Source organism: Streptomyces sp. MS06, assembly GCF_047200655.1.
In the GTDB taxonomy this organism is placed as follows: Bacteria; Actinomycetota; Actinomycetes; order Streptomycetales; family Streptomycetaceae; genus Streptomyces.
The window spans coordinates 56,591-102,462 of sequence record NZ_JBJZOJ010000025.1; the positions used below are offsets into that span (position 1 = coordinate 56,591).

44 protein-coding genes and 2 pseudogenes (1 of these 46 cut by a window edge) are annotated in these 45,872 nt (G+C 74.6%); 32 read left to right on the forward strand and 14 right to left on the reverse strand.

The features are described from left to right. From ACL02U_RS15880 to ACL02U_RS15890, 3 genes and pseudogenes are all read left to right on the forward strand, one after another. Positions 1–36, forward strand: partial view of a CGNR zinc finger domain-containing protein gene (locus ACL02U_RS15880; protein ID WP_412791469.1) — the 3' end only. 537 nt of this gene lie to the left of the window's left edge; only the last 36 of its 573 coding nucleotides appear in the window; its start codon lies beyond the left edge, outside the window; the stop codon is at positions 34–36. A gap of 131 nt (positions 37–167) precedes the next feature. Next, entirely contained in the window at positions 168–569 is a 402-nt protein-coding gene (locus ACL02U_RS15885) for a hypothetical protein (protein WP_412791510.1), read from the forward strand. A gap of 367 nt (positions 570–936) precedes the next feature. Next, positions 937–1,103: pseudogene (locus tag ACL02U_RS15890) on the forward strand (site-specific integrase); the annotation flags it as partial. A gap of 11 nt (positions 1,104–1,114) precedes the next feature. Here ACL02U_RS15890 and thrS read toward each other — a convergent pair. Together thrS and ACL02U_RS15900 are read right to left on the reverse strand one after the other, a co-directional pair. Beyond that, on the reverse strand, positions 1,115–2,341 hold the full coding sequence (thrS, locus tag ACL02U_RS15895; protein ID WP_412791511.1) for a threonine--tRNA ligase: 1,227 nt from the start codon (positions 2,339–2,341) through the stop codon (positions 1,115–1,117). A gap of 188 nt (positions 2,342–2,529) precedes the next feature. Next, a pseudogene (locus tag ACL02U_RS15900) lies at positions 2,530–3,110 on the reverse strand (Tn3 family transposase); the annotation flags it as partial. Positions 3,111–3,203: 93 nt separating this feature from the next. Here ACL02U_RS15900 and ACL02U_RS15905 point away from each other — a divergent pair. After that, on the forward strand, positions 3,204–3,944 hold the full coding sequence (locus ACL02U_RS15905; RefSeq protein ID WP_412791512.1) for an SDR family NAD(P)-dependent oxidoreductase: 741 nt from the start codon (positions 3,204–3,206) through the stop codon (positions 3,942–3,944). 375 nt (positions 3,945–4,319) lie between these two features. Here the strand turns inward: ACL02U_RS15905 and ACL02U_RS15910 are convergent, their stop codons facing one another. Continuing rightward, positions 4,320–4,499, reverse strand: coding sequence for a hypothetical protein (locus tag ACL02U_RS15910; RefSeq protein ID WP_412791470.1), 180 nt, complete (start codon positions 4,497–4,499; stop codon positions 4,320–4,322). A 216-nt stretch (positions 4,500–4,715) separates the two neighbouring features. Continuing rightward, a complete protein-coding gene (locus ACL02U_RS15915) occupies positions 4,716–5,189 on the reverse strand; it encodes a winged helix-turn-helix transcriptional regulator (RefSeq protein WP_412791471.1) in 474 nt (157 codons plus the stop codon). Positions 5,190–5,354: 165 nt separating this feature from the next. Between ACL02U_RS15915 and ACL02U_RS15920 the strand changes: the two genes are divergently transcribed. Continuing rightward, positions 5,355–6,524, forward strand: coding sequence for a thiolase family protein (locus ACL02U_RS15920; RefSeq protein ID WP_412791472.1), 1,170 nt, complete (start codon positions 5,355–5,357; stop codon positions 6,522–6,524). Between the two features lie 43 nt (positions 6,525–6,567). Here ACL02U_RS15920 and ACL02U_RS15925 read toward each other — a convergent pair whose 3' ends face one another. Next, complete coding sequence (locus ACL02U_RS15925) at positions 6,568–7,329, reverse strand: TVP38/TMEM64 family protein (RefSeq protein WP_412791473.1); 762 nt, start codon at positions 7,327–7,329, stop codon at positions 6,568–6,570. 49 nt (positions 7,330–7,378) lie between these two features. Between ACL02U_RS15925 and ACL02U_RS15930 the strand changes: the two genes are divergently transcribed. From ACL02U_RS15930 to ACL02U_RS15940, 3 genes are all read left to right on the forward strand, one after another. After that, positions 7,379–8,104, forward strand: a complete 726-nt coding sequence (locus ACL02U_RS15930) for a DNA alkylation repair protein (protein ID WP_412791474.1) — start codon at positions 7,379–7,381, stop codon at positions 8,102–8,104. Between the two features lie 430 nt (positions 8,105–8,534). Then, positions 8,535–9,704, forward strand: coding sequence for an elongation factor Tu (gene tuf, locus ACL02U_RS15935; RefSeq protein WP_412791475.1), 1,170 nt, complete (start codon positions 8,535–8,537; stop codon positions 9,702–9,704). 75 nt (positions 9,705–9,779) lie between these two features. After that, positions 9,780–10,625 (forward strand): spermidine synthase, encoded by an 846-nt coding sequence (locus ACL02U_RS15940; protein WP_412791476.1) that lies wholly within the window; start codon positions 9,780–9,782, stop codon positions 10,623–10,625. Between the two features lie 61 nt (positions 10,626–10,686). On the opposite strand, the gene ACL02U_RS15945 is transcribed toward ACL02U_RS15940, so the two are convergent. Further along, positions 10,687–11,715: a hypothetical protein gene (locus ACL02U_RS15945; protein ID WP_412791477.1), complete on the reverse strand. Its 1,029-nt coding sequence runs from the start codon at positions 11,713–11,715 to the stop codon at positions 10,687–10,689. A 252-nt stretch (positions 11,716–11,967) separates the two neighbouring features. Here ACL02U_RS15945 and ACL02U_RS15950 point away from each other — a divergent pair, with 252 nt between their 5' ends. After that, the gene (locus ACL02U_RS15950; RefSeq protein WP_412791513.1) at positions 11,968–12,411 is read left to right on the forward strand and encodes a DUF4442 domain-containing protein; all 444 of its coding nucleotides are present in this window, start codon (positions 11,968–11,970) and stop codon (positions 12,409–12,411) included. A 187-nt stretch (positions 12,412–12,598) separates the two neighbouring features. Then, on the forward strand, positions 12,599–13,132 hold the full coding sequence (locus ACL02U_RS15955; protein WP_412791478.1) for a hypothetical protein: 534 nt from the start codon (positions 12,599–12,601) through the stop codon (positions 13,130–13,132). Positions 13,133–13,231: 99 nt separating this feature from the next. On the opposite strand, the gene galU is transcribed toward ACL02U_RS15955, so the two are convergent. Next, positions 13,232–14,194, reverse strand: coding sequence for a UTP--glucose-1-phosphate uridylyltransferase GalU (gene galU, locus ACL02U_RS15960; RefSeq protein ID WP_412791479.1), 963 nt, complete (start codon positions 14,192–14,194; stop codon positions 13,232–13,234). A 348-nt stretch (positions 14,195–14,542) separates the two neighbouring features. Here galU and ACL02U_RS15965 point away from each other — a divergent pair, with 348 nt between their 5' ends. Next, positions 14,543–15,193 carry a DedA family protein gene (locus ACL02U_RS15965; RefSeq protein WP_412791480.1) on the forward strand — a complete coding sequence of 217 codons (651 nt, stop codon included), beginning with the start codon at positions 14,543–14,545 and terminating at the stop codon, positions 15,191–15,193. A 17-nt stretch (positions 15,194–15,210) separates the two neighbouring features. On the opposite strand, the gene ACL02U_RS15970 is transcribed toward ACL02U_RS15965, so the two are convergent. Continuing rightward, positions 15,211–15,738, reverse strand: coding sequence for a gamma carbonic anhydrase family protein (locus ACL02U_RS15970; protein WP_412791481.1), 528 nt, complete (start codon positions 15,736–15,738; stop codon positions 15,211–15,213). 74 nt (positions 15,739–15,812) lie between these two features. Between ACL02U_RS15970 and ACL02U_RS15975 the strand changes: the two genes are divergently transcribed. Beyond that, a complete protein-coding gene (locus ACL02U_RS15975) occupies positions 15,813–16,610 on the forward strand; it encodes an acyltransferase (protein ID WP_412791514.1) in 798 nt (265 codons plus the stop codon). Positions 16,611–16,865: 255 nt separating this feature from the next. On the opposite strand, the gene ACL02U_RS15980 is transcribed toward ACL02U_RS15975, so the two are convergent. Continuing rightward, complete coding sequence (locus ACL02U_RS15980) at positions 16,866–17,723, reverse strand: EamA family transporter (RefSeq protein ID WP_412791482.1); 858 nt, start codon at positions 17,721–17,723, stop codon at positions 16,866–16,868. Between the two features lie 124 nt (positions 17,724–17,847). Here ACL02U_RS15980 and ACL02U_RS15985 point away from each other — a divergent pair, with 124 nt between their 5' ends. Together ACL02U_RS15985 and ACL02U_RS15990 are read left to right on the forward strand one after the other, a co-directional pair. Further along, positions 17,848–18,420, forward strand: coding sequence for a helix-turn-helix domain-containing protein (locus ACL02U_RS15985; RefSeq protein ID WP_412791483.1), 573 nt, complete (start codon positions 17,848–17,850; stop codon positions 18,418–18,420). A 133-nt stretch (positions 18,421–18,553) separates the two neighbouring features. Then, positions 18,554–19,111, forward strand: a complete 558-nt coding sequence (locus tag ACL02U_RS15990; RefSeq protein WP_412791484.1) for a YbaK/EbsC family protein — start codon at positions 18,554–18,556, stop codon at positions 19,109–19,111. 184 nt (positions 19,112–19,295) lie between these two features. Here the strand turns inward: ACL02U_RS15990 and ACL02U_RS15995 are convergent, their stop codons facing one another. Further along, positions 19,296–19,703, reverse strand: coding sequence for a CoA-binding protein (locus tag ACL02U_RS15995; protein WP_412791485.1), 408 nt, complete (start codon positions 19,701–19,703; stop codon positions 19,296–19,298). A 148-nt stretch (positions 19,704–19,851) separates the two neighbouring features. Here ACL02U_RS15995 and ACL02U_RS16000 point away from each other — a divergent pair, with 148 nt between their 5' ends. From ACL02U_RS16000 to ACL02U_RS16010, 3 genes are all read left to right on the forward strand, one after another. Continuing rightward, positions 19,852–20,595, forward strand: a complete 744-nt coding sequence (locus ACL02U_RS16000; RefSeq protein WP_412791486.1) for a hypothetical protein — start codon at positions 19,852–19,854, stop codon at positions 20,593–20,595. Then, on the forward strand, positions 20,592–21,134 hold the full coding sequence (locus tag ACL02U_RS16005; RefSeq protein WP_412791487.1) for a SixA phosphatase family protein: 543 nt from the start codon (positions 20,592–20,594) through the stop codon (positions 21,132–21,134). Before ACL02U_RS16000 ends, ACL02U_RS16005 begins: the two co-directional genes overlap by 4 nt. A 250-nt stretch (positions 21,135–21,384) precedes the next feature. Then, positions 21,385–22,011, forward strand: coding sequence for a YigZ family protein (locus ACL02U_RS16010; protein ID WP_412791488.1), 627 nt, complete (start codon positions 21,385–21,387; stop codon positions 22,009–22,011). Between the two features lie 47 nt (positions 22,012–22,058). Here the strand turns inward: ACL02U_RS16010 and ACL02U_RS16015 are convergent, their stop codons facing one another. Continuing rightward, complete coding sequence (locus tag ACL02U_RS16015; protein WP_412791489.1) at positions 22,059–23,384, reverse strand: tannase/feruloyl esterase family alpha/beta hydrolase; 1,326 nt, start codon at positions 23,382–23,384, stop codon at positions 22,059–22,061. 901 nt (positions 23,385–24,285) lie between these two features. On the opposite strand from ACL02U_RS16015, the gene ACL02U_RS16020 reads away from it, so the two are divergent. From ACL02U_RS16020 to ACL02U_RS16080, 13 genes are all read left to right on the forward strand, one after another. Continuing rightward, the gene (locus ACL02U_RS16020; protein WP_412791490.1) at positions 24,286–25,551 is read left to right on the forward strand and encodes a substrate-binding domain-containing protein; all 1,266 of its coding nucleotides are present in this window, start codon (positions 24,286–24,288) and stop codon (positions 25,549–25,551) included. A gap of 3 nt (positions 25,552–25,554) precedes the next feature. Further along, positions 25,555–26,397, forward strand: coding sequence for an ABC transporter ATP-binding protein (locus tag ACL02U_RS16025; protein WP_412791491.1), 843 nt, complete (start codon positions 25,555–25,557; stop codon positions 26,395–26,397). Positions 26,398–26,492: 95 nt separating this feature from the next. After that, positions 26,493–27,224, forward strand: a complete 732-nt coding sequence (locus ACL02U_RS16030; protein ID WP_412791515.1) for an ABC transporter ATP-binding protein — start codon at positions 26,493–26,495, stop codon at positions 27,222–27,224. After that, a complete protein-coding gene (locus tag ACL02U_RS16035) occupies positions 27,224–28,090 on the forward strand; it encodes a branched-chain amino acid ABC transporter permease (RefSeq protein WP_412791492.1) in 867 nt (288 codons plus the stop codon). Before ACL02U_RS16030 ends, ACL02U_RS16035 begins: the two co-directional genes overlap by 1 nt. Next, the gene (locus ACL02U_RS16040; protein WP_412791493.1) at positions 28,087–29,244 is read left to right on the forward strand and encodes a branched-chain amino acid ABC transporter permease; all 1,158 of its coding nucleotides are present in this window, start codon (positions 28,087–28,089) and stop codon (positions 29,242–29,244) included. The genes ACL02U_RS16035 and ACL02U_RS16040 overlap by 4 nt, the downstream gene beginning before the upstream one ends. 321 nt (positions 29,245–29,565) lie before the next feature. Next, positions 29,566–30,360 (forward strand): 3-hydroxybutyrate dehydrogenase, encoded by a 795-nt coding sequence (locus ACL02U_RS16045; RefSeq protein WP_412791494.1) that lies wholly within the window; start codon positions 29,566–29,568, stop codon positions 30,358–30,360. 239 nt (positions 30,361–30,599) lie between these two features. Continuing rightward, on the forward strand, positions 30,600–30,764 hold the full coding sequence (locus ACL02U_RS16050; protein ID WP_412791495.1) for a hypothetical protein: 165 nt from the start codon (positions 30,600–30,602) through the stop codon (positions 30,762–30,764). 94 nt (positions 30,765–30,858) lie between these two features. Continuing rightward, positions 30,859–32,835, forward strand: coding sequence for a helix-turn-helix domain-containing protein (locus tag ACL02U_RS16055; RefSeq protein ID WP_412791496.1), 1,977 nt, complete (start codon positions 30,859–30,861; stop codon positions 32,833–32,835). Positions 32,836–33,111: 276 nt separating this feature from the next. After that, positions 33,112–33,867, forward strand: coding sequence for a CoA transferase subunit A (locus ACL02U_RS16060; RefSeq protein WP_412791497.1), 756 nt, complete (start codon positions 33,112–33,114; stop codon positions 33,865–33,867). An 8-nt stretch (positions 33,868–33,875) separates the two neighbouring features. Further along, positions 33,876–34,523: a 3-oxoacid CoA-transferase subunit B gene (locus tag ACL02U_RS16065; RefSeq protein WP_412791498.1), complete on the forward strand. Its 648-nt coding sequence runs from the start codon at positions 33,876–33,878 to the stop codon at positions 34,521–34,523. Between the two features lie 274 nt (positions 34,524–34,797). After that, positions 34,798–36,282: a PHB depolymerase family esterase gene (locus ACL02U_RS16070; RefSeq protein ID WP_412791499.1), complete on the forward strand. Its 1,485-nt coding sequence runs from the start codon at positions 34,798–34,800 to the stop codon at positions 36,280–36,282. A gap of 182 nt (positions 36,283–36,464) precedes the next feature. Next, positions 36,465–37,628, forward strand: coding sequence for an exonuclease SbcCD subunit D (locus tag ACL02U_RS16075; protein WP_412791500.1), 1,164 nt, complete (start codon positions 36,465–36,467; stop codon positions 37,626–37,628). A gap of 31 nt (positions 37,629–37,659) precedes the next feature. After that, a complete protein-coding gene (locus ACL02U_RS16080) occupies positions 37,660–40,653 on the forward strand; it encodes an AAA family ATPase (RefSeq protein ID WP_412791501.1) in 2,994 nt (997 codons plus the stop codon). 21 nt (positions 40,654–40,674) lie between these two features. On the opposite strand, the gene ACL02U_RS16085 is transcribed toward ACL02U_RS16080, so the two are convergent. Beyond that, entirely contained in the window at positions 40,675–41,121 is a 447-nt protein-coding gene (locus ACL02U_RS16085; RefSeq protein ID WP_412791502.1) for an Lrp/AsnC family transcriptional regulator, read from the reverse strand. A gap of 322 nt (positions 41,122–41,443) precedes the next feature. Here ACL02U_RS16085 and ACL02U_RS16090 point away from each other — a divergent pair, with 322 nt between their 5' ends. Continuing rightward, positions 41,444–41,905: a rhodanese-like domain-containing protein gene (locus tag ACL02U_RS16090; RefSeq protein WP_412791516.1), complete on the forward strand. Its 462-nt coding sequence runs from the start codon at positions 41,444–41,446 to the stop codon at positions 41,903–41,905. Positions 41,906–42,141: 236 nt separating this feature from the next. Here ACL02U_RS16090 and ACL02U_RS16095 read toward each other — a convergent pair whose 3' ends face one another. Next, on the reverse strand, positions 42,142–43,833 hold the full coding sequence (locus ACL02U_RS16095) for a DUF885 domain-containing protein (protein WP_412791503.1): 1,692 nt from the start codon (positions 43,831–43,833) through the stop codon (positions 42,142–42,144). 33 nt (positions 43,834–43,866) lie between these two features. Further along, positions 43,867–44,346 carry an Lrp/AsnC family transcriptional regulator gene (locus ACL02U_RS16100; protein WP_412791504.1) on the reverse strand — a complete coding sequence of 160 codons (480 nt, stop codon included), beginning with the start codon at positions 44,344–44,346 and terminating at the stop codon, positions 43,867–43,869. Between the two features lie 178 nt (positions 44,347–44,524). On the opposite strand from ACL02U_RS16100, the gene ACL02U_RS16105 reads away from it, so the two are divergent. Further along, positions 44,525–45,715 (forward strand): trans-sulfuration enzyme family protein, encoded by a 1,191-nt coding sequence (locus ACL02U_RS16105; protein ID WP_412791505.1) that lies wholly within the window; start codon positions 44,525–44,527, stop codon positions 45,713–45,715. The last annotated feature ends 157 nt before the right edge of the window (positions 45,716–45,872 follow it).

Consider the following 45,872-nt stretch of genomic DNA (forward strand, 5'->3'; position numbering starts at 1 on the left):
GCGGCCTTCAGGGCCCGCAGGGCATCCCGGAGCTGAGCGCCTCTCGACTCCCGCGGTGGTCGGCCGGCCCGCCGACCGGGGGGTCGAGACTGGTGGGCCCGTGTTCAGGAGTCGCGTATTCGCCGTAGCCGCCAGTCGATCGTGACTCTGTGTCGGTGCTCCGCGGCATGATGATCGCCGTGAACACCGAGATGCTGATAGACGTCTGGCAGCGGCTTCTTGCCGACCCTCGCAAGTCGTGGGTGCTGTTCGAGCATGGCACTTGTGTCGTGCTGACCGCTCCGGAAGGGGAGCTGGCCGAACAGGCCACCACCCTCCTGAAGGAGTTCGGCCCGGTGCATGCCGGGTCTCCGGCAGGAGATTTTGGGGTGATCGACCTCAAGGACGCCCAGGGATGGGTCGTCACCGGGCACCACAACGACGTCCTTACCCATGTCGGCCCTGATGAGCCTCAGGATCAATCGGAGATCGCTGTCGGACTGTTCGGACGCTCCAAGCGCCATCGGGATGGCACAGAACTTCACGTCGTCCACGTTGAGGACAAGCGAGGCTCAGCCGGCTCGGCGTGAGTGCTCGCGTTTCACCGCTGGTGGGCACCAGGGGCGTACCGGCTCCAGGTGCCACCGGCCTCGGTGACGAGCCGGGTGGCGGTTTTGTCGTGGTAGCCGAGGGCCTTGGCGATGACCGGCGCGGGGGCTTGGAGGACGAGGTGCCGGACAGTGGAGGTGCGGGCTCTTTGGGCCGGGACACCGAGGTCACGGAGAGGGCCGAGCAGGCTGGCCGGGTTCGTCGGCCGGCCCGGGCGGCGGCCGGGGAAGAGCCAGTGCGGAGAGGTTCACCGCGGGCGTGCGGGCCGGAAGTGAGCGGAGGTAGTCCCGAACGAGATCGGCAACGGGCTCGGGCAGAGGCGAGGGCGGGTCTCCGAGACGGAGGCGCCGTCGCTCCGGCCTCACGCACCTGGGCGAGGCCGGGGCCAGCCTGCTGATGCTGACGGTCAAGTCGAGACACAAGAAGCCGGAGAACTCCGCCGCTACTTCAAGCCCTCGCCCGACGCCATTGCGGAGATCACCAGCCTCCTCGCGCCGGACGACAGCAGGCGCTGATCGTGACGCTGCTATGAGGTGGCGTCGGCCCACAGGTCGGTGCTGTGGGCCCCGATGAGAGCGCTGATGCGGGTCAGCACGTCACCGACCGGTTGCGGATCGAGTCGGCGTCCGTCCCGCAAGCGCAGTGCGACGTGATCGTCGGCGGCCTCCTTGGCGCCGATGACGGCTTGGTAGGGGACCAGGCGGGCCTCCCGGATGCGGGCGCCCAGGCTGCCGCGTTCCGGTCCCGCGATCTGGGCACGCAGTCCGATACGGGTGCAGCGTCGGTCGACGGCTTCGGCGTTCGGCAGTTCGGTGTCGGAGATCGGGAGGATGACCAGCTGAGTGGGGGCGAGCCAGGCGGGGAAGGCGCCGCCGTGCTGTTCGACGAGGTGGGCGACGGCTCGCTCCACGCTGCCGATGATGCTGCGGTGGACCATGACCGGGCGGTGCCTGGCGCCGTCCGCGCCGATGTAGTGCAGGTCGAACTGCTCGGGCTGGTGGAAGTCGACCTGGACGGTGGACAGGGTGGACTCCCGGCCGGCGCCGTCGGTGACCTGGACGTCGATCTTGGGGCCGTAGAACGCGGCTTCTCCCTCGGCCGCCTCGTAGGGCAGGCCGGAGTGGTCGAGGACGTCGGTCAGCAGGGCGGTGGACCGCTGCCACTTCTCAGGCGCAGCCATGTACTTGCCACCGGGGCCCGGGAGGGAGAGCCGGTAGCGGGTCGGGGTGATGCCGAGCGCCTCGTACGCCCGGCGGATCATCTCCAGCGCCGCCCGCGCCTCCTCGGCGACCTGTTCCAGGGTGCAGAAGATGTGCGCGTCGTTGAGCTGGATGGCCCGTACCCGGCTCAGCCCGCCGAGCACGCCCGAGAGTTCGGAACGGTACATGCCGCCCAGTTCGGCCATGCGCAGGGGCAGTTCGCGGTAGCTGTGGGAGCGGGAGCGGAAGATCACCGCGTGATGGGGGCAAAGGCTGGGCCGCAGGACGATCTGCTCCCCGCCGAGGTCCATCGGGGGGAACATGTCGTCGCTGTAGTGCGCCCAGTGCCCCGAAATCTCGTACAGCTCCCGCTTGCCGAGGACTGGTGAGTACACGTGCTGGTAGCCCGCTCGCCGTTCGGCGGCGCGGATGTACTCCTCCAGGGTGTGCCTCACGGCCGCGCCGTGGGGCAGCCAGTACGGCAGGCCGGCGCCGATGAGCGGGTCGGTGTCGAACAGGCCCAGTTCACGGCCGAGCTTGCGGTGATCGTGCACGGTGGTCATCGCGGTCTCCTCGCTGGTTGCGGAGCAAGTGACCGGGCCTACGACGAAGCCCCGGGGCACTTGCCCCGGGGCTTCGGATCAGATCGTCTGTCAGCGCGCCGGGACACTCTCCGGCGTCGTCGTCATAGCAGCGCGCTTCATGTCGCAGACGTTAGCAGGGTGCGGCGATGTCCACACGGTCATTCCTCGTCAGGAGCACCCGGGGCGCGAAGGGGGGCAGCCCGCCGGGCAGATCGGGCAGTTGGAAGGAATACCGGCCGAGCATGTTGATGTGGTGCCGCGCAAAAGGCGAGAGGCGGGCCACGTCCTCGTCGCGCACAACGAAGCCCTCCGCGCCCAGCTGGTTGACGGCGGCGTCCATGCAGCGGGTGTTGAAGAGCACGACCCCGTTGAGGACCAGGCCCAGGGCGCCGATCTGGTCCTTGATGCCGATCTGGTGGCGCTGGTAGAGCTGCCCACTCCGGCCGTGGAAGATCTTCCGGGCGAGGGCGTGACGGCCCTCCTGGAGGTTGGCCCGGCTCTTGATCTGCCGCCGGTAGCCGGGCTCGTCGGCCAGGCGCAGGATGTGCGGGGACTTGGAGATCCGCCCGTAGTGGGCGATGGCGTCGTCGAGCGGGGTGGGACGGCCGTCGCGCGGCAGCATCCGGATCACATCGTAGGCGCGGACGGCACCGGTGTGGATGGAGCCGATGATGCGCAGGATGTCCTCCCAGTGCCGTTCGATCCCGGCGAGGTCGACCCGGTCGCGGGCCGCCTCCCGGCCGTCCTGGACGTGGTCGGGATCGAGGCGGCGGCGAACGCTACAGTGATCGATGATCGATCATTCTGCCTGCTTCGCTTTCAGGAGGGTTCCATGGCACGTCTCGTCACGGTCGTCACCGGTGGCAGCAGGGGAATCGGCGCCGCGACCTGCCGGCGCCTCGCCGCGGACGGTCACGACGTGGTGGTCGGGTACGTCCGGGGCGCCGAGGCGGCGGAGGCGGTGGCGGACGAAGTCCGCGAGGCCGGCGGGAGCGCGGTCGCGGTGCGGGCGGACACCTCCGTCGAGGCGGACGTCGACCGGCTCTTCGAGGTGGCCGAGCGGGACCTCGGCCCGGTGTCGGGGCTGGTCAACAATGCGGCGGTCACCGGACCGCTGGGCGCGCTCGCCGACACCGACCCGGCGGTCCTGCGCCGTGTCGTCGACGTCAACCTGCTGGGCCCGCTGCTGTGCGCGCGCCGCGCCGCGCAGCTCATGACCCCGCGGGGCGGCGGAGTGATCGTGAACGTGTCCTCCGGTGCGGCCACCCTCGGCAGCCCCGGCGAGTTCGTGCACTACGCGGCGACCAAGGCCGCCGTGGACACCCTGACCCTGGGGCTGGCCAAGGAGCTCGGCCCGGAGGGCATCCGGGTCAACGCCGTGGCGCCCGGGGCGGTGGACACCGACATGCACGCGGAGATGGGGGACCCGGGGCGCGCGCGGCGGATCGCGGCCGGGGTTCCGCTGCGGCGGCCGGGCCGGGTCGAGGAGATCGCCGCGGCGGTGTCCTGGCTGATGTCCGAGGAGGCCTCCTACACCACCGGGGCGGTGCTGAGGGTGGCCGGCGGGCGGTGACCCCGCACCGCAGGGCGGTGCCTACGCGCGGGCGCGCGACGGCGTGTTCAGTCGGTCGTGGGCGGCTGCCCGAAAGCGGTGGGTGACGGCCGCCGCGGCGCGGACTCCATGATCAGGCGCGTGCATTCGGCCGGATCCGTGCGTCCGCTCGCGCACCCGACGTCGTGGCGGCCGGGCCGGCGGGCCTGCTCCCGCCGCCCCGCGGCGGGGCTCCGGCGGCCGGTCGGGTACGGCTCACCGTGCATCCCGAGCATCCGAGCAACTCGGCGGTGACGGCGCCTGCCTCCTCGCCTGCCCCGGACGCGCCGTCGACGGGCACGCCGGGGCCGCGGCGGGGGCGGGTCGCTGCTCGGGCGCTGTGTGCCGGACGTCTTCTCATGCGGCCTCGACGACCTCCCCCCGGCTGGCTGCGGCCCACTCGACCACCAGCAACTCGTACTCCGCCCGCGCCTGGGCCGAGAGCCGGCCGCCGGTGCGCCGCCACAACGCCCGGATCTGCTCGTTCACTTCCTGCGCAGACCGTAAGGGACCTGGAGTCAGGGAATCGGGGGACATGCGGGCCAGACTAGGGGGAGAGGCTGACCGTCCGCCACCGGACGGCTACCCAGACCGCACACCCTCGGTCATATGCGCGCGGCCTTTCCGGGCGCACGCTCCGTACACCCGTGCCGCCGGGACGGCTGCGGGACCGGGCCGCCGCGGATCCGCCGGCGCGGGGGTGTGCCGTGTCCGGATGCCGCCGGTGGCCGCCGGACGGGAGCGGCCGGAGGGTCAGGCGGCGGGGGCCGGGCCGGTCACGGTCCAGCCCGGTGACTGCGGGTGCGCCCGGAGGTCCTCGTGGCGGACCTCTGCGCCGCACGCCGAGCAGGTGACGGTCGGCACCATCGGCTGCCCGCAGGTGTGCTCGACGAGCATGGGCCGGTCGCCGTCGGCGCGCAGGTGCCGGTCACCCCAGGCCATCAGGGTCATCAGTACCGGCTCCAGCTCCAGTCCTGCGGGTGTGGGCCGGTACTCGAAGCGCTGCGGGCGTTCGCTGTAGAGGTGCCTGGCCAGGATTCCGGCGTCGACCAGTCGGCGCAGGCGCGCGGCCAGGATGTCCCGGGGGGCGCCGATGTTGCGGACCAGTTGGTCGAAGCGCCCGTTGCCCAGGCAGGCCTCCCGCAGTACGAGCAGCGAGTACTTCTCGCCGACCACGGCCAGGGTGTCGGCGATCGAGCAGGGGCGTGGGTCCTTCTTGGCGGCCATGGTCACAGTCTAGGGGTGGGTTTGTTCATCCAACCCGCCGATTGGAAAGGTTTGTTTTTCCAACGCGCACGGCTATGGTTGGTCCGAATTTCCAACTCAGTGGTGGTCGGGTCGTCCCGACCCCGCCGCCGCACCGTTCACCGGTCCCCGCAGGAGGCCCGCACCATGCGAGACGCAGTCATCGTCGAAGCCGTCCGGACCCCGATCGGCAAGGGCAGGCCGAACGGCGCCCTCGCACACGTCCACCCGGTCGAGCTCCTCGCCCACACGCTGCGCACCCTCGTCGACCGTTCCGGGGTCGACCCGGCGCTGATCGACGACGTGATCGGCGGCACCGTCGACCAGGTCGGCGAGCAGGCCATGAACACCACGCGCTACGCGGTGCTGTCGGCGGGCTTCCCCGAGAGCGTCCCCGCGACCACCGTCGACCGGCAGTGCGGATCCTCCCAGCAGGCCGTGCACTTCGCCGCCCAGGGCGTCCTGTCCGGTGCCTACGACCTCGTGGTCGCCTGCGGCGTGGAATCCATGAGCCGGGTGCCGATGTGGTCCAACGTGCCGGCCGGCGCGGACCCCTTCGGCCCCGGCGTCGCCGAGCGCTACCCCGAAGGCCTGGTCCCGCAGGGCATCAGCGCCGAACTCATCGCCGCCAAGTGGTCCCTCGGCCGCGGGCAACTGGACGCCTTCGCCGTCTCCTCGCACCGGAAGGCGGCCGCCGCCTGGGACGGCGGCCGGTTCGACGCCGAGGTGGCGCCGCTGGACGGCGTCGCGCGCGACGAGTGCGTCCGCCCGGACAGCACCCCGCGGACTCTCGCCGGACTGCGGCCCGCCTACCACGACCCGGCCTTCGCCGAGCGGTTCCCGCAGATCGAGTGGAACATCACCGCCGGAAACGCCAGCCCGATCAACGACGGCGCCGCCGCGGTGCTGATCACTTCCGGTGAGACCGCCGCCCGGCTGGGGCTGCGACCGCTCGCGCGGCTGCACAGCTTCGCGGTCACCGGATCGGACCCGCTGCTGATGCTCACCGGAGTCGTCCCGGCCACGGAGAAGGTCCTGCGCCGGGCACGGCTGGGCCTGGAGGACATCGATCTGTTCGAGGTCAACGAGGCCTTCTCCAGTGTCGTCCTGGCCTGGCAGCAGGAGACGGGCGCCGACCTCGCCAAGGTCAACGTGCACGGCGGCGCCCTCGCCCTGGGCCATCCCCTGGGCGCCAGCGGCACCCGCCTCACCACCACCCTCGTCCACGCGCTGCGGGCCCGCGGCGCCCGCTACGGCCTGCAGACCATGTGCGAGGCGGGTGGCCTCGCCAACGCGATGATCCTGGAGGCGGTGTAGCCGTCCGCCCGTGTGCGGCGGGCCGGCAGGCGGCACATCCCGGTCAGCGTGTCCGCAACTGGTGGCGTTTGCGCCAGGCGACCGCGGTCCCGGCCAGCGCCGGGACCGCGATGCAGGCCAGAGCCATCAGGAAGGCGGGAGAGGTGGGCGCGGCGGCGCGCGCACCGGCGACCGCGTAAGCGGCGGTGTTGGGCACCGAACCGAGGCCGGTGGCCACCAGGAAGGGCAGGTAGCGCATGCGGGAGACCGCGGCACAGTAGTTGGACGCCGCGAACGGTATGCCCGGAAAGAGCCGGGCCGCCAGCATGGACCGGAAGCCGTGCCGGCTGAGCTGCCCGTCCGCCGCCCGCAGCAGCCGCCCGCGCAGCAGCGGCCGCAGCGCGTCCTGCCCGAGTACGCGACCCAGCCCGAAGGCGACACCGGCGCCCAGGACCGTGCCCGTCAGCGCCGCTCCCAGCCCGAGCTGGGAACCGAACAGCGCTCCCGCCGCCAGATTGAGCAGCGGCCGGGGCACGAACGCGACGGTGCACAGTCCGTACGCCACCGCGAACACCACCGCCGCAGCGGGGCCGCCCAGTTGCGGCGGCCAGCCGTCCGCCAGCAGCCGCTGCGGCCGGAACAGCAGGACGGCCGTCGCGGCGCCCGCCAGCAGTACGACGAGCAGCGAGAAGCGCGACCAGGGCGACAGCAGCACTCTCCCGCACCTCGCGGAGCGGCCGGCGGGACCCCGCACGGCGAGTTCCGGTGCCGCGGCGCGGGGTGAGGCCGCGGCGGTGCCCCCGGAGCGGGTGGTGGCATCGAGCATCCGGTGACACTAACCGACGAACACGTCTGATCGCCGTATGGTGCCTCTCATGCAGCTCCCCACCGCGGACGGCCCTCCCGACCCACCGGCCGGGGCACTCGCCGACACCGTGCTCCAACGGCTGACCACGGTCTACGCCGCTGCGGCGGACCCGTCCACGGCGGCGGCCATGCAGTCCTACATGAAGGACGTCGCCCCCTTCCTCGGCCTGCCCGCGCCCGCCCGCCGCGCCCTGTCCCGCACCGTGCTGCACGGCACTCGGCGACCCGGCGAGGCGGACTGCGCGGCCATCGCCCTGCGCTGCTGGGAGCTGCCCGAGCGCGAGTACCACTACTTCGCCGTCGACTACCTGCGCCGGTACGCGGGATGCTGCTCCTCCGCCTTCCTGCCGGTCGCCCGTCGGCTCGTGACGACGGTCTCCTGGTGGGACACCGTCGACCCGCTCGCCGTCCACCTGGTCGGCTCCCTGGTCGCCGCCGATCCCGCGCTCGCCCACGACATGGACCGCTGGATCGCCGACGACGACCCGTGGGTGGTGCGCACCGCCCTGCTGCACCAACTGCGCTTCGGCGAGCGGACCGACGCCGCGCGCCTGTTCTCCTACTGCCTGCGCCGGTCCGACCACACCGACTTCTTCGTCCGCAAGGCCATCGGCTGGGCCCTGCGCGAATACGCCCGGACCGACCCGGGGGCCGTGCGCGGCTTCCTGGACCGGGAGGGGGACCGGTTCGCACCCCTCAGCGTCCGGGAGGCCCTGAAGAACCTCGGAGGCTGAGCACCACCGCACTACCGCACCACCGCAACACCGCACCAGCACCACCGCACCACCGAGCTGCCGTCCCACGCCAACCACCGAGCTGCCGTCCCACCGCACCACCGGCAGGCAGGGCGCCCCGGTCGGGCGGTGCCGCCACCCCGGGCCGCCGGGAAAACCGTTCGACGCCGGGCCCGCGCGTGCACGATCATCGAGGGCATGTTCCGGTACGCCTTCCCTCTCGCCGCATCCGCCGCCGCGGATGCCCCGAAGGCTGCCGTCCGGGTTCTCCTCGCCGCAGCCGACGGCGCCCGAAGCTGACTCTCCCCGGATCGTCCGGCGGACCCCGCAGGGGGAGGGTCGGAGAGTCCACGGGGTCCCCGTCCCGGCCGTCACTCCGTACGAGCCGGGGCTCCCACTCGGCAACACCGAGAGGCTTCGAGGAACCGCCATGCCCAAGACGGCGTACGCACGCACCAAACCGCACCTGAACATCGGCACCATGGGCCACGTCGACCACGGCAAGACCACGCTGACGGCCGCCATCACCAAGGTGCTGGCCGAGCGCGGCACCGGCACGTTCGTGCCGTTCGACCGCATCGACCGCGCCCCGGAGGAGGCCGCCCGCGGCATCACCATCAACCTCGCGCACGTCGAGTACGAGACCGACACCCGGCACTACGCCCACGTGGACATGCCGGGCCACGCCGACTACGTGAAGAACATGGTCACCGGCGCCGCCCAGCTCGACGGGGCCGTCCTCGTGGTCTCCGCGCTGGACGGGATCATGCCGCAGACCGCCGAACACGTCCTGCTCGCCCGCCAGGTGGGCGTGGACCACATCGTCGTCGCCCTCAACAAGGCCGACGCGGGCGACGAGGAGCTCACCGACCTCGTCGAACTGGAGGTCCGCGAACTGCTCACCGCGCACGGCTACGCAGGCGACTCCGCACCCGTCGTCCGGGTCTCCGGGCTGAAGGCCCTCCAGGGCGACCCGCGGTGGACGGCGTCCGTTCTGGCGCTCCTCGACGCGGTGGACTCCTTCGTGCCGCTGCCGGAGCGCTACCTGGACGCGCCGTTCCTGCTGCCGGTGGAGAACGTGCTGACCATCACCGGCCGGGGCACCGTCGTCACCGGAGCCGTGGAGCGCGGAACCGTCCGGGTCGGAGACCGCGTGGAGGTGCTCGGGGCCGGGGTGGAGACGGTGGTCACGGGGCTGGAGACCTTCGGCAAACCGATGGCGGAGGCGCAGGCCGGGGACAACGTGGCACTGCTGCTGCGGGGCACGGCCCGCGACGCGGTCCGGCGCGGGCACGTCGCCGCCGCTCCCGGCAGCGTCGTTCCCGGCCGCCGGTTCACCGCGCGGGTGTACCTGCTCACCGCAGGCGAGGGCGGGCGGGCCACGCCGGTGAGCACCGGCTACCGGCCGCAGTTCTACGTGCGGACGGCCGACGTGGTGGGTGTCGTCGACCTCGGCGCGGCGGCCGTCGCACGACCCGGCGAGACCGTGGAGATGACGGTCGAGCTGGGGCGGGACGTACCGCTGGAGCCGGGGCTCGGCTTCGCCGTCCGGGAGGGCGGCCGGACCGTTGCGGCGGGGACCGTGACCGCGCTGCTGTGAGGGCGGCCCCACCACCGCCGTGGGGTGCCGCCTCCCGCCTGGGGCGGGAGGCGGCACCCCGGGCACAATGGGACGGTGAACGAGCCCGTCCCCGTCTCCCGCCCCGTCGACCACGGCGTCGCCAGACTGATGCCGGACGTGGACCGCAGGCGGGCCTGGCTGCTCACCGTCGACGGGGCACCGCAGTCGTACGTCGACCTGGACGATCCGGCACACCTGGAGTTCGAGTACGCGCGGAGGCTCGGCCACATGCTGGACACCGCCGCCGAACCGGGCCGGCCGCTCGACGTGCTGCACCTCGGCGGCGGTGCGCTCACCCTGCCGCGGTACCTGGCCGCGACCCGGCCCGGTAGCCGGCAGGACGTCGTCGAGGCGGACCGCGGGCTGCTGGAACTGGTCGCCGAGGAGCTGCCGCTGCCCGCCGGCAGCGGCATCGCCCTGCACGCGTCCGACGCGCGCGCCTGGCTGGAATCGGCACCGGACGCCTCGGCCGACGTGCTGCTCGCCGACGTGTTCGGCGGCAGCCGGGTGCCGGCGCACCTGACCAGCCTCGCCTACGCCCGGCAGGTCGACCGGGTGCTGCGGGCCGACGGCGTCCACGCGGCGAACCTCGCCGACGCCGCGCCGTTTCCGTTCCTGCGCTCCCAACTCGCCACCTTCGCCGAGCTGTTCGAGGAACTCGCGGTGATCGCCGAACCGGGGGTGCTGCGCGGGCGGAGGTTCGGCAACGCGGTGCTGCTGGCCGCGCACCGTCCGCTGGACCTGGCCGGCCTCGCCCGGCTCACAGCCGCCGACGCCTTCCCGGCCAGGGTCGAGCACGGCCCGGCCCTGCGCCGGCTCGTCGGCGACGCGCGACCGGTGACCGACGAGGACGCCGTACCGTCGCCGCTGCCACCCGACGGGGCGTTCCGCATCGGCTGAGCCGCCGCCGGCGCGCCGTGCGGGTCCGGGTACTCCGGCGTGAGCGCACCCGTCGGCGAGCTCAGTCCTGCTGCGGTTCCCCGTTCAGGCGCACCGTGCGCACGATCTTGAGCACCGTTTCCCTGGCGACCTCGTTCCTGACGCCCGTAGCCCCGTAGAAGTCGAAGGAGACGTAGTCGCCGGCCGAGTTCTTGAAGCCGAAGGCGAGCGCCTTGCCGTCGCTCGCGCACTTGCCCTTGTCCGGAGTGTTCGTCGAACGGGCCCAGGCGATGCTGCCCTTGAGGCCGGAGTCGGTGGTGAAGGGCGTCGCCGTCGTGGGCACGGTGATGCTCTTCTTGTCCGGTTGGGTGTAACCCCCGTAGACCCACCAGGCAGGGGTGTTGATCGCCACCTCGTCGGTGTTCTTCGCGCCCTTGGCCCCCTTGGAGCCGATCACCGCCAGCGGGGTGTCGTCGGTGTGGCCGTCCTTGTCGTCGTCCGAGGTGCACCACTTCGACTTGTACTCGGCCGTGCCCGACATCGTGATGATCGGCTTGAAGTCGTCCGAGCTCTCCTCCTCGAACGCGATGCTGAGGCCGGGGGAGTTGACCTCCCAGTCGGCCGGCACGTCGTAGGCGAGACCCCACTTGGGGTTCACCACGACCTTCCAGCCGGGGACGGTCGGTTTCAGGGTCGACTCGCCGCGCGGGTTCTCCTCCCCGGCCGCCGCCGACCGGCTCGGTGCGGAGGACGCCGAGGGGCTCGCCGTGCCCCGGCCCTTGCCGCCGCCGTCGGCCGTGTCGTCCTTGCCGCCGCCCAGCACCAGGAAGCCGGTGACACCGGCCGCCACCACCACCGCAGTCGCCGCCAGGATCGCCACCAGCCTGGTCCGGTTGCCGCCACCGCCGCCACCGCCGGGCGGCTCGGTGGGCCCGGGTGCACCGGCGGGCCCGGGCGCCCCCCACCGAGGCTGCTGCGCATACGGGTTGGGCTGCTGGTAGCCCGGCTGCTGGTACGGGTTGGGCTGCTGGTAACCGGGCTGCCGGTACGGATTGCTCTGCCCGTCCGGGTTCTGCTCTCCCCCGGGCGGCTGCTGCTGTCCTGGCCACATGGCGCACCACCCTAGCCGCGCCCCTGAAACGGAGCGGTCACTGCCCCTTGTCAGGGACGTACCGAGAACGGCGTCCGGCCCGGCAACCACGTGGACGTCGGCGCGGTTGCCGGGCACGCCGGCGCCGCCGCCGGCCTCGGGCCGGGCAGCCCTCAGGGCGGGCCACTCCGCGGCGACCCGGGGCGACCCGGGCCATCCGGGGGCACCCGGATCTACTCGTGGGTAACATGTCGTTCCATGACCGCAGACCAGATGTCCATCGGCGAGATGCTCGCCGCCACGGTGCCCATGGCCCGGACCCTCAACCTCGAGTTCCTCCAGACCGCGCCGGACAAGGCGGTGGTCTCGCTGCCGGACCAGAGCGACTACCACAACCACGTGGGCGGGCCGCACGCCGGAGCGATGTTCACCCTGGGGGAGTCGGCGAGCGGGGCGATCGTGCTGGCCGCGTTCGGCGACCAGCTCTCGCGGGCCGTGCCGCTCGCGGTGCGGGCGGAGATCGCCTACCGCAAGCTGGCGATGGGACCGGTCACCGCCACCGCCACCCTGGGCCGGCCGGCCGCCGAGGTGGTGGCGGAGCTCGACGCGGGGCGGCGTCCCGAGTTCCCGGTCGCCGTCGAGATACGTCGCGCCGACGGCGCCGTCACCGGGGAGATGACCGTCGTCTGGACCCTGAGGCCCAGCAACCCGTCCTGACCGCGGACCGGTCCGGCCGCCGGTGCCGCCGAGGTCGCCCGCAGCGGCGACCGGTCCGGCCGCCGGTGCCGCCGAGGTCGCCCGCAGCGGCCCGCGCCGTGCCGTCGGCGACCGAGGAGCAGCGCGGGCCGGTCGGCGCGGGAACGGTCCCGCTCTCAGCGGTCCACGGAGGAAGACAAGGCGCCCGATGACTGCCGACGATCACTTGTCCGGTCCCCGAGAGCTCCTGCTGGGGGCCACCGTGCGCTCCGTCGGCAGAGCCGCCGACATGGGCGTGATCGAGTGCGCCGACCGCGACGGCGGGGTGATCGGCGTCCACGTGCAGTGCCCGTTCCGGATCCTGCAGGGCGGGCATCTGCTCCTGGGCTCCCGCGACATGCGATTCGCGAGGCGGGGCGCCGGCACAGCCGCCTTCGAGCGGTTCGAGACCGTCTACGACGCGCGTGCCCTGACGTTGAACGGGATACTCGAGCGGCTCCGGCCGCCTGTGACGGACGTGGTCCTCGGCGATGCCGGCAGCCTCGTCGTCCGGTGCCGGGCGGATCTCCGGGTCGAGGCCTTCCCCGACTGCTCCGGTTCCGTCGAGGCGTGGCGCGTCTTTCTTCGGGGCGGCCCGCACACCGGCTTCCCGGACGACGTCGTCCGCGGCGAAACGACGCCACCGCGGGATCCGCTCCGCCCCGGCGCCGAGGCGGACACCGGTCCCGAGGGGACGCCGTAGGCGGCGGAGCGAGCCGAGGGCGCCGACGGCAGGCGGGCCGTCGCGGGCCCGCCACCGACCCTCGACCCGGCGCCCGGCCCGGGGAGCAGGGGAACCCGGTCAGGCCGCCGGCCGGTCCCGCTCGGTCCGCCCCGGCTCCAGCCCGCTGACGAAGTCCCGCAGCCAGGCCGCGAACTCCGCCCCCAGGTCGGGGCGTTCGCAGGCCAGCCGGACCACCGTGCGCAGGTACTCGACCTTGTCACCGGTGTCGTAGCGCAGCCCGGAGAACAGCACGCCGTGCACCGTACCGGCGGCGGCCAGGTCCTGGAGGGCGTCGGTGAGCTGGATCTCGCCGCCGCGCCCGGGCGGGGTGCGTTCGAGTACGTCGAAGACGGCCGGGTCGAGAACGTAGCGCCCGATGACCGCGTACCGGCTCGGCGCGGTCTCCGATGACGGCTTCTCCACCAGACCGGTGACGCGGACGACACCGTCCTCGGACGTCGGCTCGACCGCTGCGCAGCCGTAGAGGTGGACCTGCTCCGCCGGTACCTCCAGCAGCGCCACCACGCTTCCCGCGTGCCGGTCGCGCACGTCCAGCATGCGGTTCAGCAGGGTTTCGCGCGGGTCCATCAGATCGTCCCCGAGCAGCACCGCGAACGGCTGGTCGCCCACGTGCCGCCTGGCGCACAGCACCGCGTGCCCCAGGCCGAGGGGCTCGCCCTGGCGCAGATGGTGGATGTCGGCGAGCCGGGCCGGGTCGCGCACCGCGTCCAGTCGCGCCGTGTCGCCCTTGGCGGCCAGCGTCTGCTCCAGTTCGAAGGCGTGGTCGAAGTGGTCCTCGATGGCCCGCTTGTGCCGGCCGGTGATCATCAGGATGTCGTCCAGGCCCGCCGCCGCGGCCTCCTCGACGACGTACTGGATGGCCGGTTTGTCGACGACCGGCAGCATCTCCTTGGGGGTCGCCTTGGTCGCGGGAAGGAAACGCGTCCCCAGCCCGGCGGCGGGGACGACCGCTTTGCGGACGGGCCGGCGGGAGGGGGTTGCGGTGAGGGACGGCACGGGTGCGCGGTGACGGGCGTTCATGCCCGCCATGCTGGACGAGCGGAATATGAGCGAACCCGGAGTGGCGTGGGAGATTCCTGTGACGGCCGGGTTCCGGCCACTGACGGCCGAGTTCCGGCCACCATCCCCCCGTGCGGTGCGGCCGCCGGGCCGCCGGGGCGTCGCTGCCGGTCGACCTCCCCTCCGAGGCTGCCGGTCGACCTCCCCTCCGCTGGAGCCCTGCCGGACGCCGCCGCGGACGGGAGTCAGGCGGGTGGCACCGGCCGGACACCCGCCGCCGACCCGGTAGGCTTCCAGGAGTGCGCCTGCTGCGGCGCACCCCCGAGGGGGACGGGGAGCGCGGACAGGGGCGACGGGGAGGAACCGGCGGTGCACGTCCAGGAGTGGCTCGACACGGTGCCCGCGGCCGCCGTCTACGCCGTGGTCGGTCTCGTCATCGGGCTCGAGAGCCTCGGTATCCCGCTGCCGGGCGAGATCATCCTGGTCTCCGCGGCACTGCTCTCCTCGCAGAACGCCGGCGTCAATCCCGTCGTGGTCGGCGCCTGCGCGACCGCGGGCGCGGTCGTCGGCGACTCCCTGGGCTACGCCGTCGGACGCAGGGGCGGCCGCCCACTGCTGGCCTGGCTCGGCCGCAGGTTCCCCCGGCACTTCGGGGAGGCCCATGTCGCCACCGCCGAGCGGTCCTTCCGCAGATGGGGCATGTGGGCCGTGTTCTTCGGCCGCTTCATCGCCCTGCTGCGGATCTTCGCGGGCCCACTCGCGGGCGTACTGCGGATGCCGTACTGGAAGTTCCTGGTCGCCAACGTCCTCGGCGGCGTCGTCTGGGCGGGCGGCACCACCGCCGTCATCTACTACGTCGGCGTGGTCGCCGAGTCCTGGCTGAAGCGGTTCTCGTGGCTGGGCCTGGTGGCGGCGCTGCTGGTCGGGCTGGCCTCCGTACTGGTGCTCCGGTACCGGTCAAGGAAGGCCGAGGCCGCCCTGCGGGCAGCCGAGGCGGAGGCCGTGCCCGCCGCCGAGTAGCGCGCCCGGGGACGCCCTCACCCGTGAACGTCCCCGTGCACCTTCGCCAGGTCCGCGTACATCGTCCCGTTCAGCGTGATCCCCTGCCGCTCCTCCGGCGTCAGTTCCCGGCGCACCTTCGCGGGCACGCCGGCGACCAGAGACCCGGGAGGCACCACCATCCCCTGCGGTACCAGTGCCTGGGCGGCCACCAGCGAACCGGCGCCGACGACCGCCCCGTTGAGCACGGTCGCCCCCATGCCGACCAGGCAGTCGTCCTCGACGGTGGCGCCGTGCAACACGGCGTTGTGGCCGATGGAGACCCGCTCGCCGACGGTCACCGGGAAGCCGGGGTCGGCGTGCAGGGTGCAGTTGTCCTGGACGTTGCTGTGCGCCCCCACCTCGATGCTCTCGACGTCACCGCGCAGCACGGCGCCGTACCAGACGCTCGCGCCCGCCCGCAGCGTCACGTCCCCGATCATCGAGGCGGTGGGCGCCACGAACGCCTCCCCGTCGATCCTCGGTTCCTTGCCGCCGATACCGGTGATCAGCGCCTGATGCGACATGGTTGCCTCCTGACTGCCCGTACCCCGGCACGGTACGCCACCCGGTGGGGCGAAGATCACAGGGCCGCGGACTGATGGTGCGCCACACCGCCGATTACGGTGAGCGGGTGCCCAAGCGCAAGAACACGTTCTCGTCCTGGCGGCGCCGCGCCGCGCAGCGCGCGGTCCACGCGGGCTGGGCCTGGGTGCAGCGCACGGGTTCGGTCACCGCCGACCGGCCGGGCCGGTTCCGCTTCGGTGCGCTGGGCACCGGCACCCGGCTGGCCTTCCCGCTCGGGACCGTCTTCGGCGAGCCCTGGATCCGGATCGGTGCCCACTGCATCATCGCCGAGCAGGTCACCCTGACCGCCGGGCTCATGCCGAACCTGGATCTGGGCACCGAGCCCATCCTGCGCATCGGCGACGGCGTGGTGCTGGGCCGCGGCAGCCACGTCATCGCCGACACGGCGGTCACCATCGGCAGCGACTGCTACTTCGGGCCCTATGTCTACGTCACCTCCACCAACCACTCCTACGACGACCCGCACCAGCCGATCGGCAAGCAGTGGCCGCGGATGGACCCGGTGGAGGTCGGCCCGGGCTGCTGGATCGGCACCGGCGCGGTGATCCTGCCGGGCGCCCGGCTCGGACGGAACGTGGTCGTGGCGGCCGGCTCCGTGGTCCGCGGCGCCGTGCCCGACCACGCCGTGGTGGCCGGCGCGCCGGCCCGGGTGGTGCGGCGCTGGACGCCGGACGGCGGCTGGCAGCCGCCGCTGCGCACCCCGGCGCCGGTGCCGATACCCGACGGCGTCACACCGGAGCAGCTGCTGGCCCTGGCGGAACCGGACGAGGCGGCCGCGGTCCGGACCGCCGAGCCGGACTCCGGGGCCTGAGCGCGCCGGCGCCGCCGCGCGTCCGGACGCGTGCGCGCCCCGGGCCTGCCCGACCGGCTCCTGACGGCGCGGACGGGAGCCGGGCGTCCAGGCTCGGCCCGACCGGGCCGGGCACCCGCGACCTCGGCCCCATGCCGGGCACCCGCGCCTTCGGTCCCATGCCGGGCACCCGCGCCTTCGGTCCCACGCCGGGCACCCGCGGCCCCGGCTAGGGGCCGGCCGCCCCGCCTCGGCCCGAGGCGGGCTGCCCCGGGCTCAGCCCGCGGCCAGAAGCAGCGTTCCGAGCAGCGCCAGGCCCGCGCCCGCCGCCTGGACCGACCGCAGCCGCTCGCTGAGGAATCCGCGCGCGGCCACCGCGGTCACCACCGGATAGAGCGAGGCGAGGACGGCGGCCACGGTGACCGGGCCGTGCTGGGCGGCGACGGAGTAGGTGCCGTTCGCCGCGACGTCGGCGAGGCCGACGAAGGCCAGCGCGGGCAGCGAGGCGCTGGTGAGGCCGCCCCCGGGCAGCGCGGGGGAGCCCCGCCGCACCGAGACCCACAGTGCGGCGCCGCCGGCGGCCACGTTGGTCACCCGCTGCACGAACAGGGCGAGGAACAGGCCGGTGACCGTGGTCGACGCCTCGGCGATCAGTGCGAACACCGCCCCGAAACCGCCCGCGGCCACCAGGGTCAGCACGATGGTCCGGCGCTGCACGGCCGCCCCGCGCAGTTGGGGACCGCCGGCCAGCACCACCCCGGTGACGGCGACCGCGATACCGGCGACCTGGACCAGGCCGGGCCGCTCCCCGAGGGCCAGGCCGACACCCACCGGCACCGCCACGCTCAGGGTGGCCAGCGGGGAGACGACGCCCATCGGGCCGAGGGCGAGCGCGCGGTAGAAGCAGATCATCGCGACCGGGCCGGCCAGGCCGGCCGCGAAGGCGAACCACAACCGGGGCCCGGCCTCGCTCCAGCCGCCGGTGGCGGCCACCAGCACGCCGAGCACGGCTGCCGCGATCGTCTGGGAGACGACGACCACGGTCAGAGCGGGAGTGCGGCGCGTCAGCAGCCCGCCGCCGAAGTCGGCCAGCCCCCACAGGAGGCTGGTGGCCAGGGCGAAGAATGCTGTCACGGGTCGCCTCGCAGTACAGTTCGGTGAACGGTCGGGTGCACCTCATCGTAGTTCAGTGGGGTGCACTGTGGAATTCATTATGTTGAACGGTGAGGGTGGGAACGTTGAGAATCCTGGACGGGACGTGTCGGACCTAGAGCTGCTGACCCGATCTCTGGGGCGCAACGTCAAACGCTGGCGCAACGAACGCGGCTTCACCCTGGACGCGCTCGCGACCCGGGCCGGCGTCAGCCGCGGAATGCTCATCCAGATCGAACAGGCGCGCACCAACCCGAGCATCGGCACCGTGGTGAAGATCGGGGATGCGCTGGGCGTCAGCATCACCACCCTGCTCGACTACGAGCAGGGCCCCAGGGTCCGGATCGTCCCCGCCGACCAGGCCGTCCGGCTGTGGCACAGCGAGGCGGGCGGCTACAACCGGCTGCTCGCGGGGACGGAGGCCCCCGGCCCGCTGGAGATGTGGGACTGGCGGCTGATGCCGGGGGAGTCCAGCCCCTCCGACCCGCACCCCGCGGGCACGGTCGAGTTGGTGCACGTGACGGCGGGCGAGCTGACACTGACCGTGGACGGGGTGCCGCACCGCGTCCCCGCGGGTGCCAGCGCCTCCTTCGAGGCCGACGCACCGCACGCGTACGGCAACGAGGGCGACGTACCGATGGAGATGGTCCTCGCGGTGTCCGTGCCGCCCGTGCGCTGAGCCGGACGGCTCCCGTCCCGGCCCGCACGGCGGGTCCGGGCCGGTGCCCGTCCCGTCCGGGTGCCGTCGGTACCACTCGTGCTGCTCGCGCACGGCTGTCGGCGCGCAGGAGCACGGCTGTTAGCGTGCCGTCATGCGCGCGCCGATCGGTGACTTCGACACCGCCACCCCAGCACCCGACTGCCTCGACGAGTTGATCCGGCCGGTCGCGGACGCCGTTCGCCACTGGCGCGGCAGCGTGCCCGCCGACCGGATCGTCCACGTCGACACCGAACCGGAGTGGGCCGACACCGCGGTCTTCGTCGAGCACTACGGTCGCGAACTGCTGGAGCAGTCCGCGAACTGCGTGGTGGTGGCGGGCAAGCGCGGCGGAACGACCACCCTGGCCGCGTGCCTGGTGCTCTCCACCACCCGCGTCGACGTCAACGGCGTCGTCCGGCGCCGGCTCGGGGCCCGCAAGGCCTCCTTCGCCCCGACGGACACGGCGACCGGCGAGACCGGCATGGAGTACGGCGGCATCACCCCGATCGGCCTGCCCGAGGGCTGGCCGGTGCTCGTCGACGCGGCCGTCGCCGACCTGCCGTACGTCCTGGTCGGCAGCGGACGCCGGCGGGGGAAGCTGCTGGTGCCCGGCAAAGCGCTGGCCGAATTGCCCGGCGCCGACGTGGTGGAGGGCCTGGGCATCGCCTGACCCGCTGCCGGGCGCCGGCCCTTGCCGGGCGCCGGCCCTTGCCGGGCGCCGGCCCCTGCCGGGCCCCGGCTCCTGTAGAGCGTCCGGTTCCCCGTCGGGCGCCGGTCCCGCGTCCGGCGCCGGGTACCGGACGGACACCGGGCAGTGGACGCCGCAGGGTGCCGGCCCTCCCCGCCCGCCGCGATCAGCCCAGCCGCGGGATCTCGATCGCGGGACAGCGGTCCATCACCATCTCCAGGCCCGCCGACCGGGTCCGCTCGTAGGCCGCCTCGTCGACGACGCCCAGTTGGAACCAGACGGCTCGGGCACCCGCGGCCACCGCCTCGTCGGCGACCGCACCGGCCAGAGCGCTGTTCACGAAGACGTCCACGACGTCCACGCCGAAGGGAATCTCCGCCAGCGAGGCGTACCCCGGCTCGCCGTGAACGGTCTCCGCCTTCGGATGCACGGGCACCACACGTTTGCCGAAGCGCTGCAGCACCTCGGCCACCCCGTAGGCCGCCCGGCGGCGGTTGGAGGACAGCCCCACCACGGCCCAGGTGTCGCCCAGCTCGGTGAGGATCTTGCGGATCGTTGCCTCGTCGCCGTACACGAACGGTCTCCCTCGGTCTCGGAAGGTGCTCTCCCGAAGCACAACCGTGCACGAAGGAGCCGGATTCCGCGCACGCCGGCGCGGGCGCCGTGTCCGGATCGCGTGCCACCGGACTGCGCGCCGCCGCGCGCCCGCCTAGGCTCGCCCTGTGCTGCGCATCACGGACGACCGCACCGGGCAGAACGTCGAGGCCGCCCCCCTCCGGCGCGGGCTGACCCGCGTCGAGGCCCACGACCCCGGCCTCGACCCCACCGCACTGCGGGTACTGCTCGTCACCGACCTGCTCGTACGCGCCCTGGAGCTGGAGGGCACACCCGTGTGGACGGTGTTCACCGGCGACCGGCAGCAGGCCGAACTGCGCACGGACGCGGCCGCCCTCGGTGTCCGCCCCCTGGAGGACGGCCGCGGTCTCGGCGCCGCGCTGGGCGAGGCCCAGACCGTCCACGTCGCCGAGCGGGGAACCCGAGTCCCGGACGGCGTGCTCGTCGGCGTCGCCCCCGTCGAGCCGGCGCCCGGACCGCCCGCGCGGAGCGCACTGCCCGCGCACACCGACCCGTCCGCCGTACGCCTGGCGCTGCTCGCCGCCCCCCGCGGCGCACCCCTGCGGCTGGACCCGCCCGCGCTGACCGGAGCCCGCGACACGCTCACCCGCTGGCGGCGCGCCGTCGCCGGCTGGGCGCGTAGCCCCTCGCGCCCCGTCCCGGACACCGTCCGCGGCCGGCTGCGCGCCGCCTGGGAGGACGACCTGGACGTGCCGGCGGTGCTGGACACGCTGCGTTCGGTGGAGCAGGCCGGGCCCGAGTTGCCGGACGGCGCGCGCTTCGAGACGTACGCGTACGCCGACCGGCTGCTCGGTCTCGAACTCACCCGCGACCTCGGGACACCGCCGTGACGGAACGCGCCGAGCCGGGGCCGGGGCGCCGCCTGGTGCTGCTCCGGCACGCCAAGTCGGCCCGGCCCGAGGGCGTCCCCGACCACGAGCGCCCCCTGGCGCCCCGCGGCCGGCGGGACGCCCCCGCCGCCGGGCGGGCGCTCGCCGAGGCCGGCTGCCTTCCCGACCTCGCCCTGTGCTCCACCGCCCTGCGCGCCCGGCAGACCTGGGAACTGGCGTGCGCGCAGTGGAGCGATCCGCCGCCGGTGCGCTACGACGCACGCCTCTACCACGCCGACGCGACGCGCCTGCTCGACGTGGTGAGGGAAGCGCCCGCGCAGACCGCGACCCTGCTCCTGCTCGGACACGACCCCGCGCTGGTGGACCTGGCCCTGCACCTCGCCGGCGAGGGCGCCGGCGACACCCTGGACCGGGTCCGCGCCGCCTTCTCCACCTCCGCGCTCGCGATCCTGACCTGGCACGGCCCCACCTGGCAGGTGCTCACCGGGCAGGCGGCCCGGCTGACCGCGGTGACCGTGCCCAGGGGGCAGCGGACCTGAACGGTGCCCGCCGCGGCGCCGGTCACGAGCCCGCCGCACGCCGGCCCCCGGGACCCCGGAGCGTCACCTGCCCCCGGGACCTCGAAGCCGTCACCTGCCCCCGGGGCCACGGAGCCGTCACCTGCCCCCGGGGCCACGGAGCCGTCACCTGCCCCCGGGACCTCGAAGCCGTCACCTGCCCCGGGGCCACGGAGCCGTCACCTGCCCCGGGGCCACGGAGCCGTCACCTGCCCCCGGCTAGGCTGGCCGGATGCAGCACGAGTACCGCACCGTCGCCCGCGCCGGTGTGCACGAGACCGAGGTCAACCGCTCCCGCTTCCGGTGCACGCTCGCCCCGGCGGCCACCGAGCGGGAGGCCCGGGACTTCGTCGCCGCGGTGAGCCGGGAGCACGCCGACGCCTCCCACAACTGCTGGGCGTACGTCGTCGGCGCGGACGCCGCCGTGCAGAAGTCCGGCGACGACGGCGAACCGGGCGGCACCGCGGGTCTGCCCATGCTGCAGATGCTGCTCCGCCGCGACACGCGGTACGTCGTCGCCGTCGTCACCCGCTACTTCGGCGGCGTGAAGCTCGGAGCGGGCGGCCTGATCCGCGCCTACGGCGGCGCCGTGGGCGAGGCGCTGGACGCCCTCGGCACCGTTACCCGGCGCCGCTTCCGGCTGGCCACGGTGACCGTCGACCACCAGCGCGCCGGCAAACTGCAGAACGACCTGCGCGCCACCGGACGGGAGGTGCGGGACGTGCACTACGGCGAGTCGGTCACCCTGGAGATCGGGCTGCCGGACACCGGGGTCGACGCCTTCCGGGACTGGCTCGCCGACGCCACCGCGGGCACCGCCACCCTCGAACTGGGCGGGGAGGCCTACTCGGACGCCTGAGCGCGGGCGGCGCCGGGCGCCGGCCGGGACGCACCCGGCCGGCCCGCTCACCAGGTGCCGATGTCCGAGTCGTCGACGTCGCCGCCCCATTCCACGGTGCGGTCGGAGGGCGGCGCCTCGCCCTCCTCGACCCAGGCCTCCAGCGCGGCGAACACGGTGCGGTACACCGGCAGCATCGGGCGCAGCCGGCCGGGGAAGTGGTCGCAGAACCCCTCGACGTGCGTGCCGCCCCGGATGCGGTACTGGCGGTGCAGGTCGCCGCGACCGGCCGCGGCGACCAGCGCGGCGTATCCGTCGGAGTGGATCCCGATGGGCAGCAGGGTGTCGAGGGTGCCGTGGAAGGACAGCAGCGGTCTGCCGAGGGCGCCGGTCAGCTCGATCCGGGAGACCGCCTCCCGCACGGCGGCGGGGCGGCCGGCGTAGTCGTAGTCCGCGTCCGCGCCGGGCTCGCCCGGTGCGGCGAACGGCACCCCGGTGCCGGGCAGGCCCGGGCCGGGGTACCCGGGGTCGAACACCGCGCGGTAGGTGCGCTGGGTGAAGTCCCAGTAGATCCGGTGGTGGGCCTCCCACAGGAACTCCGAACCGGCAGGCAGTCCCGCCTCCACGAGCCGCGCGTGCGCCTCGGTGGACCCGGTGTCGCGGTAGCGGGGGTAGTGGGCGAGGAACTCCGGCAGGTGGGTGAAGAGGTTGGGTCCCTCGGCCCGCCAGAGCGGCCCCTCCCAGTCGACGCCGCCGTCGTACAGGTCGGGGTGGCGCTCCAGCTGCAACCGCGTCGCGTAGCCGCCGTTGGAGACACCGGTGACGTAGGTGCGCGACGGCTCGCCGCCGTAGTGGAGCCGCACCGTTGCACGGGCGGCCACCGCCAGCTCCCGCAGGCGGTACTCCCACTCGGCCAGGGTGTCCCCGGGGCGGTGCCCGGCGGTGTGGAACTCGGGGCCGGAATTGCCCTTGTCGGTGGCCGCGTAGGCGTAGCCGGCGGCGACCGCCCAGTCGCCGATCACCCGGTCGACGGCGTACTGGCGCCGGACCCCCGGTGCCGCGGTGACCAGCAGTTTGCCGTTCCAGCGGGTCGGCAGGCGCAGCACGAACTGGGCGTCGTGGTGCCAGCCGTGATGGTCGTTGAGGCGGGTCGGAGAGGGAAAGCAGCCGTCGATCTGCACCCCGGGCACCGGCTCCCGGGGCGGCGGGGTGTCCGCGGAGTGCAGGGCCTCCCAGTCCGCGCGCACGGTGTGGCCGCTGACCAGGGTGCCGGTCGTGGTGAGGTCGTCGAGGACCGCGGACCGCTGCCGCTCGGTGCCGGGCACGCGCACGGTGCGGCGTGCACCGGAGGCGGCGCGCGCCGGGGTGCCGGTGTGCGCGGGGGTGTCGGGCATCGCGGAGTCCTTCCGAACGGCTGACATGGGTGTGGGACAGGTCCCGCCGCGCCCCGGGGGGCCTCCCGGGGTGCGAGCCCCCGCCCGGGGGCCCGGCCGCCGGGCGGGGCCGGCGGCGCGGGTGCGGCGGGTGGTGCGCGCGACCGGCCGTCGAGGAGGTGGGCCGCCGCCCTCCCGGCAGGCCCCTGCTGCCGCGGTCGCGGTGGTCCCGCCTCGGCACCGGGCCCGTCGGTACCGGGCCCGTCGGTACCGGGCCCGTCGGTACCGGGCCCGTCGGTACCGGGTCCGCCGGTCGCGCCGTGGTGCCTGCCCCGCCGCGGTGCCACCGGTTTCCGCGTCGCGCCCGTACCACTCGGTGCGCGCAGGCGCGGCAACGGCACCGCGACGGACGTGCGGCGACTGTACAGTCCGCACCCCTCGCGGACCATGGGCCGTACACCCATGCCTCCCCCCGCCGGTGTGGCGGTGGGCACCACCCCGCTGCCGCACTGCCGCACTGCCGCACTGCCGCACTGCCGCACTGCCGCACTGCCGCACCGCCGCACCGCCGCACCGCCGCGGCCGCGGGAGCCGGACGCCCGGTCCGCCCCTCTGCCGCGGGCGTGTGCGGTCCGTCGTGACCGGGGCGGCCACTCCCACCCGGCGGCGCTGCCGCCCCGCCCCCGGCACCTGCCGTCCGGAACGCACCCGGGGCCGCGCACCGCGCCGCCCCGGGAAGCCCGGCCGGCCGGACGCGCCGCCTCCGGGATGTGGTGTCCGCCCACACAAGTCGGGCCCGCGATGTCTCCGACCGTCACATGTCGCCGACCGCTTCCCCGGCCCTACGGTTCCCGCAATCGCCGAGCCGCGCCACGGTGCCCGGTGGCGATTCCCGAAGTCCAGCGACACCCAGGAGCCGACCATGACGCCCCGTTCGGACACTGAGAACAGACGGACGGCCCGCGCCGCCACCCGATCAGGGCGGGTGCGCCGCCAGCTGGCCGCCGTCGTGGCCTGCGGGCTGCTCGCCGTCGGCTGCAGCAAGGCCGGCACCGCCGGCACGGCGAGCGACGGGTCCGGGGGCGACGCCCCGGTGAAGGTCGGTCTCGTCTACTCCAAGACCGGGCCGCTCGCGGCGTACGGCAAGCAGTACATCGAGGGGTTCCGGGCCGGCCTCGACTACGCGACCAAGGGCACCGGGAAGGTCGACGGGCACCGTGTCGAGCTGTCCGTGCAGGACGACGCGGGCGACCCGGCGAAGGCCGTGTCGGAGGCGAAGGACCTCATCGGCAAGGGCTGCACGATCCTCGCCGGCTCGACCTCCTCCGGTGTGGCCCTCCAGGTGGCCCCGGTCGCCGCCCAGAACAAGGTGCTGTTCATCAGCGGGCCGGCCGCCGCCGACAAGATCACCGGCCTGAACAGGTACACCTTCCGCTCCGGCCGCCAGTCGTACCAGGACATCCGCACCGCGGCCGCGTTCATCGGGCGCGACGCGAACGGCAGCAAGGTCACGGTACTGGCCCAGGACAGCGCCTTCGGCCAGGCGAACGTGGCGGCCGTCAAGGCGGTGCTCGGGAAGGAGGGCGCGACGGTGAAGTCGGTGCTCGCCCCGCCGAGCGCGACCGACCTCACGCCGTTCGCCAAGCAGGCCAAGTCCTCCAAGCCCGACCTGCTGTTCGTGGCCTGGGCGGGGGACACCGCCTCCGCCCTGTGGACCTCGCTCACCCAGCAGGACGTCTTCTCCTCGACCAAGGTGGTGACCGGCCTCGACCTGGCGGCCTCGTACCCGCTGTTCGGCCCGGCGGCCACCAGGATCTCCTTCCTGAACCACTACTTCGACGGCGCCGCGCAGACCGACGTCGAGCGCGCCATGACCGACGCCGTGCAGAAGGCCGGCAGCACGCCGGACATCTTCACCCCGGACGGGTTCACCGCCGCGCAGATGATCGTGCACGCCGTGCAGACCGCCAAGGGCGCGGACGACACCTCCGCCATGGTGAAGGCCCTGGAGGGCTGGAGCTTCGACGGGGTGAAGGGCAGGCTCACCGTCCGCGCCGAGGACCACGCACTGCTCCAGCCCATGTTCCAGGTGAAGCTGACCGGCAGCGACAAGTCCCCGAAGCCCGCCGTGGTGCAGACCCTCCCCGCCGACGAGGTCGCCCCGCCGGTGGCCCCGATGGCGGGCTGACCCATGGCGAACCCCGCATCCGCATCCGGCCCGGTGTCCCGGGACAGCCGCCGGACCGAGGCGGAGCGCGGCGCCGGAACCGGGGCGGCGGTCGCCGCCGCCCCGGTCCTGCGGCTGCGCGACCTCGGCTGGTCGGTCCGCGGCGTGCCGATCGTGCAGGACGTGTCGTTGAGCGTCGACGAGGGAGAGTTCGTCGCCTTCATCGGCCCCAACGGGGCAGGCAAGACCTCCCTGTTCAACCTGGTCTCCGGGATCCGTCCGGCCACCGCGGGCACCGTCGAGCTCGACGGCGCCGACATCACCGTCGCCGGAGTGCACACCCGCGCCCGCAGAGGCCTCGGCCGGACCTTCCAGACCTCCTCCCTGTGGCCGGGGATGACGGTGGCCGAGCACGTGCGGCTGGCCGCGCAGGCCGCCGCCGGACCGCGCGCCTCCTACCGGCTGTGGCGTCGCGCCGACCGCTACGCGCGGCAGGTGGCCGACACCCTGGAGCGCACCGAACTCGCCGACCGGGCGGAGACGCCCGCCGCGGCGCTGTCCCACGGCGAGAAGCGCAAGCTCGAACTCGCCGTGCTGCTCGTCGGCGATCCCCGGGTCATCCTGCTGGACGAGCCGATGGCCGGGGTCAGCGCCGAGGAGGTACCGGCGCTGACCGAGCTGATCCGGTCCGTCCACCGCGACCTGGGCCGCACCGTACTGATGGTGGAGCACCACATGGACGTCCTGCTGCAACTGGCCGACCGCCTCGCCGTGATGCACCACGGAACGCTGCTGGCGCTCGACACCCCGGCGGCGGTGATGGCCGACGCCACCGTGCAGGAGGCCTACCTCGGGGAGGCGCTGTGACCGGGCCGAACCCGGCGCCGCCCGGCGCCTCCGCACCCTCCGCGCACACCGCGGCGGGCGGACCGCCGTCCGCCGCCTCCCGGCCCCTGCTCACCGTGCGCGACCTGCGGGTCGTGATCGACGGGCTGCACATCCTGCACGGGGTGGACCTGGAGGTGGCCCCGGCCGGGGTGACCGCACTGCTCGGCCGCAACGGGGCGGGCAAGACCACCACGGTCCGGGCCGTGATGGGGCTGGTCCCGCGCACCGGCGGGATCCGGCTCGAAGGGGAGGACCTCTCCCGGCTGCCGACCCATCAGGTGGTGCGGCGCGGCATCGGCTACATCCCCGAGGACCGGGGCATCTTCGCCCAGCTCACCGTGGCCGAGAACCTGCGGCTGGCGGAGCGGGACGCACGGCCCGCCTATCCGCTGGTGCACGAACTCTTCCCCGAACTGAAGAAACGAGAAAGGCAGTTGGCCGGAACCCTGTCCGGTGGCCAGCAGCAGATGGTGGCCATCGCCCGGACCCTGCTCAACGGCAACAGACTGATCATCGCCGACGAGCCCACCAAGGGCCTGGCACCCAGGATCGTCACCGAGGTCGCCGACGTGTTCGACCGGGTGGCCCGCAGCGTGCCCGTGCTGCTCGTCGAGCAGAACCTCGCCCTGGTGCGGCGCGTCGCCGGAACCTGCGCCGTGCTGGCCGACGGGCACACCGTCCACCAGGGAGCCACCGCGGAACTGCTCGCCGACGACGAGGCGGCCCGGCGGCTGCTCGGAGTGGGCAGCCACCGCACCCCGCCGCCCGCCCGGACCGCACCGCCGGCCCCGGAGGGGAACCGCTGATGGACACCGTCATCCTCCTGATGTGCACCGGTCTCGGACTGGGCGCGCTGTACTTCCTCGTCGCCTCGGGCCTGTCGCTGATCTTCGGCCTGATGGACGTCCTCAACTTCGCGCACGGGGCGCTCCTCTCGGTCGGCGCCTACGCCGCTTGGTGGGCCGCCGCCGAAGGCGGTACGGGCTTCCTCGCCGCCGTGGCCTTCGGCACCGGAGTCGGCACCCTTGCCTCCGTCCTGCTGGAACTGGTGCTGATCCGGCCGCTGTACAGCCGGCCGCGCGACCAGATCCTGGCCACCGTCGGCGTCGGTCTCGCCGTCCCGGCGCTGCTGATGGGCGTCTGGGGCGCCGACGCCCGGCCGTTCCCGCAGCCGTCCGCGCTGTCCGGAACCGTGCACGTCCTCGGCGCGGTCGTCCCGGTCAACCGGTTCGTGCTGATGGGCGCCGCGGTCCTGGTGCTGGTCGCGCTGCGGCTGTTCCTGTCCCGCACCCGGTACGGCCTGATCGTTCGGGCGGGGGTCGAGGACCGGGCGATGGTCACCGCCCTCGGAATCGACGTACGCAGGGCGTTCACGCTGGTGTTCGCGATCGGCGGGGCCGCCGCCGCGCTCGGCGGCGCGCTCGCCGGGCTGTACTTCGGCTCGGTCAACCCGGGTCAGGGCACCGGCCTGCTGATCTTCGCGTTCGTGGTGGTCGTCATGGGCGGGATGGGCTCGGTCACCGGCGCCGCCACCGCCTCCGCCGGCGTCGGCCTCGTCCAGCAGTTCGCCAACTACTACACCGCCGCCGGCCTCGGCGACCTGTCGGTCGTCGTGCTGCTCGCCGTACTGCTCCTGGTACGGCCCGGCGGACTGACCGGGAGGCTCGCATGACGCTCCTCGGACGCTGGTGGCCGGCCGCCCTGCTGGTCGTACTGGTTCTCGTCCCGTTCAGCGCCGTGCCGGTGCCCGGGCTGCTGGACGGTCCGCTGGGGAGCCCCGGCACCCTCCAACTCCTCGGCCTGTGCCTGCTCTACGGCGCCCTCGCCACCGGGTACGACCTGCTGCTCGGCCGCACCGGGCTGCTCTCCTTCGGCCACGCGCTCTACTTCGCCGCCGGCCTGTACGTCACCGACCTGGCCATGCTGGAGTGGAGGCTCCCCTTCGCGGCCGCGGCACTGGTCGGCGTCGGCTGCACGCTGCTGCTCGCGGTGCTGCTGGGCGCGGTCGGGCTGCGCGTGTCCGGTATCGGCTTCTCCATGGTGACGCTGGCCTTCGCGCAGGCCGGGGCGATCCTCGTCTCGCGCGATCCGGGCGGCCTCACCGGTGGTGAGGAGGGGCGGGCCGTCCCGGCCGACCTGCTGCCGGACGGGCTGGTCGGCATCCAGAACACCGCCACCCTCTACTGGATCGCCCTCGCCTACCTGGTCCTCACGCTCGGCGTGGTGCACTGGACCGTGTCCTCGCCCCTGGGACGGGTGTGGGCCGGGATCCGGGAGAACGAGCGCCGGGTGGAGGTGCTCGGCCTGCGCCCCTACGGGTTCAAGCTGGTCGCCTTCGTGGTCGCGGGCGGCCTCGCCGGCGCCGGAGGCGTGGTCTACCTGCTGCTCACCGGCGGTGCCACACCGCAGGCCGCCTCCTCCGACGCCACCCTGGCACTGCTGGTGATGGTGGTGCTCGGCGGCTCCGGCAGCCGCTGGGGTCCGCTGCTCGGCGGGGTGCTGTACACCTGGGCGGACCACCGGCTCGGCGACCTGGCCAACTCGGAGACCGTCGCGGGCCTGCCCGCGGTGCTGCGGGTACCGCTGTCCCAGCCGCTGTTCCTGCTCGGGGCCCTCTTCGTGGCCGTGGTCTACCTGCTGCCCGGCGGCCTCGCCGGGCTGCCCGCCCGGATCCGTGCCGGCCGCCGCGCCGCGGGGACCGGATCCCGTGCGGTGCCCGGACGGACCGCGGGCTCCGCGGCCGCGCCCGCCGGCTCCGGGCCCGCGTCCGGGGCCGCCCCGGGGGCCACCGAGGCCCCGGGAGCCCGGGAGGGCAGCGCCGTCTGAGGCGGCGCACCGTGTGAGACGGCCCCCACGCCCCGGCAGCGCAGGCATCCCCGCTGCCGGGGCCGAGGGCTGCGTGCGGGCCGACACCCGCGGGCCTTCCCGCGCCGGCCCGCACGCCGGAGCGGGCCGGCACGCGGGTGTCGGCCCGCACGTCGGCGTTGGCCCGCGAACGGCAGCAGGCGCCCGCACCGCCCGTACCGTCGCCCCCCACCCGCACCTCGCTGCCGCCCGCCGGTGTGGTGGACGTTCCCACGGCCTCCGCCGCAACTGTGGTGGCGGGCCACGTGTGCCCGAGCGCCCGTCGTTCCTAGCGTGACGGTCATGGAAACCCCAGAGCAGACGGGCGGCACTGCCGCCGCCATGCCCACCGGCCGCTACCTGGCCGGGCGAAAGGCCCTGGTGACCGGGGCGGCGAGCGGGATCGGCCGGGCCTGCGCGGTGGCCCTCGCGCGGGCCGGCGCCCACGTCCACGTCGTCGACCGGGCGGCCGAGGCGGCCAAGGAGGCCGCCGAGGAGGTCGGCGGCACCGCCCACGTGGTCGACCTGTCCGACCCGGCGGCCGTGGACGCGCTGCCGGACGACGCCGACATCGTGGTGAACAACGCCGGAATCCAGCACGTCGCACCGATCCACGACTTCCCGGTGGAGCGCTTCGCACTGATCCAGCGGGTGATGGTCGAGGCGCCGTTCCGGATCGTGCGCCGCAGCCTGCCGCACATGTACGGGGGCGGCTGGGGGCGGATCGTCAACATCTCCTCCGTCCACGGCCTGCGGGCGAGCCCCTTCAAGGCCGCCTACGTGGCGGCCAAGCACGCCCTGGAGGGGTTCAGCAAGGTCGCCGCGCTGGAGGGCGCCCCGCACGGAGTGACCAGCAACTGCATCAACCCCGGCTACGTCCGCACCCCCCTGGTGGAGCACCAGGTGGCCTCCCAGGCCGCCGCCCACGGCATCCCGGCCGAGGACGTGGTCACGAAGATCATGCTCGACCGCACCGCCGTCAAGCGGCTGATCGAACCGGAGGAGGTCGCCGAGGCCGCCCTGTACCTCTGCGGTCCGCACACCGGCTACGTCACGGGCGTCTCGCTGCCGCTGGACGGCGGCTGGACCGCCCACTGACCCCCGCGCCGCCCCCACCGGCACGCCCTCTCACCGCACCCTGCACCCCGCACCCATCGCCCCCCTCACCCGCACCGCGCCCGGGCTCCTCCGCGACCAATGGCACGGACCCACACACCACGCCCGCCAACTGTGGCGGTACACCACATGTCTCGGCGCTCCGGCATGTTCCTACGGTGTGACTGCGCAACCCCGGGCCGGTTCCGGCCCTTGATCCTCCTCCGCCGGAAGTGGTGACCATGGCCGACGCGCACCGCGCCGTGAACGACGCCCCTCCCGCAGGCAGCCGGCCTGCCCTCACCGGCGTCGCCCCCGGCGCGGACGCCGGCGGCGAGGCCCGCGCCGGGGCCCGCGCCGGTGCCGGCCGGGCGGCGCCGGCAGAACCGGACGAGGCGCCGGCGTAGCGCACCGGCCCTCCCTTCGGGCGTCCGTACGGGGGTGCCGGCCGGGCCCGGTACGGACGTCGCCCTGCCTCCGCTTCCCGGCCTGGACGGACCCATGACCCAGCCAGACCCCACGGCCCCGTACCTGCGCCGGCTGCTCGACCTGCTCGCCGAGGACGGCCCGGCCGAGGAGTTCGGCGCGCTCACGGCCCGCGCCCGGGCCGACGGCGCCCACTCCGACGAGCTCGCGGAACTGGAGCGGGCCACCGCCACCGCGATGCGGATCCGGCGCACCCTGCGCCAGCACCGCCGCCGCGAGCGGGAACTGAGCGCCCTGTTCGACACGGCCGGCGACCTGGCGGGGCTGCGCGACCTGGACGCGGTACTGCAGTCCATCGTGCGCCGCGCCCGGATGCTGCTGGGCACCGACACCGCCTACCTCACGCTGCCCGACGAGGACGCCGGCGACACCTACATGCGCGTCACCGACGGTTCGGTGTCCCAGGTCTTCCAGACACTGCGCCTCGGGCTCGGCGAGGGTCTGGGCGGCCTGGTCGCCCAGACCGCCCGCCCGTACGTCACCCACGACTACCGCACCGACGAGCGGTTCCGGCACACCCGGACCGTCGACGCGGGAGTCCTCGACGAGGGCCTGGCCGCCATCCTCGGCGTACCGCTGCTGCTCGGCTCCACCGGAGGCGCGGGCGGCAAGGTCGTCGGCGTCCTCTTCGCCGCGGACCGCTCCGCACGCACCTTCTCCAGCGACGAGGTGGCGCTGCTGTGCTCGCTCGCCGCCCATGCCGCCATCGCGATCGACACCGCCCGCGCCCTGGAGGACACCCGGACCGCCCTGGCCGGGCTGGCCGAGGCCAACGCCGTCATCCAGGCCCACGCCGCCGCCGTCCAGCGAGCCGAGGAGGCCCACGACCGCCTCACCGACCTCGTGCTGCGCGGCGGGGCCCTGCCGGACGTGGCCGCGGCGGTCGCCGAACTGCTCTCCGGCCCGGTCAGCGTCCACGACACCGACGGCCGGGACCTGACCGTGCCGGGCCCGGCGGCGCCCGGCGGCACGGACCCCGCCGTGCTGCTCCGCGCGGCGGCGGAGTCCGTCGACAAGGGCCGTGCGGTGCGCGACGGAGACCGCTGGATCTGCGCCATCCTGGCCGGCCGGGAACCCCTGGGCAGCCTCGTCCTGCACCGTCCCGACCTCGGTGACGCCGACCGGCGCCTCTTCGAACGCTCCTCCGTGGTCGCCGCGCTGCTGCTCCTGCTGCGCCGCTCCGTCACCGAGACGGAGAACCGCGTCCGCGGTGAACTGCTCACCGATCTGCTCAACCAGCCCGGCCGGGACCCGGCCTCGCTCACCGCGCGGGCCCGCCGCCTCGGCATCGAGCTGGACGAGCCCCAGCTCGTACTGGTCGCGCACAGCGCGGACACCACCCAGGAACGCCTCCTCACCTGCGCCCGCCAGTACCTCTTCACCGGCGGGGGCATCACCGCCGCGCACGACGGCGCGGTCGTCCTGCTCGGCCCCGGGGACGGCGCGGACCCGGGTGCGGCCGCGCGGCGGGCGGCCGAGCAACTGACCCACTGCGCGGGTTTGCCGGTGACCGTCGCCGCCGCGGGACCCGCCGCCGGACCGGTCGCGCTCGCCGCCGCCCACGCCGAGGCCGCACGCTGCCTGAGAGCCCTGCTGGTGCTGCGGCGCACCGGCCGCGGCGCCTGCGCCGCCGACCTCGGCTTCCTCGGCGTGCTGCTGGGCGACGACCACGACGTGTCCGGTTTCGTCACCGCCAGCCTCGGTCCGCTGCTCGACTACGACGCACGCCGCGGCACCGAGCTGGTCCGCACCCTGGAGGCCTACTTCGACGGCGGCCAGAGCCTCACCCGGGCCAAGGAGGCGCTGCACATCCACGTGAACACGGTGGTGCAGCGGCTGGACCGCATCCAGGCGCTGCTGGGCCCCGGATGGAACGAGCCGCGGCACGCCCTGGAACTCCAACTCGCCCTCCGCCTGCACCTGCTGGACGGCCCGGACCGACCCGGCCGCCGAAGCGGCACGGACCCGGCGACGCCGGCCGCCGGTCGCTGACCGCACCCCTCCGCGCGCCCCGACCGCCCACGGCGGTACCGCACCGGCGCCCGGCCCGGTACGCATACGCACCCCGAGCCGCCGCCGGGTCGCACCCCCGCCGCCCGGCACGCACCCTCCGCCGCCTGGTATGGCGTCGGCCGCCCCCTTCCGACCGGAGATGTGTGGCCGACCCACATCGACGCCCGGGACGGCCGCCGGGAGGGTGGAGGCCGTCCGGTGCCGTACCAAGGCCCGGCCGCTGAACTCATCCACGCGGAAGGCGAGCAGACACACATGGACAAGGTGGTGGAATCGGCCGCCCGCGCCGTCGGGGACATCCCGGACGGCGCGACCCTGGCCGTCGGCGGCTTCGGGGTGTGCGGCATCCCCAGCACGCTGATCGGGGCGCTCGCCGCGAAGGGCGCCGGACGGCTGTCGGTCGTCTCGAACAACTGCGGACTCGACGACTGGGGGCTCGGCCTGCTGCTGCGCGCCGGCCGCATCTCCCGCATGACCTCCTCGTACGTCGGCGAGAACAAGGAGTTCGCCCGCCAGTACCTCAGCGGCGAACTGGAAGTCGAACTCACCCCGCAGGGCACCCTCGCCGAACGGCTGCGCGCCGGCGGCGCCGGCATCCCCGCCTTCTACACCCCGGCCGGCATCGGCACCCAGGTCGAGGAGGGCGGCCTGCCCTGGCGCTACGCCGCCGACGGCACGGTCGCCGCGGCCTCCCCGGCCAAGGAGGTCCGCACCTTCGGCGGGCGCCGCTACCTCCTGGAGGAGGCGATCACCGCCGACTTCGCCCTGATCCGCGCCGACGTCGCCGACCGGCACGGCAACTGCGTCTTCCGGGCCGCGGCCCGCAACTTCAACCCCCTGTGCGCGATGGCCGGCCGGGTCACGCTGGTCGAGGCCGACCGCATCGTGGAGCCCGGCGAGCTGAACCCCGACGCCGTCCACCTGCCAGGCATCCACGTCGACCGGATCGTCGCGGCCGACCCGTCCGACAAGCGCATCGAGCGCCGCACCGTCCAGCCCGCCACCGCCTGAGGACCGCCATGCCCCTGACCCGCGACCGACTCGCCGCCCGCGCCGCGCTCGAACTGAGCGACGGCCAGTACGTCAACCTCGGCATCGGCCTGCCGACCCTCATCCCCAACCACCTCCCGCCGGGCGTGCACGTCGTCCTGCACTCCGAGAACGGCATCCTCGGCGTCGGCCCCTACCCGCAGGACGGCGCCGAGCACCCCGACCTGATCAACGCCGGCAAGGAGACCGTCACCCTCGCGAGCGGCGGCGCGTACTTCGACTCCGCCGCCTCCTTCGGCATGATCCGCTCCGGACGCATCGACGTCTCCGTGCTGGGCGCCATGCAGGTGTCCGCCGCGGGAGACCTCGCCAACTGGAGCATCCCCGGCAAGATGGTCAAGGGCATGGGCGGCGCCATGGACCTGGTGCACGGCGCCCGCAAGGTGATCGTCGTCATGGAGCACACCGCCCGCGACGGAAGCCCCAAACTGGTCGAGGAACTGACGCTGCCCGCCACCGGACGCGGCGTCGTCGACCGCGTCATCACCGACCTCGCGGTCGTCGACATCACCGACCGGGGGATGGAACTGGTCGAGACGGCACCCGGTGTCGACCCGCAGGAGGTGCGCGAGGCCACCGGGGCGGAACTGCTGGTCCCCGACCGCCTCACCGCCTGACCTCGGGCACTGCGACCGCAGGCGAGCGCGACGGCCCCCACTCCGCCGGAGCCGGGCCCGTCGCGCTCGCCTGCGGCGTGCCGAACTCCCCATGGCGGGCACCCACATGACGGCATCGGCAAGGATGGTCGCCCCGTCCATTAACCCCGGACCGGGCCCGGCTCCATGATGCACGTCACAGCCCGCCGGCCGTGCCGGGGAAGGCCGTGCCACGGGACGGCACGCGCCCCCGGCCGGCCCCGCGGGTCTCCCCACCCCACCCCCAGGAGACCTCATGGCACGTCCGTCCAGAGCCGCCCGCGCACGCCGCGGCCCACGCCGCCTGCTGTCCGCCGCGGTCGGCGCCCTCGCCCTCGCCGCGGGACTGCTCACCACCGCCGCGCAGCCCGCCTCCGCCGCCTCCCTCACCCAGGTGACCTCCTTCGGCTCCAACCCGGGCAACCTCTCCATGTACGAGTACGCGCCCGACGGCCTGGCCACCGGCCGCCCGCTCGTGGTCGCCCTGCACGGCTGCACGCAGACCGCCTCCGACTACCACACCCACTCCGGCTGGGCCCAGCTCGCCGACCAGTACGGCTTCGCCGTCGTCTATCCGCAGACCAGCAGCTCCAACCAGTCGCTGTCCTGCTTCCGCTGGTACGACACCTCCCAGGACACCCGGGGCCACGGCGAGGCGCTGTCGGTCAAGCAGATGGTCGACAAGGCCGTCGCCCAGTACGGCAGCGACACCGGCCGGATCTACGTCACCGGACTGTCCGCGGGCGGCGCCCAGGCGGCCAACCTGCTGGCCGACTACCCGGACGTGTTCGCCGGCGGCGCGATCGACTCCGGCCTGCCCGCCCAGTGCGCCACCTCCTCCAACGGCACCAACGCCTGCCAGTACAACTCCTCGGGCCTCGGCCTGACGCCGCAGCAGTGGGGCGACAAGGTCCGCAACTCCTACCCCGGCTACGACGGCCCCTGGCCGCGGGTCGCGATCTGGCAGGGCACCGCCGACTACACCGTCAGCCCCGTCAACGGCGACGAACTGCGCGACCAGTGGACCGACGTCCGGGGCATCGGCCAGACCGCGTCCGACACGCAGAGCCTGCCCGGCGGCACCACGCTGAGCGTCTACGACGGACCCGACGGCACTCCCGCCGTGGAGCTGTACTCCATCTCCGGCATGGGCCACGGACTCGCCGTCGACCCGGGCTCCGGCAGCGGGCAGTGCGGCTCCACCGGCGCCTACTTCCTCGACTACATCTGCTCCTCGTCCTACACGGCCGCGTTCTGGGGGCTCGACGGCACCGGCGGCGGCACCGGCGGCGGCACCTCCACCCTCCCCGCGCCCACCGGCCTGACCGTCACCGGCACCACCGACAACACCGCCACGCTCGGCTGGACCGCGGTGAGCGGCGCGGCCTCGTACGACGTCTACCGCGACGGCACCAAGGTCGGCTCCACCTCGTCGACCGGCTACACCGACTCCGGTCTCACCTCCGCCACCTCCTACGACTACTCCGTGGCGGCCGTCGACGACTCCGGTACGCCCGGCACCCGCTCCTCCGCGGTCACCGCCACCACCACCGGCTACGTCGCCCAGTGCTTCACCGCGAACAACTACCAGCAGGTGGTGGACGGCCGGGCCCACACCAGCGGCGGCTACACCTACGCCAACGGCTCCGACCAGAACATGGGCCTGTACAACCTGTTCGTGACCCACACGCTCAAGGAGACCTCCGCCGGCTACTACGTGATCGCCGACAGCGGCTGCTGACCCCGCGTCCGCGACCGACCCCGCCCCGCCCCGCCGTCCGGCGCGGCGGGGCGGGGCGCACCGGGCCCGGCACCCCGCGCGGCGGTGCAGGCGCTACGGTGGGGGACGCCGTCGCCGGCGTGCCGGGCGGTGCCGCAGCCGGAAGCGCAGGAGGGGGAGCACATGCAGGTCGGAGCCGCGCGTTGAGGATCCTGCACACGTCCGACTGGCATCTCGGCCGGTCGCTCCACCGGGTCGCCCTGCTCGACGCCCAGGCCGCCTTCGTCCGCCACCTGGTGGCGACGGTGCGTGAACGCGGCGTCGACGCCGTGGTGGTCTCGGGAGACGTCTACGACCGGGCGGTGCCCCCGCTGGCCGCGGTGGAGCTGTTCGACGGCGCACTGCACCGCCTGGCCGACCTCGGGGTGCCCACGGTGATGATCTCCGGGAACCACGACTCGGCCCGCAGGCTCGGCGTCGGGGCCGGGCTGATCGGGCGCGCGGGCATCCACCTCCGGACCGACCCGGCCGGCTGCGGGACGCCCGTGGTGCTGCCCGACGCCTTCGGCGACGTCGCCTTCTACGGACTGCCCTACCTCGAACCGGCCCTGGTCAGGGAGGAGTTCGGGGTGGCCAGGGCCGGCCACGAGACCGTTCTGGCCGCCGCCATGGACCGGGTCCGGGCCGACCTCGCCGCCCGCCCGGCCGGCACCCGTTCCGTGGTCCTGGCACACGCCTTCGTCACCGGCGCACAGGCCAGCGACAGCGAGCGCGACATCACCGTCGGAGGAGTGGCCGCCGTGCCCGCCGAGGTCTTCTCCGGCGTCGACTACGCCGCCCTGGGCCATCTGCACGGCTGCCAGACCCTCACCGACCGCGTCCGCTACTCCGGCTCCCCGCTGCCGTACTCCTTCTCCGAGGCGGACCACCGCAAGAGCATGTGGCTGATCGACCTCGACGCCGCCGGCACGGTGACCGCCGAACGCGTCGACTGCCCGGTGCCCCGCCCGCTCGCCCGCATCCGGGGCACGCTCCAGGACCTGCTCACCGACCCGGCGCTGGACCGGCACAAGGAGGCATGGGTGGAGGCCACGCTCACCGACCCGGTCCGGCCGCCCGAACCCATGGCGCGGCTCAGCGCGCGCTTCCCGCACACGCTCAGCCTGGTCTTCGACCCGCACCGCGCGCCCGGCGAGCCGGACCTGACCTACGCCCGGCGCCTCGCGGGCCGCACCGACCAGCAGATCGCCGAGGACTTCGTGGCCCACGTACGCGGCGCGGGACCCGACCCGCGGGAACGGGCGGTGCTGCGGGAGGCGTTCGACGCGGCACGCGCGGACCGGGCGGCGGCGGAGTCCGGCCGGTGAACCGCGGTACGCCGCACGAGGGGGCGGCCCGATGAGGCTCCACCGGCTCGACATCACCGCGTTCGGCCCGTTCGGCGGCACGCAGACGGTCGACTTCGACGCGCTGTCCGCAGCCGGACTGTTCCTGCTGCACGGGCCCACCGGCGCCGGCAAGACCTCCGTCCTCGACGCCGTCTGCTACGCGCTGTACGGGGCCGTGCCCGGCGCCCGACAGAGCGGCCAGGGCACGGCCCTGCGCAGCGACCACGCCGACGCCGGCACCCGCACCCGGGTCACCCTCGACTTCACCGTCGCCGGACGCCGGCTGGAGGTCACCCGGCAGCCGCCCTGGGAGCGCCCGAAGCGGCGCGGCACCGGCACCACCGTCGAGAAGGCGCAGTCTTGGCTGCGCGCCCTCGACGCGACGGCCGGCACCTGGAAGGACCTCAGCCGCTCGCACCAGGAGATCGGCGAGGAGATCACCCGGCTCCTCGGCATGAGCCGGGAGCAGTTCTGCCAGGTCGTCCTGCTGCCCCAGGGCGACTTCGCGCGCTTCCTGCGCGCCGACGCGGAGGCCCGCAGCCGGCTCCTGGGCCGCCTCTTCGCCACCGAGCGGTTCGCCGAGGTGGAGAAGCGGCTCGCCGAGCGCCGCCGCGCCACCGAGGCCCGGGTCCGCGAGGGCGACGCCGCCCTGCTGGCCGACGCCCACCGCATGCAGCAGGCCGCGGGCACGGCCATGGAGCTGCCCGAGCTGTCCCCCGGTGAGCCCGGCCTCGCCGGGACCGTACTGGTCGCGGCCGCCGTGGCCCGGGCGGCGGCCCGCGAGCGGCTCACCGTCGCCGGCTGCCGGCTCGACGCCGCCGAGTCCGCGCACGCCGCCGCCGGCCACGCCCTGTCCGCCGCCCGCGAGCTGGCCCGGCTGCAGCGGCGGGCGGCCGAGGCGCGGGAAAGCGCCGAGCGCCTCGAGGAGCGCGCTGAGACACACCGTGCGACGCAGGCCCGCAGGGACCGTGCCCGCAAGGCGGAGGCCGTGGAACCCGCGCTGGAACTCCGCGAGGCCGCCGGCGCCGAGCACCTTCGGGCGGCCGAGGCCGAGACTCGCGCACGTGCCGCACTGCCCACCGAGTACGCCGACGCCGGCGCGGCCGTCCTCGCCGCGGCCGCCCGCCGCGCCACCGGGGAACTGGGCGGCCTGGACTCCGCCCGCCGCGCCGAGCAGCGGCTGTCCGCCCTCCGCGCCGAGCGGGCGGACCTGGACCGCAGGGAACGCGCCGACACCGAGGCCCGCGCCGAGGCCGTCGAGTGGCTCGCCGGCTGGGAGGAGACCCGCGCCGACCTGCGGGCCCGTGCGGACCGGGCACAGGAGGCAGCGACCCGCGCCGAGCAGCTCGCGGTGCGGCGGGAGCCCGCGCAGCAGCGCCTGCGCGCCGCACGGCTGCGCGACACGCTGGCCGGGGACGCCGACGAGGCGGCCGTACGGGTCCGGCTCGCGCACGAGCGCACGCTGGCCGCCAAGGCGCACTGGCTCGACGTGAAGGAGCAGCGCCTGCACGGCATCGCGGCCGAACTGGCGGCCCACCTGGTGGACGGCGAGCCCTGCGCCGTCTGCGGTGCCACCGCCCACCCCGACCCCGCCCGGAAGGACGCCGGGCACGTCGGCCGGGAGACCGAGGAACGCGCCCTCGCCGCCCACCAGGACGCCGAGGCCCGGCACGCCGAGGAGGAGCAGCGTCTCGCCGCCGTGCGGGAGGCACTTGCCGCCGCCACCGCCGAGGCGGGGGACGCGCCGGCCGACAGGCTGGCCGCCGAGGCGGACGAACTGGAGCGGCAGTACGCGCGGACCCGCCGGGACGCCTCCGCCCTGCACGCCGTCCGGGAGGAACTGCGCCGAGCCGAGCAGGAGCACGAGCAGCGCGTCGCCGACCGGCAGCGGGCCGAACTCGGCGCCGCCTCCCGCACGGCCCGCCGCGACACGCTCGACCGGGAGCGGGCCGCACTGGAGCGGGAACTGGCCGAGGCGCGGGGCGACTCGGGTTCCGTGGCCGAGCGCGCCGAGCGGCTCCGGGCGCAGGCGTCCCGACTCACCGAGGCCGCCGAGGCCGTCCGGCTGGCCGAGGACGCCGCGCAGCGGCTGAAGGACGCCGACGCGCGGCTCGCCGACGCCGCCTACCGCGCCGGCTTCGACACGCCGCGGGCCGCGGCCGCCGCGCTGCTGGACGACGCGGGCCACCGCGAGCTCCAGCGGCGCCTGGACGCCTGGCAGTCCGAGGAGGCCGCGGTGCGCGCGGTGCTCGCCGAGGCGGACACCGCGGCCGCCGCCCGGCAGGCGCCCGCCGACGTCCCGGCCGCCGAACGGGCCGCCGCCGACGCCGCCGCCCGGCTGCGCGAGGCGGCGTCCGAACGCGACGCGGCCGACCACCGCCGCGCCGAACTCGACCGCCTCTCCGCACGCGCGACCGACTCGGTCCGGCGGCTGGCGCCGCTGCGCGCGGAGTACGAACGGGTGGCCCGGCTCGCCGCCCTGACCGCCGGCACCTCGGCGGACAACGAGCGCAGGATGCGCCTGGAGTCCTACGTCCTGGCCGCCCGCCTGGAACAGGTGGCGGCCGCCGCCACGGCCCGCCTGCAGCGCATGTCGTCCGGCCGGTACACCCTCGTCCACTCCGACGACCGCTCCGGCCGCGGCCGCAGCGGCCTGGGCCTGCACGTCGTCGACGCGTGGACGGGCCGCGAACGGGACACCTCGACGCTGTCCGGGGGCGAGACCTTCTTCGCCTCGCTCGCCCTCGCCCTGGGACTGGCCGACGTGGTCACCGGGGAGGCCGGCGGGGTCCGCCTGGACACCCTCTTCATCGACGAGGGCTTCGGCAGCCTCGACGACCAGACCCTCGACGAGGTCCTCGACGTCCTGGACTCGCTGCGCGAACGCGACCGCAGCGTCGGCATCGTCAGCCACGTCGCCGACCTGCGGCGGCGAATCCACGCACGGTTGGAGGTCGTCAAGGACCGCTCCGGTTCGGTGCTGCGGCAGCGCGGCGCCGGCTGAGGGCGGGCCGGGGCGGCCCGGTCAGCGGCCCAGCGCGCGGCGCGGCAGCGGGGAGGAGTAGACGACGCTGGTGGTCACCGAGCCCAGGGCGCCGATCCTGCCCGACACCTCCTCCAGGTGCCGCATCGAACGCGCGGCCACCTTGATCACGAAGCAGTCGTCGCCGGTCACGTGGTGCGCCTCCAGGATCTCGGGTGTCGCCGCGACCAGATCGTGGAACGGCTTGTAGTTGCCGGTCGGGTAGCGCAGACGCACGAACGCCAGTATCGGCAGACCGAGCCGCTCGGGATCCAGCACCGCCGCGTACCCCCGGATGACTCCGGCCTCCTCCAGCCGCCGCACCCGTTCGGTGACGGCGCTCGGCGACATGGACACGGTCCGGGCCAGCTCGGCGAAGCTGGCCCGGCCGTCCCGTTGCAGGGCGTCGAGAATGCGCCAGTCGGTGGCGTCAGGGGAAAAAGCGGCCATCGGCCAGGGATAGCAGGGAAAACACCGGCGGATCAAGAGCGGGGCCGTGGAACGAGCCTTCAGCGGACGGATCAACGGCCGTAGATTTCCCGCTGTCGAAACCCGCCCGCCACGGAAAGGCCGGACGATGAACCCCACCACCCCCAGCCACGGAACGGCCCCGACCGCCCGCACCACCGGGAACCCCGCCGCGGGCGTCGCGACCGCGGCGACGGAGGCGCCAACGGCCACCGTCCCGGCCGCCCTTGCGGTACACGCCGCTCCCTCGGCTGCCGCCTCCTCGGCAGCCGCCGCGACCGCACCGCGGGGACGCGGGCGCGTCGTGAGCCCCGTCCTGCGGGTCGCGCCGGCCGCGCCGCACGACGCGGCGGCCTATTTCCGCGCCTCCCTGGCCTTCCACACCGACGTCTCCGACGTGGCCGCCGCGCTCGCGGCGGACGGTGCCCCGGACTTCGTCGTCCTGGACACGCGGTCCACCGAGGCCTGGGACCAGGGCCACGTACCCGGCGCCCTGCACCTGCCCACCGCGCTCGTCGCCGAGCAGGCCGAGCGACTCCTCGACCGCGACGTGCCGCTGGTGACGTACTGCTGGGGGCCCGCCTGCAACGGCGCCACCCGCGCCGCCCTGGCGCTCGCCGAACTCGGCTACCGGGTCAAGGAGATGCTCGGCGGATTCGAGTACTGGGTGCGGGAGGGGTTCGCCTACGACACGCGGGAGGGCCGCCGGAGCGCGTCCGTCGACGGGCTGACCGCCCCGCTGGGCGCGGACGACTGCGGCTGCTGACGCCCGCCGGGACGCCAGCAGCCGCCCACGGCACGACGGCCGGCGGCGGCTCACGGCACCGGCGCGGATCCCGCCCCGGTGCCGCCGGGCGGACGGTGCTCCGGGCCCGGGCAGCGCGTGGCGCCGGACCGGTCCGCCCGGCCGGAACGCCGGCCGCTCCCGGATCCGTCCCGCAACGGCCGGCTCACAGCACCGTCCCGCACCGCCGGCTCCCGGAGCGGTGCCGCGTCACCGGCTCACAGCGCCGACAGCTCGTCCACCAGGTCGTCCAGGCCCAGCGAGCCCTGCGAGAGGGCGGCCATGTGCCAGGCCTTGAGGTCGAACGCGGCGCCGTGCCGGGCGCGGGCCCGCTCCCGGCCGAGCAGCCACGCCCGCTCGCCCAGCTTGTAGCCGATCGCCTGGCCGGGCATCGTCAGATAGCGGGTCACCTCGCTCTCCACGAAGTCGGCCGGGCGGCTGCTGTGCGCCCCGAAGAACTCCTGCGCCAGCTCCGGGGTCCACCGCTCGCCCGGATGGAACGGCGAGTCGGCCGGGATCCGGAGTTCCAGGTGCATGCCGATGTCCACGACGACCCGGACGGCCCGCATCATCTGCGCGTCCAGATAGCCCAGCCGCTGCTCGGGGTCGGTGAGGAAGCCCAGCTCGTCCATCAGCCGCTCCGCGTACAGGGCCCAGCCCTCGGCGTTGGCGCTGACCCCGCCGACGGTGGCCTGGTAGCGGGAGAGGTCCGCGGCGACGTGTGTCCACTGGGCGAGCTGCAGGTGGTGGCCCGGAACCCCCTCGTGGTACCAGGTCGACACCAGGTCGTAGACCGGGAAACGGGTCTGGCCCATGGTCGGCAGCCAGGTGCGTCCGGGCCGGGAGAAGTCCTCGGACGGCGGCGTGTAGTACGGGGCGGCGGCGCCTCCGGGCGGGGCGATGCAGGACTCCACCCGCCGCACCCGCTCGGCGAGGTCGAAGTGCGTGCCGTCGAGCTTCCCGATCGCCTCGTCCATCAGGCCCTGGAGCCAGTCGCGGACCTCGTCGACGCCCTCGATGTGCCGGCCGTGCTCGTCCAGGTGCGCCAGCGCCACCCACGGTGTCGCGGCTCCCGGGAGGACCTTCCCGGCCTCCTGCTTCATCTCGCCCAGCAGCCTGTGGTACTCGGACCAGCCGTAGGCGTAGGCCTCGTCCAGGTCGAGATCGGTGCCGTTGAAGGAGCGGGACAGCAGCGCGTAACGCTCGCGGCCCACCGTGTCGGGGGAGCCCTCGATCGCCGGCGCGTACTCGTCGCGCATCCAGTCCCGCAGACCGGCGACGGCCGCGGTCGCGGTCCGGGCGGCCTCGTCGAGCTCGGCGCGCAGCGCCTCGGGGCCCTGGGCGGCGAAGTCGTCGAACCAGCCGCGCCCCGCTCCCGTGTCCGCCCACTCCGACAGCTGGTCGAGGAAGGTGGCCGTCGGTCGGGGAGCCGCGTGCAGCTTGCGCTGCAGGCCCAGCGCCAGCGACTCGCGGTAGCCCGCGAGCGCGGCCGGCACCGCGCGCAGCCGCGCGGCGAGGGCCGTCCAGTCCTGTGCCGTCTGCTGCGGCGTCACGGTGAAGACCTCACGCACCCGATGCGGGACCGTGTGCAGATTGCCGACCGCGCGCAGCCCCTCGCCCGCCTCGTGCAGGGCGAGTTTGGCGGTGAGCCGCTCACGCAGCAGGCGCGCGCACCGGCGCTCGACGTCGCTGTCCGCGCCGGGCAGGCGCACCGCCCGGTCGAGTGCGGCCAGGGTGTTGCGTGCCAGCTCGGCGAGCGCCTCCTGGCCGCCCGGGGAGGTGTCGGGCAGGCGGCCGGAACACTCCGCAACGCCGAGATAGGTACCTGTGATCGGGTCGAGGGCGATGAGCCGGTCGACGTAGGCGTCGGCGACCTCGCGGGGCAGCGGGCTGTTGTGGATCTCTGACATGCGGACCATCCTCGTACGGCGGGTCCGCACGCGTCAGCCGGATTGCGGCGGCAGCAGCGGTCCGCACTCCCACTGCTGGAAGATCAGCCGGGTCTCCACCCGGGCCACCTCCCGGCGGGAGGTGAACTCGTCGAGCACCAGCCGCTGCAGGTCCGCCATGTCGGCCACCGCGACGTGCACCAGGTAGTCGTCCGGGCCGGTCAGGTGGAAGACGGTCAGCGCCTCCGGCAGCGCCCGGATCCGCTCCACGAACGGCCCCACCAGCTCCCGCCGGTGCGGGCGGACCTGCACCAGGAGCAGCGCCTGCAGTCCGCGGCCCAGCCGCGCCGGGTCGAGTTGCAGCCGGTGGCCGAGGATGACTCCGCTGCGCCGCAGCCGCGTCACGCGGTCCAGGCAGGTCGACGGTGCCACGCCGACCTGCGCGGCGAGGTCCCGGTAGGTCGCCCGGGCGTCGTTCTGCAGCAGTCGCAGCAGATGCAGGTCCACCGGGTCCAGTACGACGGATTCGGCCACTCGCCGAACGTAGCACGGCCTTCGGCCACGGGAGCCCGTTGAGTGTTCACTCTTCGGCTCACGAACCCGCTCCCGGCGCGGCCCCGGCACCCCGGCCGCCGCGCCCGGGAGGTCCCCGGGTGCACCCCGCGGCGCAGCCGCGACCGGGGGACACCGCGACGAGTCTGTGGAGACGCCTGTGGACACCACCCGCACCGCCCCCAGAGCGCTGGCCACCGAGGCCGTGCACGCCGGCCGCGACGACCTCGCCCGCCAGGGCCTGCACGCCCCGCCGATCGACCTGTCCACCACCTACCCGTCGTACGACAGCCGCGGTGAGGCCGCCCGCGTCGACGCCTTCGCCACCACCGGCGCCGAACTGGACGGCCCACCGGTCTACGGGCGGCTCGGCAACCCCACGGTGGCCCGCTTCGAGACCGCGCTGGCCCGGCTGGAGGGCACCGAAGCCGCCGTCGCCTTCGCCAGCGGGATGGCCGCGCTCAGCGCGGTGCTGCTGGCCCGGGCGTCGATGGGCCTGCGCCATGTGGTGGCCGTCCGGCCCCTGTACGGCTGCAGCGACCACCTGCTGACCGCGGGGCTGCTCGGCTCCGAGGTGACCTGGACCGACCCCGCCGGGATCGCGGACGCGCTGCGCCCGGACACCGGGCTGGTGATCGTCGAGTCCCCGGCGAACCCGACCCTGGCCGAACTCGACCTCCGCGCCGTCGCGCACGCCTGCGGGAACGTTCCGCTGCTCGCCGACAACACCTTCGCCACACCGGTGCTGCAGCGTCCCGCCGAGCAGGGTGCCCGGTTCGTCCTGCACAGCGCCACCAAGTACCTGGGCGGGCACGGCGACGTGCTGGCCGGGGTGGTGGCCTGCGACGAGGAGTTCGCCGGGCGGCTGCGCCAGGTGCGCTTCGCCACCGGCGGCGTGCTGCACCCGCTGGCGGGCTACCTCCTGCTGCGGGGGCTGTCCACCCTGCCGGTCCGTGTCCGGGTGGCGTCCGCCAACGCCGCGGAACTGGCCCGCCGGCTGTCCGAGGACCCGCGCGTGGCCCGGGTGCACTACCCTCGCATCGGCGGTGCCATGATCGCCTTCGAGGTGCACGGCGATCCGCACGCGCTGATCGCCGCCGTCCGCCTGATCACCCCGGCCGTGAGCCTCGGCAGCGTCGACAGCCTGATCCAGCACCCGGCGTCGATCAGCCATCGCATCGTCGATGCCGAGGACCGCCGCGGCGCGGGCGTGAGCGACCGGCTGCTGCGGCTGTCGGTGGGCCTGGAGGACGTCGACGACCTGTGGGCCGACCTGGACGGCGCGCTGGCACGGGCGGAGGCCGAAGGCGCCGCCCCGGTGCCGGCGGAGGCGGGCGGTACGGTCGGCTGATCCCGGCCCCGCCCGCCCGGTGTCCCGCTTGCGGCGCGGCCGTCGCCCCTGACCGGCCGGCCCGCCCGGGCGCACCGCAGTCCGGGAGCAGCCGGGTCCGGGGCGCCCGCGGCCGGAGGGGGGGGGGGGGGGGGGGGGGGGGGGGGGGGGGGGGGGG

Coding starts and splice junctions, on each gene's coding strand:
- ACL02U_RS15975 (WP_412791514.1), top strand. CDS start 15,813: ATGGTGCGCCACACCGCCGATTACGGTGAGCGGGTGCCCAAGCGCAAG.
- ACL02U_RS16040 (WP_412791493.1), top strand. CDS start 28,087: ATGACGCTCCTCGGACGCTGGTGGCCGGCCGCCCTGCTGGTCGTACTG.
- ACL02U_RS16085 (WP_412791502.1), bottom strand. CDS start 41,121: ATGGCCGCTTTTTCCCCTGACGCCACCGACTGGCGCATTCTCGACGCC.
- ACL02U_RS15910 (WP_412791470.1), bottom strand. CDS start 4,499: ATGTCCCCCGATTCCCTGACTCCAGGTCCCTTACGGTCTGCGCAGGAA.
- ACL02U_RS16060 (WP_412791497.1), top strand. CDS start 33,112: ATGGACAAGGTGGTGGAATCGGCCGCCCGCGCCGTCGGGGACATCCCG.
- ACL02U_RS16015 (WP_412791489.1), bottom strand. CDS start 23,384: ATGCCCGACACCCCCGCGCACACCGGCACCCCGGCGCGCGCCGCCTCC.
- ACL02U_RS16035 (WP_412791492.1), top strand. CDS start 27,224: ATGGACACCGTCATCCTCCTGATGTGCACCGGTCTCGGACTGGGCGCG.
- ACL02U_RS15990 (WP_412791484.1), top strand. CDS start 18,554: ATGCGCGCGCCGATCGGTGACTTCGACACCGCCACCCCAGCACCCGAC.
- ACL02U_RS15920 (WP_412791472.1), top strand. CDS start 5,355: ATGCGAGACGCAGTCATCGTCGAAGCCGTCCGGACCCCGATCGGCAAG.
- ACL02U_RS16065 (WP_412791498.1), top strand. CDS start 33,876: ATGCCCCTGACCCGCGACCGACTCGCCGCCCGCGCCGCGCTCGAACTG.
- ACL02U_RS15950 (WP_412791513.1), top strand. CDS start 11,968: ATGTCCATCGGCGAGATGCTCGCCGCCACGGTGCCCATGGCCCGGACC.
- ACL02U_RS16095 (WP_412791503.1), bottom strand. CDS start 43,833: ATGTCAGAGATCCACAACAGCCCGCTGCCCCGCGAGGTCGCCGACGCC.
- ACL02U_RS16020 (WP_412791490.1), top strand. CDS start 24,286: ATGACGCCCCGTTCGGACACTGAGAACAGACGGACGGCCCGCGCCGCC.
- ACL02U_RS16045 (WP_412791494.1), top strand. CDS start 29,566: ATGGAAACCCCAGAGCAGACGGGCGGCACTGCCGCCGCCATGCCCACC.
- ACL02U_RS15915 (WP_412791471.1), bottom strand. CDS start 5,189: ATGGCCGCCAAGAAGGACCCACGCCCCTGCTCGATCGCCGACACCCTG.
- ACL02U_RS15970 (WP_412791481.1), bottom strand. CDS start 15,738: ATGTCGCATCAGGCGCTGATCACCGGTATCGGCGGCAAGGAACCGAGG.
- ACL02U_RS16080 (WP_412791501.1), top strand. CDS start 37,660: ATGAGGCTCCACCGGCTCGACATCACCGCGTTCGGCCCGTTCGGCGGC.
- ACL02U_RS16010 (WP_412791488.1), top strand. CDS start 21,385: ATGCAGCACGAGTACCGCACCGTCGCCCGCGCCGGTGTGCACGAGACC.
- galU (WP_412791479.1), bottom strand. CDS start 14,194: ATGAACGCCCGTCACCGCGCACCCGTGCCGTCCCTCACCGCAACCCCC.
- ACL02U_RS16055 (WP_412791496.1), top strand. CDS start 30,859: ATGACCCAGCCAGACCCCACGGCCCCGTACCTGCGCCGGCTGCTCGAC.
- ACL02U_RS15945 (WP_412791477.1), bottom strand. CDS start 11,715: ATGTGGCCAGGACAGCAGCAGCCGCCCGGGGGAGAGCAGAACCCGGAC.
- ACL02U_RS15930 (WP_412791474.1), top strand. CDS start 7,379: ATGCAGCTCCCCACCGCGGACGGCCCTCCCGACCCACCGGCCGGGGCA.
- ACL02U_RS15905 (WP_412791512.1), top strand. CDS start 3,204: ATGGCACGTCTCGTCACGGTCGTCACCGGTGGCAGCAGGGGAATCGGC.
- tuf (WP_412791475.1), top strand. CDS start 8,535: ATGCCCAAGACGGCGTACGCACGCACCAAACCGCACCTGAACATCGGC.
- ACL02U_RS16025 (WP_412791491.1), top strand. CDS start 25,555: ATGGCGAACCCCGCATCCGCATCCGGCCCGGTGTCCCGGGACAGCCGC.
- ACL02U_RS15925 (WP_412791473.1), bottom strand. CDS start 7,329: ATGCTCGATGCCACCACCCGCTCCGGGGGCACCGCCGCGGCCTCACCC.
- ACL02U_RS15885 (WP_412791510.1), top strand. CDS start 168: ATGATGATCGCCGTGAACACCGAGATGCTGATAGACGTCTGGCAGCGG.
- ACL02U_RS15955 (WP_412791478.1), top strand. CDS start 12,599: ATGACTGCCGACGATCACTTGTCCGGTCCCCGAGAGCTCCTGCTGGGG.
- ACL02U_RS16070 (WP_412791499.1), top strand. CDS start 34,798: ATGGCACGTCCGTCCAGAGCCGCCCGCGCACGCCGCGGCCCACGCCGC.
- ACL02U_RS16050 (WP_412791495.1), top strand. CDS start 30,600: ATGGCCGACGCGCACCGCGCCGTGAACGACGCCCCTCCCGCAGGCAGC.